The 56,709-nt window shown below is 65.4% G+C and carries 49 protein-coding genes, 1 tRNA gene and 3 pseudogenes (1 of these 53 running past the window's edge); 30 read left to right on the top strand and 23 right to left on the bottom strand.

Features of this window, described 5'->3' with window-relative positions; translation table 11 throughout:
• Positions 1–28: 28 nt before the first annotated feature.
• From ACFPTO_RS16540 to purT, 3 genes are all read right to left on the bottom strand, one after another.
• Positions 29–1,504 (bottom strand): DEAD/DEAH box helicase, encoded by a 1,476-nt coding sequence (locus tag ACFPTO_RS16540; protein WP_377712809.1) that lies wholly within the window; start codon positions 1,502–1,504, stop codon positions 29–31.
• 509 nt (positions 1,505–2,013) lie between these two features.
• Positions 2,014–2,397: an MliC family protein gene (locus ACFPTO_RS16545; protein WP_377712811.1), complete on the bottom strand. Its 384-nt coding sequence runs from the start codon at positions 2,395–2,397 to the stop codon at positions 2,014–2,016.
• 264 nt (positions 2,398–2,661) lie between these two features.
• Positions 2,662–3,885 (bottom strand): formate-dependent phosphoribosylglycinamide formyltransferase, encoded by a 1,224-nt coding sequence (gene purT, locus ACFPTO_RS16550; protein ID WP_377712813.1) that lies wholly within the window; start codon positions 3,883–3,885, stop codon positions 2,662–2,664.
• A gap of 219 nt (positions 3,886–4,104) precedes the next feature.
• Between purT and ACFPTO_RS16555 the strand changes: the two genes are divergently transcribed.
• Positions 4,105–4,725 (top strand): META domain-containing protein, encoded by a 621-nt coding sequence (locus tag ACFPTO_RS16555; protein WP_377712815.1) that lies wholly within the window; start codon positions 4,105–4,107, stop codon positions 4,723–4,725.
• A gap of 289 nt (positions 4,726–5,014) precedes the next feature.
• Positions 5,015–9,307, top strand: a complete 4,293-nt coding sequence (locus ACFPTO_RS16560) for a DNA translocase FtsK (RefSeq protein WP_377712817.1) — start codon at positions 5,015–5,017, stop codon at positions 9,305–9,307.
• 77 nt (positions 9,308–9,384) lie between these two features.
• On the opposite strand, the gene ACFPTO_RS16565 is transcribed toward ACFPTO_RS16560, so the two are convergent.
• Positions 9,385–10,638: a lactonase family protein gene (locus tag ACFPTO_RS16565; RefSeq protein ID WP_377712926.1), complete on the bottom strand. Its 1,254-nt coding sequence runs from the start codon at positions 10,636–10,638 to the stop codon at positions 9,385–9,387.
• Between the two features lie 171 nt (positions 10,639–10,809).
• Between ACFPTO_RS16565 and ACFPTO_RS16570 the strand changes: the two genes are divergently transcribed.
• The 3 genes from ACFPTO_RS16570 to ACFPTO_RS16580 all read left to right on the top strand — a co-directional run bounded on the left by ACFPTO_RS16570 (position 10,810) and on the right by ACFPTO_RS16580 (position 14,647).
• Complete coding sequence (locus ACFPTO_RS16570) at positions 10,810–10,959, top strand: DUF3096 domain-containing protein (RefSeq protein ID WP_377712819.1); 150 nt, start codon at positions 10,810–10,812, stop codon at positions 10,957–10,959.
• Between the two features lie 331 nt (positions 10,960–11,290).
• Entirely contained in the window at positions 11,291–13,144 is a 1,854-nt protein-coding gene (locus ACFPTO_RS16575; protein ID WP_377712821.1) for a glycoside hydrolase family 15 protein, read from the top strand.
• A gap of 225 nt (positions 13,145–13,369) precedes the next feature.
• Complete coding sequence (locus ACFPTO_RS16580; RefSeq protein WP_377712823.1) at positions 13,370–14,647, top strand: polyhydroxyalkanoate depolymerase; 1,278 nt, start codon at positions 13,370–13,372, stop codon at positions 14,645–14,647.
• Between the two features lie 120 nt (positions 14,648–14,767).
• Here the strand turns inward: ACFPTO_RS16580 and ACFPTO_RS16585 are convergent, their stop codons facing one another.
• Positions 14,768–15,400 (bottom strand): TetR family transcriptional regulator, encoded by a 633-nt coding sequence (locus ACFPTO_RS16585; protein WP_377712825.1) that lies wholly within the window; start codon positions 15,398–15,400, stop codon positions 14,768–14,770.
• A gap of 409 nt (positions 15,401–15,809) precedes the next feature.
• Between ACFPTO_RS16585 and rsxB the strand changes: the two genes are divergently transcribed.
• The 3 genes from rsxB (at position 15,810) to ACFPTO_RS16600 (ending at position 17,934) form a co-directional block, all read left to right on the top strand.
• Positions 15,810–16,745, top strand: coding sequence for an electron transport complex subunit RsxB (gene rsxB / locus ACFPTO_RS16590; RefSeq protein ID WP_377712827.1), 936 nt, complete (start codon positions 15,810–15,812; stop codon positions 16,743–16,745).
• A 25-nt stretch (positions 16,746–16,770) separates the two neighbouring features.
• Positions 16,771–17,415 carry an endonuclease III gene (gene nth / locus ACFPTO_RS16595; protein WP_377712829.1) on the top strand — a complete coding sequence of 215 codons (645 nt, stop codon included), beginning with the start codon at positions 16,771–16,773 and terminating at the stop codon, positions 17,413–17,415.
• 84 nt (positions 17,416–17,499) lie between these two features.
• Positions 17,500–17,934, top strand: a complete 435-nt coding sequence (locus tag ACFPTO_RS16600; RefSeq protein ID WP_377712831.1) for a DUF1841 family protein — start codon at positions 17,500–17,502, stop codon at positions 17,932–17,934.
• 152 nt (positions 17,935–18,086) lie between these two features.
• Here ACFPTO_RS16600 and ACFPTO_RS16605 read toward each other — a convergent pair whose 3' ends face one another.
• Together ACFPTO_RS16605 and ACFPTO_RS16610 are read right to left on the bottom strand one after the other, a co-directional pair.
• Positions 18,087–18,401, bottom strand: a complete 315-nt coding sequence (locus tag ACFPTO_RS16605; protein ID WP_377712927.1) for a c-type cytochrome — start codon at positions 18,399–18,401, stop codon at positions 18,087–18,089.
• A 208-nt stretch (positions 18,402–18,609) separates the two neighbouring features.
• The gene (locus tag ACFPTO_RS16610; RefSeq protein WP_296653367.1) at positions 18,610–18,975 is read right to left on the bottom strand and encodes a c-type cytochrome; all 366 of its coding nucleotides are present in this window, start codon (positions 18,973–18,975) and stop codon (positions 18,610–18,612) included.
• A 361-nt stretch (positions 18,976–19,336) separates the two neighbouring features.
• Here ACFPTO_RS16610 and ACFPTO_RS16615 point away from each other — a divergent pair, with 361 nt between their 5' ends.
• From ACFPTO_RS16615 to ACFPTO_RS16640, 6 genes are all read left to right on the top strand, one after another.
• The gene (locus ACFPTO_RS16615) at positions 19,337–20,188 is read left to right on the top strand and encodes an AAA family ATPase (protein ID WP_377712833.1); all 852 of its coding nucleotides are present in this window, start codon (positions 19,337–19,339) and stop codon (positions 20,186–20,188) included.
• A gap of 66 nt (positions 20,189–20,254) precedes the next feature.
• The gene (locus tag ACFPTO_RS16620; protein ID WP_377712835.1) at positions 20,255–20,845 is read left to right on the top strand and encodes a GNAT family N-acetyltransferase; all 591 of its coding nucleotides are present in this window, start codon (positions 20,255–20,257) and stop codon (positions 20,843–20,845) included.
• 34 nt (positions 20,846–20,879) lie between these two features.
• The gene (locus ACFPTO_RS16625; protein ID WP_377712837.1) at positions 20,880–22,052 is read left to right on the top strand and encodes a vWA domain-containing protein; all 1,173 of its coding nucleotides are present in this window, start codon (positions 20,880–20,882) and stop codon (positions 22,050–22,052) included.
• Positions 22,053–22,134: 82 nt separating this feature from the next.
• Positions 22,135–23,358, top strand: a complete 1,224-nt coding sequence (locus tag ACFPTO_RS16630) for a benzoate/H(+) symporter BenE family transporter (protein WP_377712839.1) — start codon at positions 22,135–22,137, stop codon at positions 23,356–23,358.
• A gap of 275 nt (positions 23,359–23,633) precedes the next feature.
• Entirely contained in the window at positions 23,634–24,593 is a 960-nt protein-coding gene (gene tal / locus ACFPTO_RS16635; protein WP_377712841.1) for a transaldolase, read from the top strand.
• A gap of 332 nt (positions 24,594–24,925) precedes the next feature.
• Positions 24,926–25,357, top strand: a complete 432-nt coding sequence (locus ACFPTO_RS16640) for a VOC family protein (RefSeq protein WP_377712843.1) — start codon at positions 24,926–24,928, stop codon at positions 25,355–25,357.
• Between the two features lie 21 nt (positions 25,358–25,378).
• On the opposite strand, the gene ACFPTO_RS16645 is transcribed toward ACFPTO_RS16640, so the two are convergent.
• From ACFPTO_RS16645 to ACFPTO_RS16665, 5 genes and pseudogenes are all read right to left on the bottom strand, one after another.
• Positions 25,379–26,575: an FUSC family protein gene (locus tag ACFPTO_RS16645; RefSeq protein ID WP_377712845.1), complete on the bottom strand. Its 1,197-nt coding sequence runs from the start codon at positions 26,573–26,575 to the stop codon at positions 25,379–25,381.
• Between the two features lie 149 nt (positions 26,576–26,724).
• Positions 26,725–28,275, bottom strand: coding sequence for a monocarboxylate uptake permease MctP (gene mctP, locus ACFPTO_RS16650; protein WP_377712847.1), 1,551 nt, complete (start codon positions 28,273–28,275; stop codon positions 26,725–26,727).
• Positions 28,272–28,508, bottom strand: a complete 237-nt coding sequence (locus ACFPTO_RS16655) for a DUF3311 domain-containing protein (protein ID WP_377712849.1) — start codon at positions 28,506–28,508, stop codon at positions 28,272–28,274. The genes mctP and ACFPTO_RS16655 overlap by 4 nt, the downstream gene beginning before the upstream one ends.
• A gap of 351 nt (positions 28,509–28,859) precedes the next feature.
• Positions 28,860–29,837 carry a class I SAM-dependent methyltransferase gene (locus ACFPTO_RS16660; protein WP_377712851.1) on the bottom strand — a complete coding sequence of 326 codons (978 nt, stop codon included), beginning with the start codon at positions 29,835–29,837 and terminating at the stop codon, positions 28,860–28,862.
• Positions 29,838–30,210: 373 nt separating this feature from the next.
• Positions 30,211–30,410: pseudogene (locus ACFPTO_RS16665) on the bottom strand (DUF3562 domain-containing protein).
• A 307-nt stretch (positions 30,411–30,717) separates the two neighbouring features.
• On the opposite strand from ACFPTO_RS16665, the gene ACFPTO_RS16670 reads away from it, so the two are divergent.
• Complete coding sequence (locus ACFPTO_RS16670; protein ID WP_377712853.1) at positions 30,718–30,933, top strand: DUF3079 domain-containing protein; 216 nt, start codon at positions 30,718–30,720, stop codon at positions 30,931–30,933.
• Positions 30,934–31,053: 120 nt separating this feature from the next.
• Here ACFPTO_RS16670 and ACFPTO_RS16675 read toward each other — a convergent pair whose 3' ends face one another.
• Complete coding sequence (locus ACFPTO_RS16675) at positions 31,054–31,626, bottom strand: hypothetical protein (protein WP_377712854.1); 573 nt, start codon at positions 31,624–31,626, stop codon at positions 31,054–31,056.
• Positions 31,627–31,673: 47 nt separating this feature from the next.
• Positions 31,674–32,234, bottom strand: coding sequence for a hypothetical protein (locus ACFPTO_RS16680; protein ID WP_377712856.1), 561 nt, complete (start codon positions 32,232–32,234; stop codon positions 31,674–31,676).
• A gap of 253 nt (positions 32,235–32,487) precedes the next feature.
• Between ACFPTO_RS16680 and ACFPTO_RS16685 the strand changes: the two are divergent.
• From ACFPTO_RS16685 to ACFPTO_RS16700, 4 genes and pseudogenes are all read left to right on the top strand, one after another.
• Positions 32,488–32,655, top strand: a pseudogene (locus ACFPTO_RS16685) (YlcI/YnfO family protein); the annotation flags it as partial.
• Positions 32,655–32,834, top strand: a pseudogene (locus ACFPTO_RS16690) (type II toxin-antitoxin system RelE/ParE family toxin); the annotation flags it as partial. The pseudogenes ACFPTO_RS16685 and ACFPTO_RS16690, both read left to right, overlap by 1 nt.
• A 332-nt stretch (positions 32,835–33,166) precedes the next feature.
• Positions 33,167–33,412 carry a type II toxin-antitoxin system CcdA family antitoxin gene (locus ACFPTO_RS16695; protein WP_377712857.1) on the top strand — a complete coding sequence of 82 codons (246 nt, stop codon included), beginning with the start codon at positions 33,167–33,169 and terminating at the stop codon, positions 33,410–33,412.
• Positions 33,412–33,726 (top strand): CcdB family protein, encoded by a 315-nt coding sequence (locus tag ACFPTO_RS16700; RefSeq protein WP_377712859.1) that lies wholly within the window; start codon positions 33,412–33,414, stop codon positions 33,724–33,726. The genes ACFPTO_RS16695 and ACFPTO_RS16700 overlap by 1 nt, the downstream gene beginning before the upstream one ends.
• 51 nt (positions 33,727–33,777) lie before the next feature.
• Here ACFPTO_RS16700 and ACFPTO_RS16705 read toward each other — a convergent pair whose 3' ends face one another.
• From ACFPTO_RS16705 to ACFPTO_RS16720, 4 genes are all read right to left on the bottom strand, one after another.
• Entirely contained in the window at positions 33,778–34,272 is a 495-nt protein-coding gene (locus tag ACFPTO_RS16705; protein ID WP_377712861.1) for a DNA-deoxyinosine glycosylase, read from the bottom strand.
• A gap of 18 nt (positions 34,273–34,290) precedes the next feature.
• A complete protein-coding gene (locus ACFPTO_RS16710) occupies positions 34,291–34,962 on the bottom strand; it encodes a chorismate--pyruvate lyase family protein (protein WP_377712863.1) in 672 nt (223 codons plus the stop codon).
• A gap of 140 nt (positions 34,963–35,102) precedes the next feature.
• On the bottom strand, positions 35,103–37,028 hold the full coding sequence (htpG, locus tag ACFPTO_RS16715; protein ID WP_377712865.1) for a molecular chaperone HtpG: 1,926 nt from the start codon (positions 37,026–37,028) through the stop codon (positions 35,103–35,105).
• 128 nt (positions 37,029–37,156) lie between these two features.
• The gene (locus ACFPTO_RS16720) at positions 37,157–38,665 is read right to left on the bottom strand and encodes an aminotransferase-like domain-containing protein (RefSeq protein WP_377712867.1); all 1,509 of its coding nucleotides are present in this window, start codon (positions 38,663–38,665) and stop codon (positions 37,157–37,159) included.
• Between the two features lie 166 nt (positions 38,666–38,831).
• On the opposite strand from ACFPTO_RS16720, the gene ACFPTO_RS16725 reads away from it, so the two are divergent.
• The 5 genes from ACFPTO_RS16725 to ACFPTO_RS16745 all read left to right on the top strand — a co-directional run bounded on the left by ACFPTO_RS16725 (position 38,832) and on the right by ACFPTO_RS16745 (position 45,354).
• The gene (locus tag ACFPTO_RS16725) at positions 38,832–39,740 is read left to right on the top strand and encodes a DMT family transporter (RefSeq protein ID WP_377712869.1); all 909 of its coding nucleotides are present in this window, start codon (positions 38,832–38,834) and stop codon (positions 39,738–39,740) included.
• 128 nt (positions 39,741–39,868) lie between these two features.
• On the top strand, positions 39,869–41,068 hold the full coding sequence (locus ACFPTO_RS16730; protein WP_377712871.1) for an aminotransferase-like domain-containing protein: 1,200 nt from the start codon (positions 39,869–39,871) through the stop codon (positions 41,066–41,068).
• 78 nt (positions 41,069–41,146) lie between these two features.
• Entirely contained in the window at positions 41,147–41,611 is a 465-nt protein-coding gene (locus ACFPTO_RS16735; RefSeq protein ID WP_377712872.1) for a RidA family protein, read from the top strand.
• Positions 41,612–41,782: 171 nt separating this feature from the next.
• Entirely contained in the window at positions 41,783–42,661 is an 879-nt protein-coding gene (locus tag ACFPTO_RS16740) for a PhzF family phenazine biosynthesis protein (protein WP_377712874.1), read from the top strand.
• 335 nt (positions 42,662–42,996) lie between these two features.
• Positions 42,997–45,354, top strand: a complete 2,358-nt coding sequence (locus tag ACFPTO_RS16745) for a bifunctional diguanylate cyclase/phosphodiesterase (RefSeq protein ID WP_377712876.1) — start codon at positions 42,997–42,999, stop codon at positions 45,352–45,354.
• Between the two features lie 151 nt (positions 45,355–45,505).
• Here the strand turns inward: ACFPTO_RS16745 and ACFPTO_RS16750 are convergent, their stop codons facing one another.
• The 5 genes from ACFPTO_RS16750 to ACFPTO_RS16770 all read right to left on the bottom strand — a co-directional run bounded on the left by ACFPTO_RS16750 (position 45,506) and on the right by ACFPTO_RS16770 (position 53,266).
• A complete protein-coding gene (locus ACFPTO_RS16750) occupies positions 45,506–45,964 on the bottom strand; it encodes a CopD family protein (protein WP_377712878.1) in 459 nt (152 codons plus the stop codon).
• 178 nt (positions 45,965–46,142) lie between these two features.
• Entirely contained in the window at positions 46,143–48,458 is a 2,316-nt protein-coding gene (gene parC, locus ACFPTO_RS16755) for a DNA topoisomerase IV subunit A (protein ID WP_377712880.1), read from the bottom strand.
• Between the two features lie 64 nt (positions 48,459–48,522).
• Positions 48,523–50,508, bottom strand: a complete 1,986-nt coding sequence (locus ACFPTO_RS16760) for a DNA topoisomerase IV subunit B (protein WP_377712882.1) — start codon at positions 50,506–50,508, stop codon at positions 48,523–48,525.
• Positions 50,509–50,818: 310 nt separating this feature from the next.
• Positions 50,819–52,747 carry an ATP-binding cassette domain-containing protein gene (locus tag ACFPTO_RS16765; protein ID WP_377712884.1) on the bottom strand — a complete coding sequence of 643 codons (1,929 nt, stop codon included), beginning with the start codon at positions 52,745–52,747 and terminating at the stop codon, positions 50,819–50,821.
• Between the two features lie 117 nt (positions 52,748–52,864).
• On the bottom strand, positions 52,865–53,266 hold the full coding sequence (locus ACFPTO_RS16770) for a DUF4399 domain-containing protein (protein ID WP_377712886.1): 402 nt from the start codon (positions 53,264–53,266) through the stop codon (positions 52,865–52,867).
• A 273-nt stretch (positions 53,267–53,539) separates the two neighbouring features.
• Between ACFPTO_RS16770 and ACFPTO_RS16775 the strand changes: the two genes are divergently transcribed.
• The 6 genes from ACFPTO_RS16775 to ACFPTO_RS16800 all read left to right on the top strand — a co-directional run.
• A complete protein-coding gene (locus ACFPTO_RS16775; RefSeq protein WP_377712888.1) occupies positions 53,540–53,722 on the top strand; it encodes a rubredoxin in 183 nt (60 codons plus the stop codon).
• A 183-nt stretch (positions 53,723–53,905) separates the two neighbouring features.
• Positions 53,906–53,980 (top strand) — tRNA-Arg (locus ACFPTO_RS16780).
• Positions 53,981–54,049: 69 nt separating this feature from the next.
• Positions 54,050–54,322, top strand: coding sequence for a hypothetical protein (locus ACFPTO_RS16785; protein WP_296659861.1), 273 nt, complete (start codon positions 54,050–54,052; stop codon positions 54,320–54,322).
• Between the two features lie 254 nt (positions 54,323–54,576).
• Positions 54,577–54,849, top strand: coding sequence for a hypothetical protein (locus ACFPTO_RS16790; RefSeq protein ID WP_377712890.1), 273 nt, complete (start codon positions 54,577–54,579; stop codon positions 54,847–54,849).
• A 112-nt stretch (positions 54,850–54,961) separates the two neighbouring features.
• Positions 54,962–56,398 (top strand): DNA (cytosine-5-)-methyltransferase, encoded by a 1,437-nt coding sequence (gene dcm / locus ACFPTO_RS16795; protein WP_377712892.1) that lies wholly within the window; start codon positions 54,962–54,964, stop codon positions 56,396–56,398.
• A 66-nt stretch (positions 56,399–56,464) separates the two neighbouring features.
• Positions 56,465–56,709, top strand: partial view of a very short patch repair endonuclease gene (locus ACFPTO_RS16800; RefSeq protein WP_377712894.1) — the 5' portion only. It continues 205 nt past the right edge of the window; the window shows 245 of its 450 coding nt (coding positions 1–245); the start codon lies at positions 56,465–56,467; its stop codon lies beyond the right edge, outside the window.

Genomic DNA, 56,709 nt, shown 5'->3' on the forward strand with positions numbered 1-56,709 from the left:
TGTTAATGTGTTGATCAGCCGGAAAAAATCAGTTCGACGAAGACGACGAAGGCTTGTTGCGCCACGACGCTCCGAGCCCGCCCAGCAGGGCGGCCAGCGGCTGCTTCGACTGCGGCTTTTGCGGCGAGCCGTTGTTCGACGCGGAGCGTTCCTCGGCGGCCTTGCGCGCCACCGGCGACGGCTCGTAGGGCTTCAGGAAGAAATCGTCGACGGGCTGCGCGCGGTGATGCGGCCGCTCGTACGACGTCGTGCGGCGATGGCCGTGCGCTGAGCGCTCGCCGCCACGTTCGCCGCGCTCGTGGCGCGGGCGGCTGCCGCCGTCGTGATGCGCGACCGGCGTATCGATCGTAAGACGCTCCACGGGCAGCGAGCGCTTGATGAGCTTCTCGATGTCGACCAGCTGCTTCTTCTCGTTCGGACTGCACAGCGAGAGCGCGTCGCCCGACGCGCCCGCGCGGCCCGTACGGCCGATGCGGTGCACGTAGTCTTCGGCGTTGAACGGCAGGTCGAAGTTGATGACGGCGGGCAGCTCCGCGATGTCGAGGCCGCGCGCGGCCACGTCGGTCGCCACCAGCGCTTCGATGTCACCGCGCTTGAAGGCGTCGAGCGCCTGCATGCGCTCGCTTTGCGAGCGGTCGCCGTGAATCGCCGCGGCGACGATGCCCTGCTTCTCGATCAGGCGCGCAAGACGGCTCGCGCCGATCTTGCTGTTGCAGAACACGATGACCTGTTTCAGGCCGCGCTCGCGGATCAGTTGAACGACCGCGCCGGCCTTGTCGCCCTCGGCGACTTCGAAAACGATTTGCGTGACGTTCGTGGCTGTCGAATTGCTGCGCGCGACTTCGATGGTCTGCGGCGTGCGCAGATACGTGGCGGCGAGCTTCTTGATTTCCGGCGAGAACGTCGCCGAAAAGAGCAGCGTCTGACGCTCCTTCGGCAGCAGGTTCAGGATGCGCTGCAGGTCCGGCAGGAAGCCCATGTCGAGCATGCGGTCGGCTTCGTCGAGGACGAGCATCTGCACCTGGCCGAGGTTCGTGGTCTTCTGCTGGACGTGGTCGAGCAGGCGGCCCGGCGTCGCGATCAGGATTTCGACGCCGCGGCGCAGCTCGTCGGACTGCGGATTCATGTCGACGCCGCCGAACACCACCGCGCTGCGCAACTGCGTGTGCTCGGCGTACGAGCGCACGTTCGCGGCAACCTGGTCGGCCAGTTCGCGCGTGGGGGTGAGGATCAGCGCGCGCACCGGATGGCGCGCGGGCGAGGCGCTCGTGTTCGCGCCGGGCAACAGACGCTGGATGATCGGCAGCGAGAAGCTCGCGGTCTTGCCGGTGCCGGTCTGCGCAGCGCCCATCACGTCGCGGCCCGTGAGGACGACGGGGATCGCCTGCGCCTGGATCGGCGTAGGCGTCGTGTAGCCCTGCTGCTCGATTGCCTTCAGGATTTGGGGTGCAAGGCCAAACTGGTCGAAGGTCGCAGTGGTGGGCTTGACGTCGGTGTCGGACATGGTGGCTTCGCTATAAAGGCGCCTGAGCGCATGGCGCGGCGGCACTCACGGCCGGGCGCCTCGACGGGGTGCAATCGCGGGGCGCAGTCGCGGGGCACAGTCGCAACTGGCAACTCGCAGCCCGGCGGGCCGCGAGGCGTACGCCTGGCACAGGTCACCGGCGTACAGCCGGGGTAACGCTTCCGCGCCGGCAATCCGGCCCGGAGGCTGGGTTGCGCGCACTACCGCTGTACTACCCTGCGTGCGCGACGACCCCGGCTCTCATCCGGCAGCCGCGGCGGCCTTTTGCGGCCGGCGCACGTCGCCGAAAGCGCGGTATTGTAGCACCCTGGCATAAATCCTGATGGCAGCGCGCCCGGGCTTCTGCCCGCGAGCGCCTGTGCGCGTCCGCGGATCCCCGGGTGCGCGCAGCGCCGCCCGAATCCTCCGCGCAGCCGTGCCGCATATTACCGGCCCAACATGACGGAAAATCGTCGCTCGCGAGGCGGGCCTGACGAGTCGGCCTGGCTTCAGCGCATGATCGTCGCGCAACCGGCGAGCATCGGCGCCGCGTTGTCGCCAGCCGAGGCGTCGTAGAGATCGGCGCGCGGGCCTTTCGTCCACCAGGTATAACGGCCAGCCTGATATTTCACGCCCGACGCCGCAATGGTTTCGACGAACAGCAGGCGCTGTCCCTGCACCGGCACCACCGCAAAGCTCTGGCCGTTTTTCGCGTTGATATAGGCAACCTTGAAGGTCCGGCCGTTGGCGCAGGTATAGCTGAACGCCTGGCGGGCCTGCGTCTGGATCTCAGGAACGTTCAGCGGCGCGGCTTGCGCTTGCGCCATCACGCCGCAGGCCAGCGCGAGGCTTGCTGCGCGAAACGCCCAACCCGCAATCCGTTTGTTCTGCATGGGTTTCTCCGTGAGTGACGACGTGCGCCGCTTACGGTGCGGCACGTCAGGGATCGATAAGGGCGGCGCGGGCTTCGGGCGGCGCGGCGGCTGCATGGCCCACGCCTGCACGAGCGTCAGACCTGGCGACGCGATGCGGCACGGCATGCGTGCGACTCGCCGCGCCCTGCTGGCGAACATTCGCTGCGCGTCACCCTGAGCGCTGCGCCCGGAGCCGCGCTGCGACGCTCAGTCGGTCGGTCGGTCGGCCGCTCAGCCCCTGGCTCACTCCGCCGCGCCACCCGACACCGGCCGCACCGCCGCTGCCACCGCGCGGGCGCGAGCGCGCGCTTCCTCGATATCGGCACCGGTCGCGAGCGCAACGCCCATGCGGCGCTTCACGAAACTCTCCGGCTTGCCGAACAGACGCAGATCCGAACCCGGCACCGCGAGCGCCGCGGCAACGCCTTCGAACGCGATCCCGCGCTCTTCGCGCCCGCCGTAGATAACCGCCGACGCGCCCGGACCGCGCGCCGTCGTATCGACGGGCAAGCCGAGGATCGCGCGCGCGTGCAGTTCGAACTCCGAGAAGCGCTGCGACGCGAGCGTGACGAGCCCGGTATCGTGCGGACGCGGACTCACTTCCGAGAACCACACGTCATCGCCGCGCACGAACAGCTCGACGCCGAAAATCCCGCGCCCGCCGAGCGCCTCGGTCACCTTGTGCGCGATCTCGCGCGAGCGTTCGAGCGCCTTCGGGCTCATCGGCTGCGGCTGCCACGATTCGACGTAGTCGCCGTCCACCTGCAAGTGGCCGATCGGATCGCAGAAATACGTCTCGACTTTCCCGCTCACCGGATCGATGGCGCGCACGGTCAGCTGGGTGATCTCGTAGTCGAATTCGACGAAACCCTCGACGATCACCCGCCCGTAGTTCACGCGGCCGCCCGCGAGCGCGTACAGCCAGGCGGCTTCGACGTCGGCGTCGCTGCGCAACACCGACTGCCCCTTGCCCGACGACGACATCACCGGCTTCACGACGCACGGGTAGCCGACCTTCGCGATGCCCGCCTTCAGTTGTTCGAGCGAATCGGCGAACGCGTACGGCGACGTGGGCAGGCCGAGTTCCTCGGCGGCGAGGTTGCGGATGCCCTCGCGGTTCATCGTGAGCTGCGCGGCGCGCGCGGCCGGGATCACCTCGGCGACGCCGGCGGCTTCGACGGCTGCGAGCGCGTCGGTGGCGATGGCCTCGATTTCGGGCACGACGAGATGCGGGCGTTCCGCTTCGATCACCGCGCGCAGCGCCTGCGGATCGGTCATGTCGACGACATGCGCGCGATGCGCGACCTGATGGCCCGGCGCATTCTCGTAGCGGTCGACGGCGATCACTTCGACGCCGAGGCGCTGCAGCGCGATGATCACTTCCTTGCCGAGCTCGCCTGCGCCAAGCAGCATGACGCGTGTGGCCGAGGCTGACAGCGGCGTGCCGATGCGGGTGCCGATCTGCATGATGTCTCCAGAATAACGATGGTGCTGTTCCATACGAGCGAGCGCCGATGTTAACACGCGGCCCAGGCGGCGCCGAGGCAGGGAGCGCACCGGCGCGGCGTGCGCTTCGACGTGCTTCGACCTGCCTGGACCTGCCTGGATCTGCCTCGACGTTTGGCTCGCGCGCATGACCGCTACTGCGTTACGCTTACGCCTTCGCCGATTACCAGGACCGAAGCGATGTCATTTCGCCTGAGCACGCGCCCGCACGGGCACCCTACCCTGCGCCTGATCGCATCGCGCGCGGCGCCGTTCGCACTCGCGCTGATGCTGGCTGCGTGCAAGATGCCCGTGCACACGGATGCCTCCGCACCGCCGTCCGATCCGTTCATCCCCGCCGCCACGCAGTTGCTCGACAACACGAAATGGCAGCTCACCGAATGGAAGGAGGCTAACGGCACGCTGCGCACGCTGCCCGGCGTGACTGCCTCGACGGCCGCTGCTCCCGCTGCATCCGCCACGACAGCCGCCGCAGCAGCAGCGAACCCGATCACGCTCGAACTGTCGACGGCGACCGGCCAGCGCCACGCCAGCGGCTTCTCGGGCTGCAACCGCTACGCGGGCACCTATGCGCTCAAAAACGGTCTGTTGTCGTTCGGTACGCTCGCGGGCACGCGCATGGCGTGCATCGGCACAGGCGGCGACATCGAGGGCGCCTACCTCGACGCCCTCAGCCGCATCACGCGCAGCGGCGTGCAAATGCACGCGCCACAAGCGCTGCTGCTGATCCTCGACAACGGTGACCGCCTGATCTTCACGCATCCGACCGACACCGCACCGGCGGCCCAGCCGAAGCAGTGATCGACCCGCGACCAACCCGCGCTTGACCCGCGCTTGAACCGCGCTTGAACCGCGATTGATCCGCGATTGATCCGCGCTTGACCCGTGCAAAGCCCGTGATCGCCTCGTAGCCCACGCGCGCACCGCACACCTGCGCGCCGTTTTGTCGGTTGCACACGGGCTGCGGCGGCCCGCACGCAGCGCCACCAGCAGAAGGCGAGCGTGGCGCCGCTGCAAACCGCGTATCGGCCCGGTCGGCCGAGCGGTTAAACTCCACGGGTTGCACTACTTCCATTCGTTGACCTCTGGCATGCACACGGTAGTTCCTGGCTGGTTCGGCGCCTCATCCATCTGGCTCATCCCTCTGATCTGGCATCTCGTCAGATCCGTGCTGCCCGGCGGCACGGGCCTGCGCGGGCCGGGCACGATCCGGCTCTGGCTGGGATTTCTCGGCGTACTCGTCGCGAGCTGCACGCTCGAAGCCACACTCATTCACATCAACGGGTTCAACGCGCTCGGGCAGGCGCTGGCGATGGGACTCGGGAAGCGCGTCGGCCATGTCGCCACGCCGCTCTCGATGATCGCGCTCTTCCTCGTGAGCCTGCCCTGGTTGTTCGATTCGCACTGGCGCAACATGCTCGCGCTCGCCGACGTTTCGCTCGGGCTCGGCCTGAACATTCGCGCGCGCCGCGACGATAGCGACGCGCCGCGCGGCGGACGGCAAAGCCGTCGCCCGGCAGACAGCGGCGCGGCATCGGCGCATGGCACCAGCGGCCTCTTTCCCCTTGATTCGCCGGCCACGCTCGATGGCTCGCGGCCCCGGCGCCCGACCCGGTGGCACCCACCCGCGACGGGCAAACGCACAATGGGCTCGACGAGCGCCACGGGCGCGGCAGCGGCGCGCGGCGAGGTGGCACGGGAGGTGCGGGAGGTGCGGGAGGTGCGCGAGACCGCGACGTGGCGTGTCGAACCGCGTCTGTCGGACACAGCGGATATCGCGCCTGACTCGGGTCTGAGCGAGCCCGCAGCGCCAGCAGGATGGCTGCACGAGATGCCCGCCGCCGCGCTCGCCGCGACGGGAGCGGCTGCGGCCATCGATGCGCGCGCACCGATGGCGCCCGCCGTATCGCCGCTCAAGCAGACGCCCGGCGGCAACACGCCGTGGCGCGCCGAACCGGTTCGGCCTCCGGTTTCGGGGGCGTACGCGAATGCCTCCAGCGTTTCGGCCGCGTCCGGTATCGCGCATGGCGTGCGCGGCGCAGCGGCAACGCCGCCGCTCGATGGAATCAAACCGCCCTTTGCCAGCCCGCTGCCGACCCGGCGCAGCGTCGCGCAGCCCGTCGCGGGCAACACGGCTGCGCGCGTTGCGGCATCCGTGGCGCCGCCGCGTCCGCCCAGGCCGCCACGGCCGTTCGTCTGGCCGACGAAAACCGCGCTCGCCGCGATGCAGGCGCAATCTGCCAACAAGCCGATGGCAACGACGCCCGCCGCGCGCCCGGTCGCTCCAAAGCCTGCAGCGCCGGTCGACGCTCAACCGAGCGTGCCGCTTTCGGACGACGTGCTCGAAACGCTGCGCTCGATCGACGAGAACACTGCGCGCTGGACGACGCTCGCGGGTGCGAGCCTCGCGCGCAGCACGGACGCTGACGGTCGTGCGCAGGCTACGGCCGCCCATCGCGAGCACGTGCCGGAGCCTCGGCTCCCGGGCGCCACGCAAGACAGCGCAGCGCAACCCGCTGATACGACGAGCGACGCAGCGAACGTGCACACGACGGTGGGACTGCTTCCGGCCACCCCCACCGAAGTGTGGAAACCGGAGCAGCACGTTGCCGCAGCGGCCGACGGCGAGGCGAATACGTCGCCAGCATTCGGCGTGTGGCAGGCCCACTCCGCAACCGAGGCCTTCACGGCGCATCCCGGTTCGCTCACGGCGATAGATGCGCCTCAGCCAGCACAACCAGCACAGCCAGCCGTGTCGCACGACGCAGCGCCGGTCGCCGCCTCGACTCCGAACGATCTGCACGACGCGCAAGAAGCGCAAGAAGCGCATGAAGCGCATGAAGCGCATGAAGCGCATGAAGCGCATGAAGCGCATGAAGCGCATGAAGCAGTGATCGTGCACGATCCGGCGAGCCTGTCATACGCGGAGCTCCCCACCACGGCAGCGTTCGTCGCTGCGCCCAACGCGGATGCGCAACCCCAAACACCGCCTGCCCACGCCGTGACGCCGGATGCATCGCCGTACGGCGCAAGCTGGCATCAGAGCGCGCCCGAAGCGGTTGCGCAGGACGATGCGGCCGATCCATTCGCGTTCGCTCAGTCGCCGCAACCCTCGTGGCCCACGACCGAGCATGGCCTTGCACCGTGGACCCTGATGGACGACGAGCCGGCCGACGAAGCCGCAGCGCCTCCATCGGCCCCAACACCCGCAGACGATTACGCAGCGTTTGCCCCCAGGCTCGCGGACCTGCCGACGCCCGCAGCTCCCGATACGGCCCACGCACCAGCCACGCCCGTGGCGAGCGAAACAATCGACGCAGACGAACCCGCCCTGCCCGCTTCCGAAACAGCCGCGACCGGCTCGAACATCGTGCGCTTCCCGCGCATCGCGCATGACACGCAGCGCATGACGGCTGAAGCCGCCGCGCCCGTCGCGGCGGGCGAGAGCGAGCGCGACCTCGGGCAGCGGATCGAAAGCACAGGCACGGCGAACGTTCCCGCGTGGCATGCCGCAGCGTCATTCGGCTGGCAAGCGACGCAGCCCGCGCTGGCAAGCGTGCTCGCAAACGCGCCGGTAGAAGTCGTGGCAGACGCGCCGCCGAGCATGGATGTGGCCGCAATCGCACCCGTGCCGATGCCGCCCGTGCCGATGCCGCCCGTGCTGATGCCGTTGAGCATGGATCTGGCGCCCGCGCCGTGGGAAATCCCGCTCCCGAACACGACGGACGCACTCAAGGCACCGGACGCACCGGACGCACCAGCAGCACCGAATGCAGCCGATGCAACGTACGCGGCCCCGGCCCCGGCCCCGGCCGCCGCCGAAGCGGCGCCTGAACCCGCTTCGCGCCAGCCGGTGCGCGGCCACGCGCCCACGACGTTCGCGTTCCAGCCGCTCGCCGCATCGACGGTCGACCTGCCCGGCCTCGATCTGCTCGAAAGCGCGTCCACGGACATCGACCCGGTCCCGGAAGCCGCGCTCGCCGAGACGGGCCAGCTGATCGAGCAGCGCCTCCAGGAGTTCAAGGTGCCGGTCACGGTGGTCGGCGCGTCGGCGGGCCCGGTCATCACGCGCTTCGAAGTCGAGCCCGCGCTCGGCGTACGCGGCAGCCAGATCGTCGGCCTCATGAAGGACCTGTCGCGCGGCCTCGGTCTCACGTCGATCCGCGTGGTCGAAACGATCCCCGGCAAGACCTGCATGGGGCTCGAGTTGCCCAACGCGCGCCGCCAGATGATCCGGCTTTCCGAGATCTTCGAATCGGCGCCGTGGCTGCGCTCGACCTCGAAGCTCACGCTCGCGATGGGCAAGGACATCGTCGGCCAGCCGGTCGTCACCGATCTCGCGAAAGCGCCGCACATGCTCGTCGCGGGCACGACCGGTTCGGGCAAATCCGTCGCGATCAACGCGATGATCCTCTCGCTCCTCTACAAGGCCACGCCCGAGGACGTACGGCTCATCATGATCGATCCGAAGATGCTCGAACTCTCGGTCTACGAGGGCATTCCGCATCTGCTCGCGCCCGTCGTCACCGACATGAAGCTCGCCGCCAACGCGCTCAACTGGTGCGTCGGCGAAATGGAAAAGCGCTACCGGCTGATGTCGGCCGTGGGCGTGCGCAATCTGGCGGGCTTCAACCAGAAGATCCGCGACGCCGCCGCGCACGAGAAGAAAATCGGCAATCCGTTCTCGCTCACGCCCGAGGCGCCCGAACCGCTCGCGCCGCTGCCGATGATCGTCGTCGTGATCGACGAGCTCGCCGATCTCATGATGGTGGCGGGCAAGAAGATCGAAGAGCTGATCGCGCGACTCGCCCAGAAGGCGCGCGCGGCGGGCATCCACCTGATTCTCGCGACGCAGCGGCCTTCGGTCGACGTGATCACGGGTCTCATCAAGGCCAACATTCCGACGCGCGTGGCGTTCCAGGTGTCGTCGAAAATCGACTCGCGCACGATCCTCGACCAGATGGGCGCCGAGTCGCTGCTCGGCCAGGGCGACATGCTCTTCCTGCCGCCCGGCACGGGCTATCCGCAGCGCGTGCACGGCGCGTTCGTCGCCGACGAGGAAGTGCACGCCGTGGTCGAGTATCTGAAGCAGTTCGGCGAGCCCGAATACGTGGAAGGCATCCTCGACGGCCCGGCGAGCGACGGCGCAGCGCAGGATCTCTTCGGCGACACCCCCGATGCCGAAGCCGATCCGCTCTACGACGAAGCCGTCGCGTTCGTCGTGCGCACGCGGCGCGCGTCGATCTCGTCGGTGCAGCGGCAGTTGCGCATCGGCTATAACCGCGCCGCGCGGCTCGTCGAACAGATGGAGGCGGCGGGCCTCGTGTCGCCGATGGGCATCAACGGCAGCCGCGAAGTGCTCGCACCCGGCCAGCCCGAGTAAGGCACGCGCGGCATGCGCCTGCGCCCTGGCTGGCGCGCGCCGCTTGTGGCACGTCTGTCTGTTAGCGCGTTTGAACGTTAGAACGCGACGAACTTGAAATCGACCGACGAAGGGATATCGAGCCGCTTCGGGTCCGGCCCGAGCAGCCCGGTCTGCGGATCGCGGCGGAACACATAAGCGGTGTCGCTGCCCTGGTTGCCGACGATCACCCAGCGACCGGTCGGATCGATGGCGAACTCGCGCGGCGCCTTGCCGAGACTCGACTGGCGTCCGACGCGCGCGAGCTTCCCGTTCGTTGCGTCGACAGCGAAGATCGAGATGTCGTTGGCGTCGCCGCGATTCGACACGTAAAGAAAGCGCCCATCCGGCGACAGATGCAGCGCCGCCGCGCCCACGGCGCCCTTGAAGCCGGGTTCGACGAGCGGCTCGACCTGCTCGGGCGTGAGGTGCCCATCGCGATAGCGCAGCACGGTGACCGTCGCATTGAGTTCGCTCGTGAGATACGCATGGCGTCCGTCGTTGCCGAAGACCAGATGGCGCGGGCCGGAACCCGCCGGCATGTGCGTGTAGCGCGATTCAGCCGGTGCGACCACCGCGCCGCCGTCCGGCGTGTAGCGGTAGGCATAGAGCTTGTCGGTGCCCAGATCCTGCGCGAAGACGAAGTGGCCGTCGGGCGAGAACACCGTCGAGTGAACGTGCGCATTGTCCTGGCGCCCCTTTACCGGGCCGCCGCCCTCGTGATGCACGGTGAGCGCAGCCGCACCGAGTTTGCCGTCGGGTTCGACGGGCAGCACGGAGAAGCTGCCGCCCGGATCAGCGGCGATCGAGTAGTTCGCAACGAGCAGATAGCGCCCGTCGGGCGACAGGCTCAGATAGCATGGATCGTTGCCTTCGGCCGACACCTTGTTCAGAAACGTGAGCTGCCCGCTCGCGGGATCGAAGCCGAATGCGCTCACGTCGCCGCGCAGCGAAGCCGGGCCGTCGTCGCCGGGCAGTTCGTTGACCGCGTAGACGAAGCGTGCGTCGCGGCTCACGACCAGATACGACGGATTCACGGTTTTCGCGACGCTCAACGGCGTCGCTTCGCCTGTGTTTGTGTCGAAGCGATAGACGTAAAGCCCTTCGCCCTTGCCGCCGGTGTAGGTCCCGACGATCAGGTTGAAGACGCCGCCCGCGGACGCGGCGGCGGACGATTGTGCGAAGGCGGCGGTGGCGGCAGCGCAGGCCATGATGATAAAACCCTGAGCGATTTGATGAACAAGTCTGCGCGCAAATACGCGCAGGCGGGACCGGAATGAAACAGGCACGGCGGATGCGTGCGCGGGACGCATGAACAAGTCGATCTCCTGTTCGATTGCAGCAGACATCAGTCAATTGCGGCAAAGCGGATCGGCGGTGCGCGCGAGTGCGCAATGATCCGATGAATCCGGATCGAGTATACGAGAGAGGTCGAACGCCCGCGCGCCAGCTGCGCCCGGCGCGCCCGGCCATAAGGAGCAAACATGAACATCCATCTCGCCATCGGCCCGCTCGCTTCGGTGATCGCGGGGGTCCTGATTCTCGTGGCGCCGCGCCTGCTCAACTACATCGTCGCGCTCTATCTGATCATCATCGGGCTGATCGGGCTCTTTGGCGTCCACGGCCACCTCTGAACACCCTTTACGCCGCGCAATAGGCCATTGCGCACGCACAGCAGCGAAACGCGTTGCACGACGGACCCCGCACCCACTAATCTTGTGCGTACATCGGCCGATAAACCCTGCAACGCCTGCCAGAACACCAGGGCCTGTTCACGTTAATAACGGGCCCTTCTGGCAGCCAGCCCCTGGAATGAAAAACCTGGTTTGGGGAACGTGCCTTGCCGGGCGCATTGCGGCGTCGCGCGTCACTTGTCTGGCTCGGCCACACGGCGCTCCTTGCTCCTTGCACTGCACCCGGCAAGGTACGTTCGCAAGCCCGTTATTAACGTGAACAGGCCCTTACATGCCCGCCCTCATCGAAGACTACGCCCTGATCGGCGACGGCCACACGGCCGCGCTGGTGTCCCGCACCGGCTCCATCGACTGGCTTTGCTGGCCGCGCTTCGACTCCGGCGCGTGCTTTGCCGCGCTGCTCGGCAACGAGGAGAACGGCCGCTGGCTGATCGCGCCCGAAGCGGCCGACGGCGTCGAGATCAAGACCACGCGCCGCTACCGTGACGAGACCCTGATCCTCGAAACCGACTTCGAGACCCCCGAAGGCGCGGTCACGCTGATCGACTTCATGCCGCCCGGCAACGGCTGGTCGGAACTCGTACGCATCGTCGTGGGCCGCCGCGGCACGGTGCGCATGCACACCGAACTCGTGCTGCGCTTCGACTACGGCTTTTCCGTGCCGTGGGTGAGCCGGCTCACGTACGAAAGCGGCATCAAGGCGATCGTCGGCCCGGATACCGTCGTCCTGCGCACGCCCGTGAAGCTGCAAGGCGAGAACATGCGCACCGTCGCGCAATTCGAAGTCAAGGCGGGCGAACGCGTGCCGTTCTCGATGTCGTATGCGGCCTCGCATCTGCGCCTGCCGCCGCCGCGCGATCCGTTCACGGCGCTCGCGCGCACCGAAAACTACTGGTCCGAGTGGTCGGCGCGCGGCACGGTCGAAGGCCGCTGGGCCGGGCCGATCCGCCGCTCGCTCATCACGCTCAAGGCGCTGGCCTACGAGCCGACCGGCGGCATCGTCGCCGCGCCCACCACTTCGCTGCCCGAACATCTGGGCGGCACGCGCAACTGGGACTACCGCTACTGCTGGCTGCGCGACGCAACGATCACGCTGCTCGCCATGATGCGCGGCGGCTACTTCGACGAGGCACGCGCCTGGCGCGATTGGCTTGGCCGCGTCATGGCGGGCTCGCCGTCACAGTTGCAGATCATGTACGGACTCGCGGGCGAGCGCCGACTGCCCGAATTCGAAGTCGACTGGCTGCCCGGCTACGAGGGCGCCAAACCCGTGCGCATCGGCAACAACGCGGTCGGGCAGCTTCAACTCGACGTCTACGGGGAAGTGGCAAACGCCCTGCATCTGGCGCGCGTGGGCGGACTGCAGGCCGACGATACCGCGTGGGCGATCCAGACCACGATGCTCGAACACCTCGCACAGATCTGGACCGAGCCCGACGAGGGCATCTGGGAGACGCGCGGCGGCCGCCAGCACTTCACGTTCTCGAAGGTCATGGCCTGGGTGGCGTTCGACCGCGCGGTCAGATCGGCGGAGAAGTTCGCGCTGCCGGGACCGGTCGATCACTGGCGCCAGGTGCGCGACGCGATCCACACGACGATCTGCGCGCGCAGCTTCAACCCGACGCTCAACTCGTTCACGCAGACCTACGACGGCACCGAACTCGACGCGAGCTTGCTGCTCATGCCGCTCGTCGGCTTCCTGCCCGCGTCGGACTCGCGCATCGCGGGGACGGTTGCGGCGATCGAGCGCGACCTGATGTGGGAAGGCTTCGTGATGCGCTATCGCACGACCGAATTCGACGACGGTCTGCCGCCCGGCGAGGGCACCTTCCTCGCGTGCAGCTTCTGGATGGTCGACAACCTCGCGCTGCAGGGCCGCATGGACGACGCGCGCCGGATGTACGAGCGGCTGCTGTCGCTCGCCAACGACGTCGGTCTGCTGTCCGAGGAATACGATCCGCTTTCGGGGCGGCTGGTCGGGAATTTCCCGCAGGCGTTCTCGCACGTCGCGCTCGTCCATACGGGCCTGAATCTGATGCGGCACGAGCAGGAAATGGCAAAGGAAATCGGCCATCCGCCGTGCGCGGGCGTACCGGTGGAAACGGAAACTGTTACGGCGCCGTGACTGTTGCGGCGCCGTGACGCTGACGATGCGTTTTCCGCAGCTGCGTTAAACTCGGGTTGTTGCGCTGCACAACGATCTGGCACTCGAAAGAAATTTGTGTGGAGCCTGTATTGAAACGTTGCGGCGCACCGTATATTTACCAACTACAACCCGTCCGGCTCACTTTCGCTACAAGCGAGCTAGCGTGAGCCGGATTCGAACCACATCTAGACCGCTGGAGCGCCCATGCTCTACCACATCCGTGAATATCAGCGTGCACTGCTGAGCCCGCTGACCGCCTGGGCGCAGGCCGCCTCCAAGTCGTTTTCGAATCCCTCGAGCCCGTTTTCGCTGGTGCCGGGCGCAACGCGCCTCGCCGCCGGTTACGAGCTGCTGTACCGGCTCGGCAAGGATTACGAAAAGCCGGAATTCAACATCCGTCAAATCGTCAAGGACGGATTCAACATCCCGATCGTCGAGCAGACCATCATCGAAAAGCCGTTCTGCCGCCTGCTGCGCTTCAAGCGCTACGCCGACGACAGCTCGGCGGTGACGACGCTCAAGGACGAGCCGACCGTGCTGGTCTGCGCGCCGCTCTCGGGCCACCACTCGACGCTCCTGCGCGACACCATCAAGACGCTCCTGCAGGACCACAAGGTCTACGTCACCGACTGGATCGACGCGCGCATGGTGCCGCTCGAGGCGGGCCCGTTCCACCTCGACGATTACGTCGCGTACATCGAGGAATTCATCCGCCATATCGGCGCGCGCAACCTTCACGTCCTCTCCGTGTGCCAGCCGACCGTGCCGGTGCTCGCGGCCATTTCGCTGATGGCGAGCCGCGGCGAAGACACGCCGCTCTCGATGACGATGATGGGCGGCCCGATCGACGCGCGCCGCAGCCCCACGTCGGTGAACTCGCTCGCCACCGAGCATTCGCGCGAATGGTTTGCAAACAACGTGATCCACACGGTGCCCGCGAACTACCCGGGTGAAGGACGCGCGGTGTATCCGGGCTTCCTGCAGCACGCGGGCTTCGTGGCGATGAATCCGGGCCGCCATGCCGCGTCGCACTGGGACTTCTACAAGAGCCTCCTGCGCGGCGACGAAGAAGATGCCGAAGCGCACCGCCAGTTCTACGACGAATACAACGCCGTGCTCGACATGGCCGCCGAATACTACCTGGAGACGATCGAGACCGTGTTCCAGGAATTCCGCCTCGCGGAAGGCACGTGGGACGTGGCCGGCGAGCGCGTGCGGCCGCAGGACATCCGCAACACGGCGCTGCTCACGATCGAGGGCGAACTCGACGACATCTCGGGCGCAGGACAGACGCGCGCCGCGCACGACCTGTGCACGGGTATCCCCGAAGAGCACAAGCATCACCTCACGGCTGAGAAATGCGGCCACTACGGCATCTTCTCAGGCCGCCGCTGGCGCACGATCATCTACCCGCAACTGCGCGAATTCATCCGCCAGCAGCAAAAGGCGAAACAGCACGCCAACGAAAACGCGGTCGCCTGACCCGCTCTGCACGCCCAACACGCCTGAGCGCCGCAGTAAACGCATAAAGCGCGCACGCGCGCCGCTCTGTGCGGCGCGCGTGCGCGTCTGGCTGTGCCGGGTGGGAGCGAAGCCCTGACGCTACTTGCGCATCAGGAACGCGAGCAGCATCTCGGTGTTGAGCCGGACCATCTCCGCGCGCTCGGTCGGCGTGCTGAAGTCGCGCCCGAGCGTCGCCGCAAGCGTGAAACGGTTCGACACGATGTAGTAGCCCATCCCCGAAAGCGTCACGTAAACCCGCAGCGGATCGAGATTCGAGCGGAACAGTCCCGCCGACTCGCCGCGCGCGAGAATCGCACCGAGCGTCGCGACAATCGGCGAAATCATCTCGCGGATGCGCGTCGAGGTCTGGATGTAGCGGGCCTCATGCAGGTTCTCGTTGTTGATGAGGCGCAGGAAGTCGGGGTGCTCGCGGTAGTAGTCCCAGACGAAATGCGCGAGCCGCGTGACCGCCTCGACCGGTGCAACGTCGGCGAGGTCGAGCGTGCGCTCGGCTTCGTTCAGCGCGAAGAACGCATGCTCCAGCACGGCTGTAAACAGCTGCTCCTTGCTGCCGAAGTAGTAGTACAGCATGCGCTCGTTGGTTTCCGCACGGCGTGCAATCTGGTCGACGCGCGCGCCGAACAGACCGCCATTTGCAAACTCTTCCGCCGCTGCGAGCAGGATACGACGACGTGTGCCTTCAGGATCTCTTTTGATTTTGGGTTGATTCATGGTGGCAGGATCGCTCGGTAAGCCGCGTTTCCGGATCACGCTGCATGGGCTCTCCTCACCTGCGGCAGCGTTGAACGGGGCGCGCCAGATTAATGGACAGACACCCTTCATCCTACGGTCTTGCGTTACCTTTTTTTAATTGTCAGTCCTGGTTGCCGTGTTCTGCACCTTCTTCCGGCGCTATCTGGCGGCCCTTTCCCCGGACACGGTACTTCGACGCGGTGCTTCGACGCCGTACTTCGACGCCGTACTTCGACGCCGTACTTCGAATTAAGCGCTTTGATTATGGCACATGACCCAGCAATGGCAATGCGTGAAATCGGCGATAATGCTAACTTTGGCGCCGCAACCGCACGCCGCAACGTTGCGGCGCGCAAGAGGTGACCCGGCCCGCCCAGACGCCGCAACAGTGAAAGATTCCAGAACGCTTGCAGACCGCATCGAGGATCTGCTGCCCCAGACGCAATGCACGAAGTGCGGCTACAACGGCTGCCGGCCCTACGCCGAAGCCATCGCCGCAGGCACGGCCGGCTATAACCAATGCCCGCCCGGCGGCACCGAAGGCGTAGCGCGCCTCGCGAAGCTGCTCGGCAAGCCCGTCATCCCGATCAATCCCGTCAACGGCGCCGAACGGCCGCGCCCGGTCGCGTTCATCGACGAAAGCCTGTGCATCGGCTGCACGCTGTGCATGCAGGCCTGCCCCGTCGATGCGATCGTCGGCGCGCCCAAGCAGATGCACACGATCGTCAAGGACCTCTGCACGGGCTGCGATCTGTGCGTGGCGCCCTGCCCCGTCGATTGCATCGCGATGATCCCGATCACCGGCACGGCGACCGGCTGGGATGCCTGGACGCAAGCACAGGCCGACGACGCCCGCGTGCGCTACGGGCGCCGTGAGGCACGGCTCGCCAGCGAGCGCGATGCAGCCGAAGCGCGCGCCGCAGCCCGGCGCTCGGCCGCTTCGGCGGCATCTTCACCGGCATCTTCACCAGCCGCTTCGGCGGCATCTTCAGCGCCAGTGTCGGCAGCGAGCGCCACCTCCAGCGCCGGATCTGCGGCAACCGCACCAGGCACGGCCACGCCCGCGAGCGACGCCGAAGCGAAGAAAAAGGCGATCATCGAGGCCGCGCTCGAACGTGCGCGGCGCAAGAAGGCGGAGATGGCCGAGCGCGGCGTTGGCCCGCGCAACACCGAAAACGTCAGCGCCGACGTGCAGGCACAGATCGATGCAGCCGAAGCGCGCCGTAACCGCCTCGGCGTCGGTGAGTCCGCGCAGGACGGCGAGCCCGCCTCCGCGCCCCACCGCGACAACCAGCGCGGCAAGAACGACGACACGCCCGCCTGAGCGGACGCGACCACACCCACGATCGATGAACGCCACCAAGCGCCGCGCCCTCTACGAAACGCTGCAGAGCCTCAATCCGCACCCGAAACCCGAGCTCGAATTCACCTCGCCATTCGAACTCCTGATTGCCGTGATGCTCTCGGCGCAGGCAACCGACGTTTCGGTCAACAAGGCCACGCGCAAGATGTTTCCGGTCGCGAACACGCCGGACAAGCTTCTCGCGCTCGGCGAGGAAAGCGTCGCGGACTACATCAGGACCATCGGTCTTTATCGCTCGAAAGCGCGCAACGTGATTGCGACCTGCGAGATCCTGCTCGCCCAGTACGGCGGCGAAGTCCCGCACACGCGCGAAGCGCTCGAAGGCCTGCCCGGCGTCGGGCGCAAGACGGCGAACGTGGTGCTCAACATCGCATTCGGCCAGCCGACCATCGCCGTCGATACCCACATCTTTCGGGTTGCGAACCGAACCGGGCTTGCGCCCGGCAAGGACGTGCGCGCCGTCGAAGCCGCGCTCGAAAAATTCACGCCGCCCGAATTCCGCCAGGACGCGCACCATTGGCTGATCCTGCACGGGCGCTACGTGTGCAAGGCGCGCCGCCCGGAATGCTGGCACTGCGCGATCGAGCCGCTCTGCGAGTACAGGCCGAAGACGCCACCGCCCGATCTCTGAGCGACGCCCACGGCCGAACAACGACCGCGCACCGCGCGGCGTAAAATGAGCCTTCGATTCAAACGTCACGCCCCATCACAGAAGATGTTCAATCCCAGCCGCGACGAAGTCCGCCACTTTTTCACCGAGACCTGGCGCAAGCAGCGCGCGGGCGAAATCCTCACGCCGCTCGAAGCGATTGCCGCCGACTGGATCCTCGAGCATCCGGAATACCACGCGGAACTCGCCGATGCCGACGCAGCAGCCGTGCAGGACTACTCGCCCGAGCGCGGCCAGAGCAACCCGTTCCTGCATCTGTCGATGCACCTCGCCATCAGCGAGCAGCTTTCGATCGACCAGCCGCCCGGCATCCGCGCGGCGCACGAACGGCTCGCGGCGCGGCTCGGCACGACGCACGACGCGCAGCACGCGATCATGGAATGCCTCGGCGAGACGATCTGGGAAGCGCAGCGCACCAACACGCCGCCCGATAGCGACGCTTACCTCGCCCGCATCCAGCGCCGCGCCTCGCGCGACTGAGCGCACCTCGCCGGCTTGCGCCACGCATAAAAAAAACCCCGCGAAGGTCTCGCTGAAAAGCGTGAAACCTTCGCGGGGTTTACCCGCTAATGCCGGGATTGACGCCTGGTTGAAACACTATGCGGCGCCTGCCGCACGCATCAACGCACCACTTACTTCTTGTTGACCAGATCGCCGCTGAGCGATTCGATATACGCGGCGAGATCCTTCATGTCGGTCTGCGAGAGGCTCTGCACCTGCGCCTGCATGATCGGATTGTTGCGGCCCAGATGCGGGTTGCCGTTGCCCATCTGATACTGGCGCAACGCCCAGTAGATATAGTCCGCGTGCTGGCCCGCGAGTTTCGGATATTCGGGGCTTATCGGCTTGTTCAGGTTGGCGCCGTGGCAGGCGGCGCAGTTATGGACGTCGGCGAGCCGCTTGCCGTTGGCCGCGTCGGCTGCGTGCGCCGGATTGAACGCTAGCATCGCGGCCAGCGACGCCGCGCATGCGGCACCTTTCACGAGCGCGGTAAACGCGTGGTCAATATCGGCGGAAAAGAACTGCGAGGACTGCGCGGCCTGGGTGGGCTTGTTCATGAATTCTCCTGTGTCGGCCAGCGTTGGCGCGTCGACCAGAGCGAGCACTTGCGCGTCCACTCCGGTCCGCTGCAAGTCGATTGCCAACAGGTGCCGCTTACCTCTCGGGATTGTTCTTCGACGTAGCGGTCTGCGCCGCGTAGTAGGCCGCGATATCGGCGATGTCCTGCTCGGTCAGCGAGGAGGCAATCGCATGCATCGTCGGAAATCGCCGGTCGCCCTTCTTGTAGCCGCGCAGCGCGTTTTCGATGTACGCGGCGTTCTGGCCGCCCAGCATGGGAACGTGATAGACCTCGGGATAGGCCGCGCGATAGTCGGGAATACCATGACAGCCGATGCACATCGCCACCTTATCCCGACCCGCCTTTGCGTTGCCGACGATATCCGCGCGAGCCGTGGCCGCAAAACCCGCCAGCGCCGCCAACGCCCCGATTGCGACGTGCCTGCCGATAATTTTTTTCATAGCATTCAACCTCGCTTGAGGGGAACCGAACGCCCGGGCCGCAGGTAACGGCCAGCGCCGTGTTTTGCTGTGCTTTGGCGTGTTGTGCCGCGTTGCTCCGCTACGTTGCTCCGTATTGCGCAGTATGAACTACCCGCTTCTACTCGCTTTTACTTGTTATGTCGCCGTGCAAGCCGAAAAAAATCGAACCGATTGTACCGCGACGCCCTGCCGCACGTCCACACGGTGCGCCACGCCTGGCGGGCCTTGGCGGGCAGCGCGAAAATCCGGGGGCGCGCACCCCGCGGCACGCCAAAGAGCCTTCCGACGCCACCTCGCATCTGACTTATACTGGGATTTTTTTTCAGCGAGCGGCTTCATCATGTGCGCCAGGCGTTTCGAAGGCTCATCGCAGTACGTCGCCACCGACGATCTCAAACTCGCGGTCAACGCCGCGATCACGCTGAAACGCCCGCTGCTCATCAAGGGTGAACCCGGCACCGGCAAGACCATGCTGGCCGAGGAAGTCGCCGCGGCGCTCGGCATGCCGCTCATGCAGTGGCACATCAAGTCGACCACGAAAGCGCAGCAGGGCCTCTACGAATACGATGCGGTCTCGCGGCTGCGCGATTCCCAGCTCGGCGACGAGCGCGTGAAGGACATCGGCAATTACATCGTGAAGGGCGTGCTGTGGCAGGCGTTCGAATCGGATGAACAGAGCGTGCTGCTGATCGACGAGATCGACAAGGCCGATATCGAATTCCCGAACGACCTGCTGCGCGAACTCGACCGCATGGAGTTCTACGTCTACGAGACGCGCGAACTCATCAAGGCGAAGCAGCGTCCGCTCGTCATCATCACGTCGAACAACGAGAAGGAACTGCCCGACGCATTTTTGCGCCGCTGCTTCTTCCACTACATCAGCTTTCCCGACGCAGCCACGATGCAGCGCATCGTCGAGGTGCACTATCCGGGCATCCGCAAGCAACTGCTCAACGCGGCGCTCGAAAGCTTTTTCGAGCTTCGCAACGTTGCGGGCCTGAAGAAGAAGCCTTCGACGTCCGAGCTGCTCGACTGGCTCAAGTTGTTGCTCGCGCAAGAGATTCCGCCCGAAGCGCTGCGCGCGGCCGACGGCCAGAAGTCCATGCCGCCGCTCGCGGGCGCGCTGCTCAAGAACGAACAGGACATGACCCTGTTCGAGCGGCTCATCTACATGAACCGGCATAACCGTTGAAGTCCGCCGTTGAACCGCGCCGCTGAACTCCGCGTAGCCCTCCAAGTAAAGCCAGGAAAACCCGCCATGAGCCGCTGGATCGAACCCGTCACACTGAACGGCGAGCATGTCACGCTGGAGCCGCTTACGGCGCAGCACACGCAGGCGCTCGCCGCTGCCGCCGCCGATGGCGAACTCTGGAAGCTCTGGTACACGAGCGTGCCCGCGCCCGGCGAAGAAGGCGCGTATGTCGCTGCCGCGCTCGCCATGCGCGAGCGCGACGGCACGCTGCCGTTCGTGGTGCGCGATGGCGCAACCGGCGACGTGATCGGCTCGACGCGCTTTTTCAACGTCGACGAGAAGAACCACCGCCTCGAAATCGGCCATACGTGGTACGCCAAACGCGTGCAGCGCACCGGCCTGAACACCGAAGCGAAGCTGCTGCTCCTCACGCATGCGTTCGAGAAACTCGGCGCAATCGCCGTCGAGTTCCGCACCCACTTCATGAACCACGCGTCGCGCGCGGCCATCGCGCGCCTCGGCGCCAAGCAGGACGGCATCCTGCGCAATCATCAGGTCGGGCGTCAAGGCGAGTTGCGCGATACCGTCGTGTTCTCGATCATCGCGAGCGAGTGGCCCGCCGTGCGCGAGAACCTGTTGCTCAAGCTCGCACGCTGACACTGCGCGCACGTCGCGAGCCCGGAGACACCGCATGCTGATCGACTTCTTCTACACGCTGCGCGACGCGAAGCTGCCGGTTTCCGTGAAGGAGTACCTGACACTCGTCGAAGCGCTCAAGGAACGCGTGATCCCGCCGTCGCTCGACGAGTTCTACTTCCTCGCGCGCATAACGCTCGTGAAGGACGAGCAATACTTCGACCGGTTCGATCAGGCTTTCGGCGCGTATTTCCACGGCATCGAGAAGAAGTCGGAACTCGCGTTCGACATCCCCGAGGACTGGCTCAAGAAGCGGCTCCAACGCGACTTCACGCCCGAACAGCGCGCGCAGATCGAGGCGATGGGCGGCCTCGACAAGCTCATGGAGCGCTTGAAGCAACTGTTCGAGGAACAGAAAGAGCGCCACGAAGGCGGCAACAAGTGGATCGGCACGGGCGGCACATCGCCGTTCGGCCATGGCGGCTTCAATCCCGAGGGCATCCGTATCGGCGGCGAAGGCGGCCAGCGCAAAGCTGTGAAAGTGTGGGACGCGCGCGCGTTTCGCGACTACGACGACCAGGTCGAGATCGGCACGCGCAACATCAAGATCGCGTTGCGGCGGCTGCGCCGCTTCGCGCGCGAAGGCGCGCACCAGGAGCTCGACCTGGACGGCACGATCCGCAGCACCGCAGCGAATGCGGGCTGGCTCGACCTCAGGATGGTCCCCGAGCGGCACAACAACGTGAAGGTGCTGATGCTGCTCGACGTGGGCGGCTCGATGGACGATCACATCCGCCGCACCGAGGAACTCTTTTCGGCGGCGAAGGCCGAGTTCAAGCATCTGGAGTTCTACTATTTTCACAACTGCGTCTACGACCATCTGTGGAAGAACAACCGCCGCCGCCACGCCGAGCGCATGCCCACCTGGGACCTGCTGCACAAGTTCACGCCCGACTACAAGCTGATCTTCGTCGGCGACGCCACGATGAGCCCTTACGAGGTGCTGCAGCCGGGCGGCTCGGTCGAGTACAACAACCCCGAAGCGGGCGCCGTGTGGCTGCGCCGTCTCGCCGACCACTTCCCGCGTTTCGCGTGGCTCAACCCCGAGCCCGAGCACCTGTGGGAGTACCGCCAGTCGGTGTCGATCATCCGCGAGATACTCGGCCACCGCATGTATGCGCTGACCGTCGCCGGACTCGAGACCGCCATGCGCGCGCTCAGCAAGTAACACGAATGCAGTAACGCCCACGCAGTAACACGCAGGCAGTAACGCCACAATTACAGACAAGCACGACGAGGAGACAAACCGCATGACCGCGCCTTCATCCCCCGATCTCAGGGCATTCCGGCCCGGACCGCTGCGGCCCTTCGCGGACACGTCCGTGTCCACGGTGGTCGCAGGCTTCGTCGCAATGATGACGGGCTACACGAGTTCGCTCGTGCTGATGTTCCAGGCCGGCCAGGCCGCCCATCTGAGCGACGCGCAGATTTCTTCGTGGATCTGGGCGCTTTCCATCGGCATGGCCATCTGCACCATCGCCCTTTCCCTGTGGTTTCGGGCGCCGATCGTCGTCGCATGGTCCACGCCGGGCGCGGCGCTCCTCATCAGCTCGCTGCCGCATGTGCCCTATGCCGAGGCGATCGGCGCGTATCTCGTCTGCGCGCTGCTGCTCACGGCGGTCGGGCTCACCGGCTGGTTCGACACGCTCATGAAGCGCATCCCGGCAGGCATCGCCGCCGCGCTGCTCGCGGGCATCCTGTTCGAGATCGGCATCGAGATCTTCCGCGCCGCGCAATACCAGACGCCGCTCGTGCTCACGATGTTCTTCGCCTACCTCGTCATCAAGCGCTACCTGCCGCGCTATGCGATCGTCGCCACGCTCGTCGTCGGCATCGCGGCCGCCGCCGCGCTCGGGCTGCTCGACTTCAGCCACTTCCGCATAGCCGTCGCGAAACCCGTGTTCACGATGCCCGCGTTCTCGGTTGCGGCAATCGTGAGCATCGGCATTCCGCTCTTCGTCGTCGCGATGGCATCGCAGAACGTGCCCGGCATCGCCGTGCTGCGCGCCGACGGCTACGATCACAAGAGCGCGCCCTCTTCGCCGCTCATCGCGACAACCGGTATCGCGTCGCTCGTGCTCGCGCCGTTCGGCTCGCACGGCGTCAATCTCGCCGCGATCACCGCCGCGATCTGCACCAGCTCGCACGCGCACGAGGACCGCAGCAAGCGTTACATGGCCGCCGTGTGGTGCGGCGTGTTCTATCTGATCGCGGGCGCGTTCGGCGCGACCATCGCCGCGCTCTTCGCTGCCTTCCCGAAGGCGCTCGTCGTCTCGATCGCCGCACTCGCGCTGTTCGGCTCGATCATGAGCGGCCTGACCTATGCGATGCAGGACGCAAGGCAGCGCGAAGCCGCCCTCGTCACGTTCATGGTGACGGCCTCGGGGCTCACGCTGCTGTCGATCGGCGCGGCGTTCTGGGGGCTCGTCGCGGGCGTGATCACACAGGTCGTGCTGAGCGCGCGGCGCGCCTGAACCTGCTGAATCCGCTGAACCCTGACTCAGGCGCCGTCGCAGCGGGCGGGCGGCGGCGGTCCCGACCGTGTCATCGCAGCACCCCGCAATCCGCCATAAAATGGCAGGCGTGAACCGCGTCCCCGGCACGGCAGCGTTGCCGGGCCCCGCCTGGGCCCGACCTGGGCCCGACCTGGATACCACGCACGCCCCACCGCACTCTCCCGGCGCGCCTTCGGGCGCACGGCCGTTCAACTTTCAACTGTCACGGCGCCTTCGCGCCCTCAAGGCCTGACATGACTACCGCACTGGAGCAGCTCAAGCAGTACACCACCGTCGTCGCCGACACCGGCGACTTCCAGCAGTTCGTGCAGTACAAGCCGCAGGACGCGACGACCAACCCGTCGCTGATCCTCAAGGCCGTGCAAAAGGCCGAATACCGGCCGCTGCTCGAGAAAACCGTGCGCGATCACGCGTCCGAACCGGTCGAATCGATCATCGACCATCTGCTGATCGCCTTCGGCACCGAGATCCTCAAGATCATCCCGGGCCGCGTCTCGACCGAAGTCGACGCGCGCCTCTCGTTCGACACGAAGAAGTCGATCGACAAGGCCCATCACATCATCGATCTGTACAAGGCCGCCGGAATCCCGCGCGAGCGCGTGCTGATCAAGCTCGCATCGACGTGGGAAGGCATTCGTGCCGCCGAAGTGCTGCAGAAAGACGGCATCCGCTGCAACATGACGCTGCTGTTCTCGCTCGCGCAGGCCGCCGCGTGCGCCGAAGCGGGCGCGCAACTGATCTCGCCGTTCGTCGGCCGCATCTACGACTGGTACAAGAAGGCCGCGGGCCCGAACTGGGACGAGGCGAAGGACGGCGGCGCGAACGATCCGGGCGTGCAGTCGGTGCGCCGCATCTACGCGTATTACAAGAAGTTCGGCTACAGGACCGAGGTGATGGGCGCGAGCTTCCGCACGACGAGCCAGATCGTCGAACTCGCGGGCTGCGACCTGCTCACGATCAGTCCCGATCTGCTGCAAAAGCTCCACGACAGCACGGCAACGGTCGAGCGCAAGCTTTCGCCGGAAGCGTTCAAGGGCACGGAAATCGCGCGCGTGCCGGTGGACGAATCGTCGTTCCGCTTCCTCGTGAACGACGACGCGATGGCGACCGAAAAACTCGCGGAAGGCATCCGCGCGTTCGCCGCCGACGCCGTCAAGCTCGAAAAGCTGATCGAGGAAGTGCGCGCACGCTGACGCGCCGATGGGCACGGGCCGCGCTCCTTTCGCGCGGCCGCTTCGCGATGGGCCTGCTCCGCAACAAGCCCATCGCGCCCGTCGTGCCCCTCGTGCCTGTAGCGCCCTTCGTGCCTGTCACACCCTTGGCGGCGCCACCGCTCGCGTGGCTGCACGCCCGTCGCAACGCCCGTTCCCAGGCGCTTGCACCTGCTTTCGCCGGTCAACTCGCTGGACAAATTCACGCTGGCACGAACCTGCACGCCTAGAATCAGGACAGCGGCGCCCCCTGCCGTGCGATCCGGCCCTGTCTTCGGGCCGGCCAGACGTCCTGTCCCACCAGGAAACCGACGATGCTGATCCAGCCCTATCTGTTCTACAACGGCACCTGCGACGAAGCGATCGCGTTCTACCGCGAGGCGCTTGGCGCGAAGGAACTGATGAAGATGCGCTTCAAGGAAGCGCCGCCCGATCCTGCACGCCCGATGCCGCCCGAATTCGCCGAAAAAATCATGCACGCGACGCTCCAGATCGGCGACGCGGAAATCATGTTGTCCGACGGCGGCTGCATGACGAAGGAGGACAAATTCCGGGGCTTCGGCGTTTCGCTGACTGCGCCGGATATCGCGACGGCCGAACGGTATTTCAACGCGCTCGCGAACGGCGGGCAAGTGACGATGCCGTTCCAGAAGACCTTCTGGTCGCCGGGATTCGGCATGCTCGCCGACCGCTTCGGCGTGCCCTGGATGATCAGCGCGCCGCCGCTCGAGTCACCCGCCGCCTGACCTCGGCCAACGCCGCGCGCCTCACGCCATGCGGTGCGCCGAGGCGCGCTCGATGTTCCAGCGCGGCTCGGTTTCGAGCAGCAATGCACGCAGCAGATCGACCTGCTCCTCCACACGCAGACCGAGCCAGTACGGCCCCTGCATTTCCGGCGCGAGCGGCACGGCCGATGGCGCGGGCAACGCGTCGCCGGGTGCGCGGCGCTCGTCGCCGGGCACGTACGACGCCTCGCCATCGAGCGGACGCAGCGCACGCGCCGCGACCTCGGGATGGCGAGCGCCGCCAAAGCGCAGCGCACGCGCCGTCGCGAGCAGCGCCTCGCGCACCCGCGCGCCGCGTCCGGCGAACGCGACCTGAACGATCCGCCGCTCGTAGCGCTCCATGCCCGTCGTCATCATCTCCAGCGCGCTCAGGAGCGACCGGTGCAGCCGCTGGATGGCTTCCAGACGCGCGAGCGGCACGTCGATCTCCTTGGCCACCGAAGGCATCAGCACGCGCAACTGCACGAGCCGGTCGTTCATGCGCATGAAGGCAGCCACCAGAACCTCGCTATCGGCAGGTTCACCGCGCACGACCTGCGTGTAGATGTTCGCGCAATCGCGCAGATTGTCGGCGAGCCGGTAGCGCCACGAATACGTCGCGTGCAGCGGCAACGCGAACGAAAACGCCAGCGCGATCACGATGCCGACCATCACGTTGAGCGTGCGCCAGAGTCCGGTGTCGATGAGGTTGTCCCCGTGGCCCGCGACAATGCACATCGTGATCGCCGTCAGGAGTGCGACGTAACCGGATTTGCCGATCGCGTGCCACCCGCAGACGCCCGCCACCACCGACATCAGCACGTACGTGAACACCGTCGAATGCGTGAGCGCCTGCAAGCCGATGAGCGCGAGGCCGATGCCCGCGCCGAGCAGCGTGCCGAGCGAGCGCTCGGTCGCCTTCTTGCGGATATTGCCGTGATGCTGGAGCCCGCCGATCACCACGAGCACCGTCACCGACGCCCAGATGCCGTGCGGAATGTGAATGCCGCTCGTCGCGAGGATCGAGGCCATCATCGCGAGGCCCACGCGGATGCCGTGAATCAGGCGCGCGTTGCGGTAGCGGTAGAACGGCGAGGCGAGCGCGCGCCACGCGCGCGCGAGCCGCGAGCGTGCGCGGCGTGGCGGAGGTACGGGCGGTACGGAACGAACGGCGGCGGGATTGGATTCGGACTGGGCCATGACGCGAGCGGAACGTGAACCGGCAGGGAACCGGACGCTGGTGAGCGCAGCGTCGCAGCGCCCATCGTGCACCAGAAAAACGAATGCCCGCAACTATTCGTTGCGGGCATCGGGGCCGATCGAGGCTGCAAGCGGCAACCAGGCGCCGCTCAGCTTTCGAGCACGTCGAGATAGTCCTCCGGGCGCGTGCGGTCCTCACCCAGTTGCATGCCGAAGACATGCACGAGCACGGACACAACAACCGCCACCGCGAGGTTCACGACCAGCGACCACAAGGCCGCGTAGCCCGGGACGGCCATGCCGAACAGATGAATCACGAAGATCGAGCTTTCGAGCTTCAGCGAAATGGCCATCGACGTGCCCGTTGCGATGCCCGCGGCCCAGCCGAGCAGCAGGCCGCGGTAGTCGAGCTTGCGCGTGTAGAGGCCGAGCACGATGGCCGGCACCGTCTGGATGATCCAGATCCCGCCGAGCAGCTGCAACTGGATCGCATACTTGAGCGGCAGCCCGATGATGAACGCCACCGCGCCGACCTTGACGATCAGCGAGACGAACTTCGCGACGTTGGTCTCCTGCGCGGGGGTCATCCGGGGATTGATGAACTCCTTGTGGACGTTACGCGTGTAGAGGTTCGACGCGGCGATCGACATGATCGCGGCCGGCACGAGCGCGCCGATGCCGATTGCAGCGAACGCCACGCCGACGAACCACGACGGGAAGAAGTGCAGGAACAGCGCCGGGACCGCGAAGCTCGAACCGAAGGCCTTGAAGTACGGCACGAACTCCGGCATGTTCTGCACGCCCGAGGCGAGCGCCATGAAACCGAGCAGCGCGAGCAGGCCGAGCACGAACGAATACGCGGGCAGCATCGCCATGTTGCGGCGAATCGAGTTGCCCGACGACGACGAGAGAATTGCCGTGATCGAGTGCGGATACAGGAACAGCGCGAGCGCCGAACCCACCGCAAGCGTCGCGTAGGCGCTATAGCCGTTCAGGCTCGCCGCGTCCGGCGACTTGAGCAGCAGCTTGGCCGGCGGCACCGCGCCGAAGATGTGGCCGAAACCGCCCATCTGCGCGGGAATCACGATGATCGCCGCGCCGATCGTAATGTAGATGAGCACATCCTTCACGACCGCGATCATCGCCGGTGCGCGCAGACCCGACGTGTACGTGTACGCGGCGAGGATGGCGAACGCGATGATGAGCGGCAGGTCGCCGACGAAGCCCGTCGTATTGAAGCCGAGCGCGCCGATCACGACTTCGATCCCGACAAGCTGAAGCGCGATGTACGGCATGGTCGCGACGATGCCGGTCACGGCGATGGCGAGCGCGAGCATCCGGCTGCCATAGCGCGCATTCACGAAGTCGGCCGAAGTGACGTAACGATGGCGCTTCGCGATGGCCCACAGCTTCGGGAACACGACGAACGCGAACGGATAGATCAGGATCGTGTACGGCAGCGCGAAGAAACCCGTTGCGCCCGCACCGAACACGAGTGCCGGCACCGCGATGAACGTGTACGCCGTGTAGAGATCGCCGCCGAGCAGGAACCAGGTGACGAAGGTGCCGAAGCGGCGTCCGCCGAGGCCCCACTCGTCGAGGTGCGCGAGGTCGCCCTTGCGCCAGTTCGCGGCGAAGAAGCCGAGAATCGTGACGCCGACGAAGAACAGGATGAAGACTACGGTCGCGGTGATGTTCATTGCGCCCTCCCTGCGTCGCCGCGATGGCGGTGCTTCGTCATTTGATAGACGAACGCAGTGATAACCGCACTGATAAACACCCAGATGAGCTGATACCAGTAGAAGAACGGGAAACCCCACAGGGTCGGCTCGACCTTGTTGTACGACGGCACCCAGACCATTGCGATCCAGGGTATCACCAGCAGCCAGAGCCAGTGCTTGCTGCCCGTGGCGCTGTCAACGTCCTTTGCCATGGCGTCTCCTCATTGCTTTTAGCGGTAGCAATACCCGCGCCCCCCGTGGAGCGGTCGACGCCCGGCTCTTCGCGCAGGTGGCAAGGTCATCGAAAGCAAGAAAAAGAGTATCACGTTGCGATATGGGGTCAAGCCGGGGCCGACCCCAATCCGGACGCGGCTGTCAAGCTGCGATGCACCAAGGCTTGCCGCTGCGGTTGTCCGCACGCAACCGGTAATAAAAAACCGGCCTGAGGCCGGTTCCGGTTTCATGAAGCTGGGTCGGCAGCGCCGGGACGGGCGCGATTGCCGCCCGGCAGAGCGAACCTGAGCAAATCTGAGCAAACTGAAGCGAAGCGCAGGCGCGCTGGCTCAGATCGAGAACGTCTCGCCCGTCTGACCGCTCGATTCGCGCACCGCCTTCACCCACTCGTGCGCGGGCAGGCCAAGCGTCGTCTCCAGCACACGCGCGCGCTTTTCCAGCGCCGCATACGTGACCTCGAGCGCGGGGCCCGAGAACGCGAGCGCCACGCGATTGCCCTCGTGCACTTCGGGCAGCGCGATCACGCGGCCTTCGAACGCTTCATTCAGGCGCTTCATGTTGCGCACGAAACTCGGGTGATCGCCGAAGAGATTGATCGTCGCGATGCCGGCATTGGTCAGGCACAAACGCACGGCACGATAGAACGCCACGCTGTCGAGCACCGGGCCGCGCGCAGTTGCATCGTAGACGTCGATCTGCATCGCGCCGATCGTGCCGTGATTCGCGCGGTCGTTCACGAAGTCCCACGCATCGAGTTCGCGTACGGTGAGGCGCGCGTCGTCGGACGGGAGTTCGAACATCGTGCGCGCAGCGACCACGACCGCCGGATTCAGCTCGATCGCCTCGACCTTCGCCGGACGCAGATAGTGATGCGCAAATTTCGTGAGCGCCGCGGCACCGAGGCCGAGTTGCACGATGCGCGCGGGCGTTGCAAGGAACAACAGCCAGGCCATCATCTGCTGGGCGTATTCGAGTTCGATGTGATGCGGCTTGCGCAGGCGCATCGCGCCTTGCACCCACTCGGTACCGAAATGCAGATAGCGCACGCCGCCCTCCTCCGAGAACGTCACGGGCGCGAAACGCGGCTTGCGCGGCGCTTCGATGAGCGGCGCGCGGTCGAGATCGTCGTCGGCGCGGCGCGCTCGCGCGGCACCCTTCATCGTCTTCGTGGCCTTCGTCACCCGCGTAGTTTTGGCGCGCGGCGCGATTTCGGCTTCGGCCTCCTGCGCGGCGGCGTCGTTGCGATCAGTGCTGGGCTGGCTAAAAGCGCGCGCCTCGGCCGAGGCGCGCTTGATAAGAGTCGTCATGTAAAAGATAGCTTACGAAAGAGGCGGTTTCCCGGGCGAACGAGAGCATAGCATTCACGGCCAAATGCGCTGCCGAAGTGCTTCAACGGCCAGCAGCCATTTTGGGTACGCTTCGTTGCAAGCGATCGAATGGCAAACGCGTAAAGACGGGTTCCCCGCTTCGCTGCGGCGCACAAGCCGCTCACACGAATTGGCGCGACCGTGACGGTTATCGAAGGCATTGCCTTCTTCAACGTCTTCACGGGGCCTTTTGCTTTTTGCTTTTAGATCGGCCGGGGAGAAACACAAGACGCGTTCATCGACGATTGAGAACGTGCTATCCAGTCGCCGCCTCGATCACCCACGCCGCTTCTTCCGTATGAGATGCAGAGACTCAGTGCGGATCCTGTTTCCGCCGCCGCAGATTGTCCCGCACGCGACGGGCCACGAGGACCGGAGGTAGTCTGTGATTCGGGCGCCTTCGCTATATTCCGCCCAGGTCTCTTCGTACATCCTCGAGACGGTTTCTAGAGGGATATCGGTGTCACTGGCAATCGACTGGACCATAAATTCGTCAACGTGGTGCGCGGCCATCTTTTTCTCCCGGCAATCGGAGTATCAGGCGCAGGAAATCGCTTTACCGACCATGTTGTTTCCCACTACCTGCGTACATAACACTTTCACCTAAACCGGACCGGACAGCAAAGGGTTGTCTGGCACCTTGACGACTATCTCACCAGGCGTTGAGCCGCGTCACATGCGCGCGCAACCGACTTGCAAAACGACGGCAGACACCGCCCACGCGCGTCGCGGGCGCGACGTTTTGACATGCATCAATGCGCGGGCGTATGAACGACAATTGTTCCCGTCGCCAATCGTCGCGATTGTTCAGGGACAAACCATGGCAAAGAAGTTTCCGATCCATCCACTACACCCCGAGCGTGTTTGCTGGGGCTGCGATCACTACTGCCAGGCCGACGACATGCGATGCGGCAACGGACAGAGCCGCACGCAGCATCCGGTCGAGTTATTAGGCGACGACTGGTACGAACAAGGCGACTGGGGCCTCGATATCGACCCATCGGAAAAGAGTGTGACGCCGGGGAAGATCGGCTGAGGACGCGCGGATTTTCCGCGGGAACGATCTACGCAGGTGTCGTAGTGGTGCTGCTGATTCCACGATTGGTAGTGTGAGGCGCAGCCGGGCCGTTGCTTCGGCTGCGCCGTAAGCGCGCGACTACTTTTGCAGTTCAGGCGCGCTTGCCAGAGCCGACTGCAGTTTGGAGACTGCATCGGCCGTTGCCAGTTGACCGGCAAGACTGACGTTGTGCTTGAATTGACTAAACTCGGCGTGGCCATTACCCGTCACGTCCTCGGTAACCACAGTCTGACCGCTCGGGTCCGCGACTGAGCATGCAAGCGTGACCGAGAAATCCGTAGGCGGCCACGTGACAAGGCTCGGAGACGACGACGTCGTCTTGATCGTCGGCTTGATCACGTAATCAAGATGCCTGGCCTGAATCGTTGCGGCATCCGGCATGCTCTTGAGCTTGGTCACATTTTTGAACACATGACCGAGGCTGATATATATCGGCAATTCCAGGTCGTGGTACGGGTGATAGCTCACCTTATCGCCCCCGCCGCCGGGGGTAATCACTTCGCTCGCCAATTGATCATCTGTGATCACAAGACCCACAGTCTTGTCGAGTGCCTTTGTCGACAGCGCCGGAATTTTGTTCGCATCGCCGGTCAGCGAAATTTCATGCGCACAGCCTGACAATGCCGCGACCACGCTGGCTGCTGCGATCATTCGAATCAATGCCATTATGTTTGGCCCCTCTTGGTGTGGTTGGTATGTTATTGAATTGCATCAAGGAAGGCGGGATCGGCGTATAGCTCGCCGAGTAGCTTCTGGACGGCTAGCGGATATTCCTCGCGCGCTTTCGGTACAGCAATCATTGCAGCGAACGCCGAATCCCATTGCGTGTGTGCAGATTTGACTTGATCGTAACGCACGGTGCCTGCGCGCAAGACGATGAAGCGCGCCGACAGGTTCGCAGTGCCGGTTACGACGCCGGCGCTAACGTCGTTTTCCAGTAGTGTCGCCTTGATCTCGACATCGCTTTGCGGATCGAGCTTGCCAACCATCACTAACTCCCTGGTCATGGCGTCGGCAAGATACGCGCCGAATGAACCCCCAACCGGGGACTTCATTACGTTGGCTCGCAACGGCACCGGGTACGGATTCCGGATATCCGCATGGGATTCGAATGCGCCGATCTTCGCGTGCGCAGTCGTGGCGCTCTTGAGCGATTGAATGTTATCGACATCGGGGGAATACGGCGGAGCGACGACCGCACAAGCGGTCAAAAGTACAACCGGCACGAGCAGGCCGACTGCACGGACAACGGTGCGCATAGTAATTCACCTTGTTATTGTTAAAACCGACTTACACCACGGACTGTGAAGCAAACGCCAATTGGGTATTCGATCGGCGGGCATGGTTGTGAAGTCTCGTCAGGTTGCGGCCCGCCATTTTTCGGGTTATCGGCACGAAATTTCGACTCTTGAGTTCGTACATGCACTAATGCAGGCAGAGTACGAAATCTGCCTGCATTCATTCAATCTGCATAACTATACAAATGTCGTTTGCGATGCACCGGAACACATCATGAAATCTGCCACCTTTCCATCCATCCGGGTCGAACCGGAACTACGCGACGCCGCCGAAAGCGTCCTCGGCGAGGGAGAAACGCTCTCAGGCTTTGTCGAGCAATCGATCCGCGAGGGCATCGAGCGTCGTCGCAACCAAAGCGAGTTCATTGCCCGTGGCATCGCATAGCGACGCTTGAATCGTCGCCGTTTACTTGCCGCAAAGCGCATTCATCCATGCCGTTTCTGCGGGAACTGATCATTCAGTTTGGCGCATCGGGATATGTGGCGCTGTTCGAGATCGACGACGATCGGACCGTGACGATCCTTGCAGTGCGCCATCAGCGCGAGAGCGACTACTACTGAGCCCGCGTTGTCGATACAGACGACCCATCGCGGTGCGAAATAGCACTTTCCACGCTGACGAGGGATTCAACCGCAGCCGAGCAAGCTACAGCGCCAACCACTGACGCAACGCCTCCCACGCGTGCAGCTTCGCGTCGTAAGACACCGACGCGTACGCCGGGCTGTTCGACGGCAACCGGATGAGCCGATATCGATCCGCAGTCTGATCGAGCACCCGCATCCCGATCTTCTCTGCAGTTCCGCCGTTGAACGCGATGGCGACCAGACATCAATACCCAACATTTTCATGTGGGCTACAATGCGCATAACTCACCCACATAAGGAGCGGCGCCATGCGTCATACAGCTACCGATGCGGCTCCCCGTCGGGCCACAAACATTAGCCTGCCCGAAGACATCTACAAGGAAGCCAAGGAACTCGGTATCAATTTCTCGCAGACCTGCGAGCGGGCACTTCGCCAAGCAGTTCAAGCAGAAAAGGATCGCCAATGGGCCATCAAGTACGCCGGTTTTATCGAGGCCTATAACGAGATGGTTGAGCGCGATGGCCTGCCGCTCGCTCAATACCGGGCGTTCTGATGGCCCGTTTTGACGTATTTCCCAATCCGGGCCTACGCTCAGCCGTGCCTTATGTTGTCGATGTCCAAGGCAACCACTTATCCGGTCTGGCGACACGCGTGGTTATCCCGTTGCGACGAGTGGACAGCTTCGCCCCAGTCCCTCTTCCGCCTGACCTGATACCTGTTTTCACGATCGAAGGCATTGAGTGCATGCTGGATACGCCAACACTTGGCGCGATTCCCCGAAATGAATTAACCCAATCCGTTACGTCGCTGCTTCATCGACAGGACGAGATTATTTCGGCGCTCGACCGATTGTTTGGCAGTTGGTAAGCCGCCAGACACGCCTCTACTCTCGCTGACGCGAGACCACGTTCGGACGCGTCAATTCGATTGCCGCAGTTGCCGCCAAACAGCCAACTTTTCTGCGTATGTGACTGAAGCATAGGCGGGACTGCTTGATGGCAGGCGAAGCAATCTATATTGTCGGCCCCGCTCGCCAAGCTCATTCATGCCGATTTTGGCGGCGGTCCCGCCATTAAAGGCAATGGTGACCAAATTTGGCAATGTATCGATAAGCGCGATCAAGTCATTACTCGCGTGGTCGCGTATGCAGCTGTCGAGACTCCCGATACGACGAGCCTCTGCGACTACGTCCCATAAACCTATACGGTATTCGAGCAACGTATCAAGACGAGTTGCATAGTCCATCCCAACCAGTTCGTGCTCGATCACATCACCGACAAGACGCCAGAATTTATTCTGCGGATTCGCATAGTACTGCCCGTGAGCGAGCGAAACCTCACCGGGCAAGCTGCCTAAAATCAGCACGCGCGTCATCTCGTCAACGACGGGTGCGAAACACCGCTTGAAAGTCATGGGCACTCCGGCAACGGATCAACGCGACGCGGAAACCTCGCGTTGCGCCGCGTGCACACGCGAAGCGGTGTGATCGAGGGGACCGCGTTCGCGTCCCGTGTGCACCACACGGTCGACATGTGCGGTACGCGCAGCATGAGCAAGACGCGCCCACAGCGCGGGCAGCATGCACTCCGTGACGAGCAAAGGCGCGCCATACCGCTCGAACACCGAGCGGCGCGCCGCATAAGCGTGCGGCACCCATCCAGGTGCCGCATTCGCGGCGAGCGCATGCAGCGCGTGCCGCGCATTCACTCGTCGGCTCACGAGCGCCGAGCGCGCCACGCCGCTGTCGCGATAGAGGAGTTCCGCCAGCGGGCGCGTGCGCAGGCTGCGCATCGCGCGCCAGGCGCCATGGCTCGCGGCAAGCGGCGTCGCGCTGTGCGCGGCGACGAACGGCACGCCGTCGACCACGAGCACGATCTCGCGCACCCACGCGCTCGCGCGCGGGGCGAGACCCAGTGCCGCGCATTCATCGGGCCACGGCAGCTCGACGGCCTCGTGGGTCACGCGCACCTCGACGTGTCCGAGCGTGCGCAAATGCGCGGTGAGCGAGCCGCCGCGCGTGAGCCAGTCTTTCTGATCGGCGCTGAAGCGGGGCATGGGCGCGACGCGCCAGTGCGCGTCGGCGGCATCGAATCGGATGGACATGGCGCGCATTATAGGCCGCGAATATCTGGCTTCGTGCAAACGCACGCAAAAGAAAAACCCCTCGCGGCACGCGGGCCGCAAGGGGTTTCGAAGCACTTACGCCGCGCGCAGCATGCAGGCGCGCCGCCCGTGCTGCGCTATCAACCCGCGCGCGCGAGCAGCAGCGCGTTGGTGCGCTTCACGAAGCTCGCGGGATCGTCGAGTGCGCCGCCTTCCGCAAGCAACGCCTGGTCGAACAGCAGATGGCACCAGTCCGCGAAGTCGGCGTGATCGGCGGACAACCCCTTCACGAGCGGGTGTTCCGGGTTCACCTCCAGAATCGGATGCGAATCGGGCGCCTGCTGGCCCGCGGCCTTCAGCATGCGCTGCAGGTAGCCGCTCATTTCGCCCTCGTCGGCCACGAGGCACGACGGCGAATCGGTCAGGCGGAACGTGAGGCGCACGTCCTTCGCCTTGTCCTTGAGCGTCTCCTTCATGCGCTCGACGAGCGGCTTCAACGCTTCGCTCACCTTCTCCTGCTGCTGCTTTTCCTCGTCGTTGAGCGCGCCGAGGTCGAGGTCGCCGCGCGCGACGCTCACGAGCGCCTTGCCGTCGAATTCGTTGAGGTACGAAAGCATCCACTCGTCCACGCGGTCCGTGAGCAGCAGCACTTCAACGCCCTTCTTGCGGAACACTTCCAGATGCGGGCTGTTCTTCGCGGCTTGCCAGGTATCGGCGGTGACGTAGTAGATCTTCGTCTGCTCGGGCTTCATGCGCGCCACGTAATCGGCGAGCGAGACGTTCTGCTGGGCCGTGTCGCCGTGCGTCGTCGCGAAACGCAGCAGCTTCGCAATGCGCTCGCGATTCGCGAAGTCCTCGCCGATGCCTTCCTTCAGCACCTGGCCGAATTCCGTCCAGAACGTGGCGAATTTCGCCTTGTCCTCGTCCGTCGTGTCGGCGTCCGTCTGCGCCGGGTCGGCGGCTTGCGCCATCTCTTCGAGCATGGACAGCACGCGCTTGGTCACGCCGTCGCGGATCGCCTTGACGTCGCGGCTTTCCTGCAGGATTTCGCGCGAGACGTTCAGCGGCAGGTCGCTCGAATCGACCACGCCCTTCACGAAGCGCAGATAGTTGGGCAGCAACTGTTCGGCGTCGTCCATGATGAAGACGCGCTTCACGTAGAGCTTCAGCCCGCCGCGATGATCGCGGTTCCACATGTCGAACGGCGCGTGCGCGGGCACGTAAAGCAGTTGCGTGTATTCGCTGCGGCCTTCGACGCGGTTATGCGTCCACGCAAGCGGATTCTGATGATCGTGCGCGAGATGCTGATAGAACTGCTGATACTGCTCGTCGCTGATCTCGCTCTTCGAACGCGTCCACAACGCGCTCGCCTGGTTGATGGTTTCGAACGCATCCTTCGTGACCATCTCGTTCTTTTCGGCGTCCCATTCTTCCGCTTTCATTTCGATGGGCAGGCCGACGTGATCCGAATACTTCTGGATGATCGACTTGAGCTTCCACGAGGAGAGCAGCTCGTCCTCGTCCGCGCGCAGATGCAGCGTGATCGTCGTGCCGCGCGACGCGCGCTCGATTGCCTCAACCGAAAATTCGCCCTCGCCCGCGCTTTCCCAGCGCACGGCCTGCGACGCGGGCAGGCCCGCGCGGCGGCTCTCGACGGCGATCTTGTCCGCAACGATGAAACCCGAGTAGAAGCCCACGCCGAACTGGCCGATCAGCGCCGCGTCCTTTTGCTGGTCGCCGGACAGCTTGCCGAAGAATTCCTTCGTGCCCGAGCGCGCGATCGTGCCGAGATTCGCGACCACTTCGTCATGGCTCATGCCAATGCCGTTGTCGTCGATCGTGATGGTGCGCGCGGCCTTGTCGTAGCCCACGCGGATACGCAGGATCGCATCGTCTTCGTACAGCGCGTTGTTCGCAATGGCCTCGAAGCGCAGCTTGTCGGCCGCGTCCGATGCATTCGAGATCAGCTCGCGCAGGAAGATCTCCTTGTTGCTGTACAGCGAATGGATCATCAGGTGCAGAAGCTGTTTCACTTCCGCCTGGAAGCTCATCGTTTCTTGAGCCATGTTCGAGGGTCCTTTTTCGTTGCAATGCGGGTGTAAGAGGTTCGGCGCCACGTACGGTCACGGTGCGCGGTGCGCGGCGCGCCGTGCGCAGACTTGGGGACGCACGGCGCGTATTTCAAGGGCCAACCTCACGTACCGGCAGCCGTGCCGCGCCGGGCGACGCGGTCGAGGTAGTTCGTCAGGAACGACGAAAGCGCCGGATCGCCGCAGTTCGCGACGTTAAAACGCATCCAGGTGGTCGGCGACTGGTGCGGCGAAAAGAGGCTCCCCGGCGTCAGCAGAAAGCCCGCTTCGTGCCCGGCGGCGGTGAGCGCATCGGCGCAGACGCCCGTGTCGGCCCACAGGAACATGCCCGCTCCCGGCGCAGTGAAAAGGCGCATGCCCGTACGTTCGAGCATGCGCGCGGCCTTGTCGCGCACGCCGTCGAGCCGTGCGCGCAGGCGCTCCACATGGCGCCGGTAGTGCCCTTCGGTGAGCACGCGATAGAGCACGCGCTCGTTGAGCTCGGGGCTCGTCATGCCCACCAGCATCTTCTGGTCGCTCACCGCCTGCACGACATCGCGCGCGGCGGCGATGAATCCCACGCGCAGGTTCGGCGCGAGCGTCTTCGAAAAGCTGCCCAGATAGATCACGCGGCGCAACTGGTCGAGGCTCGCCAGACGCGTGGCCGGATAGCCTGCCGGACAGAGGTCGCCGTAAATGTCGTCTTCGACGACGATGAAGTCGTACTGCTCCGCGAGCCGCAGGATGCGAAACGCCTGCGCGGCCGTGAGCGAAGTGCCGGTGGGGTTTTGCAGCACCGAGTTGATGACGAGCATCTTGGGCCGCCATGTCGTCACGAGCGACTCCAGCGCATCGAGATCGGGGCCCTCGGGCGTGTACGGCATGCCGACGAGCCGCGCGCCTTGCGACGCGAAGCGCCCGAACATCTGGAACCACGCAGGATCGCCGACGACCACGGTGTCGCCCGGCTGCACGTAGAGGCGCGCGAGCAGATCGATGGCCTGCGTGACGCCCGACACCATCACGATCTGGTCGGGCGTCGCGCCGATCTCGAACTCGGCAAGGCGCGTCTGCAACTGCTGGCGCACGGGCAGGAAACCCTGCGGCGAGCCGAAGCCGAGCATCTGCGCGCCGCTCTGGCGTCCGAGCGAGCGCAGCGCGCCCGCGATCAGTTCGCCGTCGAGCCAGCGGGCGGGCAGATAGCCGAGGCCCGGCCCCTTTTCCGGATGCGTCGAAGTCTGGAGCATGTTGCGCAGCAGCCAGACCACGTCGAGGGTGGGCGGCAAGATCGGCTCAAGCGGCTCGCCGGGTTCGGCAGGACCGTTCGCGGCGTTCGCAGCCTGCCCGCGGCGCTCGATGGCCGTCACGTTGACGAGCCGCTCGCGCACATAAAAGCCCGAGCCGCGCCGCGAGTCGAGATAGCCCTGCGCGACAAGCCGTTCGTAAGCTTCGACCACCGTGAAGCGCGACACGCCTTTGTCGAGCGCGAGCTTGCGGATCGACGGCATGCGCATGCCGGGGCGGAACACGCGCTCCTCGATGCGGCGGCGGCCCCACTGCACGAGCTGGTCGACGAGCGTGAGCGTAGCCGCGTCGTGCGGTGCCGGAATCTGGTCGAGTGGAACGGAGGACATGGCGGCTCCCAACTGTACCGAACACTATCGGGCCGATTGTACCGTTACTGTCAGAGTCCCTACCGGTACATTCGATGTCATCCGTACCGGCAAGGGTCGGGGCCGCGGATCCGGAAACTGTCCGGATCCGCCGATCCGGGCGCCGCCGCTCACCGACACACGAACAATGAAAGCACGCGAAACCCAGGGCATGCTGCTCGGCCTCCTCGGCGTCATCACCTTCAGCCTCACGCTGCCGATGACGCGCATCGTCGTCGCCGAATTCCATCCGATCCTCAACGGCCTCGGCCGCGCGCTCGCCGCCGCCGTGCCCGCCGCGGTGCTGCTTGCCGTGCGCCGCGAAAAGCGCCCCACGTGGCCGCAGGTGAAAAGCCTCGCTGTCGTGTCGCTCGGCGTGATCGTCGGTTATCCCGTGTTTTCCGCGTGGGCGATGAAGACCGTGCCCGCCTCGCACGGCGCGATCGTCAACGGCCTGCAGCCGCTCGCCGTCGCGATCTACGCCGCGTGGCTCTCCCACGAGCGGCCCTCGAAGGCCTTCTGGCTCAGCGCGCTCACCGGCAGTACGCTCGTCGTCGCTTTCGCGCTGCAGGCAGGCGGCGGCGCGCTCCATGCGGGCGATGCGTGGATGCTCGTGGCAGTCGGCATCGGCGGGCTCGGCTACGCGGAAGGCGCGCGGCTCGCGCGCGAGCTGGGCGGCTGGCAGGTGATCTGCTGGGCGCTCGTGCTGTCCGCGCCGTTCCTCGTCCTGCCGGTCGGCTGGCTCGCCTTCCAGCACCATCTCACGCACCCCGGTCCGGTCGCGCTCAAGACGTGGCTCGCGTTCGGCTACGTCACGCTGTTCTCGCAGTTCATCGGCTTCTTCGCCTGGTACGCCGGGCTCGCGATGGGCGGCACCGCGCGCGTGGGTCAGGTGCAACTGCTGCAGATTTTCTTCACGATGGCGTTCTCGGCGCTGCTGTTCGGCGAGCAGATCGCGCCCGCCGCATGGCTCTATGCGGCAGCCGTCATCGCGACCGTGATGCTCGGCCGCCGCACGGCGATCCGCACCGCGCCGCTGCCCGCACGCGCCGCCTGAGGTATTTCGAGGCGGCGCGTCATCAACACAACAGCGCGTGTCTAATCGCATCACACACCGAGCACCACACACCACGCACCACGCACGGCTCACGCCGTTCTATCGACAACCCTTTACAGGAGACTTTCATGGATCAAAGCGAACTTCAGGGCGCCCGCGCCTGGCAACTGTCCGAGCGCGCCATCAAGCTCACAAGCTCGGCAATTCGCGAGATCCTGAAGGTCACAGAGCGCCCCGAGATCATTTCATTCGCGGGCGGCCTGCCCGCACCGTCCACCTTCCCCGCCGAGGCCATGCGCGTCGCGGCCGACCGCATCCTGCGCGACAATCCCGCCGCCGCGCTCCAGTACAGCGCGACCGAAGGCTATCTGCCGCTGCGCGAATGGGTGGCCGGGCGCTACTCGGTGGGCGGCGCGACGATCCGTGCATCGCAGGTGCTCATCACGACCGGCTCGCAGCAGGCGCTCGATCTGCTCGGCAAGGTGCTCGTGTCGCCGGGCAGCCCCGTGCTGGTCGAAACGCCCACCTACCTCGGCGCACTCCAGTCGTTTTCGCTTTACGAGCCGCGCTATGTGCAGGTGCCGACCGACGACCTCGGCCTCGTGCCCGAAAGTCTCACGCCCGCACTGACCGCAGACGCGCGCCTCCTCTACGCGATTCCGAATTTCCAGAACCCGACTGGCCGACGCCTGCCGCTCGAGCGCCGCGAAGCGCTCGCCGCATTCGCGCAGCACGCACCGTTCCCGGTCATCGAGGACGATCCGTACGGCGCGCTCGACTACGCGGGCAAGCCGCTGCCGACGCTGCTCTCGATGGCGCCCGAACACATCGTTCATCTGGGTTCGTTCTCGAAGGTGCTCGCACCGGGCCTGCGCGTGGGCTACATCATTGCGCCCGAGGCGCTGCACTTCAAGCTGGTGCAGGCCAAGCGGGCGAGCGACCTGCACACGCCGAGCTTCACGCAGCGCATCGTCCACGAGGTCGTGAAGGACGGCTTTCTCGACACGCACATCCCGAAGATCCGCGCGCTCTACCGCGACCAGTGCGAGGCGATGCACGCGGCGCTCGCGCGCTACATGCCCGAAGGCGTAAGCTGGAACAAGCCCGAAGGCGGCATGTTCGTCTGGGTGAACCTGCCCGCGCACATCGACAGCATGAAGCTGCTCGAAGAAGCCATTGCACAGAATGTGGCCTTCGTGCCGGGCGCGCCGTTCTTTGCGAACGAAGCAAGGCACAATACGCTCCGCCTGTCGTTCGTCACGGTGCCGCCCGAGAAGATCGACGAAGGCGTTGCGAAGCTCGGCGCACTGATTCGCGCACGGACCTGACGACGAACGCTTTATTCCCCTGTTTCCACGGCTTCACGAAGCACCAACAAACACAATTTCGCACAAGGATTTTTCATCATGGCTGACATCAACGTCTACGACCGTCTCGAACAACTCGGCATCACCCTGCCGCAGGCAGGCGCGCCCGCCGCGGCCTACGTCATGAGCGCACAAAGCGGCAACACGGTGTACGTGTCCGGTCACATCGCCAAGAAGGACGGCAAGGTCTGGGCCGGCAAGCTCGGCGAGAACCTCACCACCGAAGAGGGCAAGGCCGCGGCACGCTCGATCGCCATCGATCTCATCGCCACGCTGCACGCCCATACCGGCGACCTGAACCGCATCAAGCGCATCGTCAAGCTGATGAGCCTCGTGAACTCGTCGCTCACGTTCACCGAGCAGCACCTCGTCACGAACGGCGCGTCGGAACTGATCGCCGATGTGTTCGGCGAGAAGGGCAAGCATGCACGCTCGGCGTTCGGCGTCGCGCAGGTCCCGCTTGGCGCGTGTGTCGAGATCGATCTGATCGCCGAAGTCGCGTAAGCCTCAGGCCAGTTCGGTTGCAGCATCCGGGCCTCGTGCGTTGCGCGAAGCCCGCTGGTTTTGACGCATGCCGTGCCCGCCAGCGCGCACCCGGCATGCTGAACGCCACACCCTCGCAGTTTCGCGTCGCACAGCGCTTCCGCCCTCACTTCCTCGCCGGTGCCTCCCGCCATGACTTTTCGCAGCGTCCGCTTCAAACAGGTCGACGTGTTCACCTTGGCGCCGTTCAAGGGTAATCCGCTCGCCGTGGTGTTCGACGCCGACGCGCTCGACACCGCGCAGATGCAGGCCATCGCACGCTGGACCAATCTCTCCGAAACCTCCTTCCTGCTCGCGCCCGGCGACGCGCGCGCCGACTATCGCGTCCGCATCTTCACGACGCGCGGCGAGTTGCCCTTCGCGGGGCACCCGACGCTCGGCACCGCGCATGCGCTCCTCGAAAGCGGCTATGTACCGAAGACGCCGGGCCGCCTCGTGCAGGAGTGCGGCGCGGGTCTCGTCGAACTGGCCGCGCGCGAAGAAGGCGCCTGGGCATTTGCCGCGCCGCCCATGCGCGTAACACCGCTGCCCGCCGCGCAGTACGACGCGCTGCGCGCCGCATTGCGCTCGGATGCCATCGATTTCGACGCGGCGCCCTGCGCCGTGAACAACGGCGCGCCGTGGCTCGTCGTGCGTTTTGCATCGGCCGATGCCGTGCTCGCACTCGCGCCGGACCTGCAGGCGTTCACGGCCATCGCCGAAAGCATGGGCGCGCACGGCCTCGCCGCCTATGGTCCGCACGCGGCCGGCGGCCCGGCCACGTTCGAAGTCCGCTGCCTGATGACGGGCCTCGGCAATGGCGAAGATCCGGTCACGGGCAGCGCCAACGCCGCCATCGCCATGTTGCTCGAACAGCAGAACCTGCGTCCCGGCACGCGCTACACGGTGCGCCAGGGCACCGTGATGGGACGCGACGGCCGCATCACGATCGACTACGACGACGAGGCTCACAAGGTCTGGATCGGCGGTGCTTCGCTTACCGTTATCGACGGTACCTGCCGCCTGCCCTGAGCAACGGGCCGCATGCGCAAAACGGTACGCACGACGCATTCGGGCGCACCCGCGAACGATGCGTGATCGAACATCTATGCAGCACGCTTCGACATCGTGGGCGCACGGCAACAGGCCTCGCGTATACCCCATCCGCTAACCCTTTCGCAAACAATCCTCAGCCTTTAATATCGCGACATCGGGTGCCGAAACGCGCCCCGCGTCACCGTTCAGCGCGCCTCGTCCGCGCGCGTCTCGACCTTTCCCCAGAGCATGCCGCAGATGAATCCGAGCGCTTCGTTGCTGTCCCGGCTGCCGCACCCGCGTCGAGCCGAATCACGCGTGCACCGATCGAGATGAGCCCGGCCGGGGGTCCGTTTTCGCGCGAGCCGGGCCTGCATGCAACGCCCGCGCCGGCCTTCGCGCGCCCTCGCGCGCTGCTGGCGATCCCGCTGCTCGGCGTACTCGTCCTCATCCTGCTCTGGGCCGTGATCTTCACGCGCCTCGCGGTCGAGAAGGACGCGGCGATGCGCGAGGCCACGGCGTCGGCGGCGCTCCTTTCCGCCGCACTCGAACAGCACACCGTCAAGGCGATCCACCAGGTCGACCAGATCACGCGTTTCGTGAAATACGAGTTCGAGAAATCGCCGCGGACCTTCAATCTCGCGAAGACTGTCGAAAAGGGCGTCGTGCAGAGCGACTCGCTCGTGCAGGTCTCGCTCATCGACGAACACGGCACGCTCGTCGCGAGCACCGTCGATCCCGATCCGAAGCCGGTCGATCTTTCCGACCGCGAGCACTTTCGCGTGCACGAGCACGAGAACGACGACCAGCTCTTCATCAGCAAGCCCGTGCTCGGCCGCATATCCGGCCAATGGACGGTGCAGATGACGCGCCGGCTCAATCATCCCGATGGCTCGTTCGCGGGCGTCGTGGTGGTCTCCGAAGATCCGGGCTACTTCACGAGCGACTTCTACAACAACGCGGCCATCGGACGCGACGGCGTGATCGCCGTGATCTCGGACACGGGCGCGGTGCTCGCGCGCCGCACCGGCAACGCGCGACGCCCGAGCGGCACGTTCTCGGCGAGCGGCGCGTACCCGATCTCCGAGCACGTTTCGGGCACCTACGTCGATCCGCTCGACCGCGTCACGCGCATCGTGTCGTACCGGCATATCGACGGCTATCCGCTCGGCGTGCTCGTCGGACTTTCGCAAGCCGAAGAGTTCGGCGACTTCCATCACACGCGCAACGTCTATCTGCTGATGGCGGCGTTCATCTCGCTCGCCATGCTGTCCTTCCTTGCGGTCGCAACCGGCTTGATCGGCAAGTTGCTCGGGCGCGAGCGCGAGATGTCGCAACTCGTGCAATACGATCCGCTGACCGGGTTGCCCAACCGCTATGCGACGCTGCAGCAACTGCGCTTCGAAGTTTCGCAGCCGGGCAACGTGGGCCGCCTCGCGATCCTCTTCATCGACCTCGACAACTTCAAGACCGTCAACGACACGCTCGGCCACAACGCGGGCGACATCGTCTTGCAGATGAGCGCGGCGCGGCTTGCCGAGGCGGTCGGACCGGGCGGCACGCTCGCGCGCATCGGCGGCGACGAGTTCGTCGTGATCGTCAAAGGCGACATCATCGAGAAACGCGCGGTCGCCATCGCCGAAGCAACGAGCGTGGCGTTCACCGAACCGTTCGACGTGCGCGGCAGCACGTTCGTGCTGCATGCGAGCACGGGCATCGCGCTTTACGCGGTTGCGCACGAAAGCGAAATCGATCTGCTGAAGAAGGCCGACCTCGCGATGTACGCCGCGAAGGAAGCGTGCCGCAACTGCTTTCGCTTCTACTCGCCGCAGCTCGCGCATCGCGCCGACCATCTGATGAAGTGGGAACAGCAATTGCGCGTGGCGCTGGCCGAAGGGCAGCTCTTCCTCGCGTACCAGCCGAAGATCGATTTGCGGCGGCGCTGCATCACCGGCTTCGAGGCGCTCGTGCGCTGGAACCATCCGCAGTACGGGCTCATCGCCGCGGGCGAATTCATTCCGGTCGCGGAATCGACGGGCCTGATCGTGCCCGTCGGCGACTACGTGATCCGCACGGCCTGCGCGCAACTCGCGCAATGGCAGCAACAGGGCTATGAAACGCTCACGCTCGCCATCAACATTTCCGCGGTCCAGTTCTGGCGCGGCGATCTCTACGAAACCGTTTCGCGCGCAATCGAGGAAACGGGCATCGCCGCGCACCGGCTCGAACTGGAGATCACCGAAACGGCGATGATGGAGTACCCCGATCTCGTCTCCGAGAAAATCTTCGCGCTGAAGCGCCTCGGCGTGCGCGTGGCCCTCGACGACTTCGGCACGGGCTACTCGTCGCTCTCGTATCTGAACCGCTTCGCGGTGGATACGCTCAAAGTCGATCGTACGTTCGTGCAGGCGATTCCAGCCGACCGCAGTGTCTGCGTAATGGTTTCGGCAATCGTGAATCTGGCGCGCTCGCTCGGCCTCACGGTGGTGGTCGAAGGCACCGAGACCGAAGAACAGATTGCGTGGCTTGCGGCGCTCGGGCCGATCGAGGCACAGGGTTACCTGTTCTCGCGTCCCGTGCCGGTAGAGGGCGTGGCCGCGCTGATCGAGCGCTTCGGCGTGTGCGGGAGTGCGCAGCCCGCGGAAGCGGCCCGGCACAAAGAACGCCTGAGCGACGAACCGCATCGATAAACGCGCCACAGCGGGCGCTTCATTCGACGCTTCATTCAGTGATTCGCCGCAGCGATTCGCGGCAGTGATTCACCGCAGCCTGGCGGCTTCAAGACGGCAAAACGCGGGCCGGCAAACAGCACCGGACCCGCGCGGTAAAACAACAAATCGATCAGAACCCGCGCCCCGACACGGCAATGCCGATCGTCAGCACACCCAGCACGAGATTGAACATGACGAGGCGGCGCACGGTAACCACCGCGCGTGCGCCGTCCGGCCAGCGCTGCGCCTGCACGGCACGGCGAATGGCCGGAAAGGCCACGAAAATGATGTGGCCGAAGAGCAGCATCATGATCGAGCCGAGCGCCGCCATCGCGTTCAGTTGCCAGGGCGCCCCGGCGCCGCCGAACACCATCAGCATGTAGCCGCCGGTCAGCAGAATCACGATCACCGCGACGCCGATCCAGTTGAAGAAGCGCTTGTGCACGGCCTCCCAGAGCGGCAGCCGTAGCTGCGGCGAGAGATCTTCGAGCGCGGGGCGCAGACAGAAGAGTGCGAACACCATGCCGCCCACCCAGACGGCAACACTCAACAGATGCAAAAAGAGCGCGATTCCGAGCGCGTGATTCATGCTTCAGATTCCTTTTGTAATCTTGACGGGACGGCAGTACGCCTGCGAACAACGCGAAAGCGTTAGCGCGCGATTATTTCATGTCGCGTAAAGGCACGTTCAGAGTGTGGGCACCTGTGTCGCGCTCGCGCATCGCACCGGCGTCGCCCGCCGCCCTGCCCCTTACTTTCACTGCGCTTTACGGCTGCAACACCGGACGCAACGAAAAGATCTGCTTGAGCTTCGAATCGGGCGCGCGGCCCTTGCGCGCGCGCTTGCCGATCTGCGGCGCGAGCACCGGCCCCGCCATCAGATCCTCGCCCGGCTTGCCGCCGCGCCCCGTGCCGACCAGCACCACACCCGCCGCGCCGATCGCGAGCGCCTGCACGAGCTTCTCCTTGTCGTCGAGCTGCATGAGCGTCACGCCGCGGCCGCCCGCGGAAAGCGTCTTCATCTCGTCGAGGCCGAACACGAGCAGCCGCCCGCCCGACGACAGACACGCCACCTGGAGCGCGCCCGGCAGCACCGGCATCGGCGCAAGCGGCACCGCGCCTGCGTCGATCGTCATGTACGACTTGCCCGCCTTCACGCGGCTCACCATGTCGCCAATCTTCGCGATGAAGCCAAAGCCGTTGCTCGACGCGAGCAGCAAATGCTGGTCCGCGCCCGCCGCGAAGTAATGCAGCAGATGCGAACCCGCTTCGAGTTCGATCAGCGACGTGACCGGCACGCCGTCGCCGCGCCCGCCCGGCAGTTGCGCGACCGAAATCGAATAGACCCGGCCATTGCTGCCCCACGCGATGAGCGGATCGGGCGTGCGGCACTGGAACGCCGCATAGAGCGCGTCGCCGGCCTTGAACGTGAAGCCCTGGCTGTCGAGCCCGTGGCCCTTGAGCGCGCGCACCCAGCCCTTCTGCGACACGACCACGGTAACCGGCTCGTCCACCACGCGCACTTCGAACGACGCGCGCTTTTCCTGCTGGATCAGCGTGCGGCGGTCGTCGCCGTATTGCTTCGCGTCGCCTTCGATTTCCTTCACGATGACGCGCTTCATCGACGCTTCGTTCGCGAGCAGCTCTTCGAGCTTCGCCTTTTCGTCGCGCAGCGCTTCGAGTTCCTTCTCGATCTTGATCTTTTCGAGCCGCGCCAACTGGCGCAGACGGATTTCGAGGATGTCCTCGGCCTGGCGGTCGGACAGACCGAACGCCGAGATGAGCGCCGCTTTCGGCTCGTCCGACTCGCGAATGATGCGGATGACTTCGTCGATGTTGAGGAAGACGATCATCCGCCCTTCGAGGATGTGGATGCGCTCGTCGACCTTCGTCAGGCGATGCTGCGTGCGGCGTGTGACCGTCGCGAAGCGATAGCCGATCCACTCGTACAGGATCTCGCCGATGCCCTTCTGGCGCGGACGGCCATCGGCGCCGATCATCACGAGATTGAGCGTGGCGTTCGATTCGAGGCTCGTGTTCGCGAGCAGCGAATTCACGAATTCGCTCTGGTCGATGCGGCTCGTCTTCGGCTCGAACACGAGGCGCACCGGCGCGGCCTTGCCCGATTCGTCGCGCACCGCGTCGAGCAGCGCGAGCATCGACTGCTTGCTCTGCAGCTGCTCGGGCGTGAGGGTTTTCTTGCCGAGCTTGAGCTTCGGGTTCGTCAGCTCCTCGATTTCTTCGAGCACCCGCTGGCACGACGTGTTCGGCGGCAGTTCGGTCACCACCAGTTGCCACTGGCCGCGTGCGAGATCCTCGATCTTCCAGCGCGCGCGCACCTTCAAGCTGCCGCGCCCGGTTTCGTACGCCGCCGCGATTTCCGCTTCGCTCGAAATGATCTGGCCGCCGCCCGGGAAATCCGGCCCCGGCAGCTTGTCCATGATCTCGGCGTGCGTGATCTGCGGATTGCGGATCATCGCGACCGCCGCCGCCGCGACTTCGCGCAGGTTGTGCGACGGAATTTCCGTGGCGAGACCCACCGCGATGCCCGACGCGCCGTTCAAAAGCAGCATCGGCAAGCGCGCGGGCAGCGTCTTCGGCTCTTCGAACGAGCCGTCGTAGTTCGGCATGAAGCCGACCGTGCCCATGTCGATTTCGTCGAGCAACAGCTTCGCGATGGGCGTGAGGCGCGCTTCCGTGTAACGCATCGCCGCCGCGCCGTCGCCGTCGCGCGAGCCGAAATTGCCCTGGCCGTCGATGAGCGGATAGCGCATCGAAAAGTCCTGCGCGAGCCGCACGAGCGCGTCGTACGCCGACTGGTCGCCGTGCGGGTGATATTTGCCGAGCACGTCGCCGACCACGCGCGCCGATTTCACGGGCTTGGCGTTGTCGCCGAGGCCCATCTCGTTCATCGCGTAGAGAATGCGCCGCTGCACCGGCTTCTGGCCGTCGCAGACATCGGGCAGCGCGCGGCCCTTCACAACGCTCACCGCGTAGTCGAGGTACGCGCGCTCCGCGTAGTGGCCGAGCGTCAGCGTGTCGCCTTCGGCGCCGCCCGTCACTTCAGCAAAAAGATCGTCCATATTCAGTCAGTCCGTATTCCTGTCCAGACGTGTGTGCAAGCGGGTGCGAACCCCGGCACGCGCGTCAGATGTCCGCTTCGACCTCGTTGCCCTTCTCTTCGAGCCACGAGCGGCGCGACGCCGCTTCGCCCTTGCCCATCAGCATCGTCATGCGCGCGACGGTGGCCTCGTAGTCGAGTTCGCCGAGCGAAACCGGCGACAGACGCCGCGTGTCCGGGTTCATGGTCGTGTCCCAGAGCTGCTCGGCGCTCATTTCGCCGAGGCCCTTGAAGCGGCTGATGGTCCATTGCGTGTCGCGCACGCCGTCCTTGCGCAGCTTGTCGAGGATCGCGTCGAGTTCGCCTTCGTCGAGCGCATAGAGCTTCTGCGCGGGCTTCTTGCCGCGCGCGGGCGCATCGACGCGAAAGAGCGGCGGACGCGCCACGCACACGTGGCCGCGCTCGATCAATTGCGGGAAGTGCTTGAAGAACAGCGTGAGCAGCAGCACCTGGATGTGCGAACCGTCGACGTCCGCATCCGAGAGGATGCAGATCTTGCCGTAACGCAGGTTCGAGAGATCGACGCTGTCGTCGGGGCTGTGCGGATCGACGCCGATCGCCACCGAAATGTCGTGCACTTCGTTGTTGGCGAACAGGCGGTCGCGCTCGGTCTCCCACGTGTTGAGGACCTTGCCGCGCAGCGGCAGGATCGCCTGATATTCCTTGTCGCGGCCCATCTTCGCGGAGCCGCCCGCCGAATCGCCCTCGACGAGGAACAGCTCGTTGCGCGCGATGTCCGTCGATTCGCAGTCGGTGAGCTTGCCGGGCAGCACGGCCACGCCGGAGCTCTTGCGCTTCTCGACCTTCTGGCCCGCGCGCGTGCGCGCCTGGGCCTGCTTGATGACGAGTTCGGCGAGCTTCTTGCCGTGCTCGACGTGCTGGTTGAGCCACAGTTCGAGCGTGGGACGCGAGCACGACGAAACGAGCTTCACGGCGTCGCGGCTATTCAGGCGCTCCTTGATTTGCCCCTGGAACTGCGGATCGAGCACCTTCGCCGAGAGCACGAACGACACGCGTGCGAACACGTCTTCGGGCAGCACCTTCACGCCCTTCGGCTGAAGGTTGTGCAGCTCGACAAAACTCTTCACGGCCTGGAAAAGACCGTCGCGCAAGCCCGATTCGTGCGTGCCGCCCGCGGGCGTCGGGATCAGGTTCACATACGATTCGCGCGTGAGCGAGCCTTCCTCGCTCCACGCGACGACCCAGGCGGCGCCTTCGCCATCGGCGAAAGTGTCGTCGCCGGTGCGCGCGTGATCGGCATACAGCTCGCCTTCGAACAGCGGGATCAGCAGCTCGCTGCCGCCCATGCCTTCGAGCAGATAGCCGCGCAGGCCGTCTTCGTACTTCCAGCTTTGACGCTCGCCCGTCTTCTCGTTGATGAGTTCGACTTCGACGCCGGGCAGCAGCACCGCCTTCGAGCGCAACAGACGCTGCAACTCGCCGAACGGCAGATTGGGCGAATCGAAATACTTCGGATCGGCCCACGCGGTCACGCGCGTGCCGCTCTTCTTGTCGTCGCGCGCGGCGTTGCGCGTGGTGAGGGGCCTCGCCACGTTGCCGTCGGCAAAGCCGATTTCGGCGACCTTGCCGTCGCGCCAGACGGTGACGTCGAGGCGCTTCGAAAGCGCATTGGTCACCGACACGCCGACGCCATGCAGACCGCCCGAGAACGTATACGCGCCGCCGGCGGCCTTATCGAACTTACCGCCCGCATGCAGCCGCGTGAACACGATTTCCACGACGGGCACTTTCTCTTCGGGATGCAGGCCGAACGGGATGCCGCGGCCATCGTCCTCGACGGAGACCGACTGATCGGCATGCAGCGTCACCGTGATGCGCTTGCCATAGCCGCCGAGCGCTTCGTCGGAGGCGTTGTCGATGGCTTCCTGGATGATGTGCAGCGGATTTTCGGTGCGCGTGTACATGCCCGGCCGCTGCCGGACGGGCTCGAGGCCCTTGAGCACTTTGATCGACGCTTCGCTGTACGCAGCGCTTGACTTCTTCGTAGACATGGTGGTCCGTCGGATTTCCGCCCAGATGTCCACAGCCTCTGTGGACATCTACGTGGATAACGCGTTGAGTTTTCAAAAAAAGCGAAACGAAACAACGGGGTGAAGTGGCATGCCCACCGCGCAGGCAGATGCGCGGCGAGCCGATTCGCCAGGTATTGTACTGATTTGGTGCTGCGCGGCAATTTGGTTCGGAGCCGGGTAAGGTCGCTCGATACCGGCGCGCCGGCCCGGCAACGCTCGCACCGGATGAAAAAAGCGGCCTTTTCGAATGGCCGCCTCGCTCGATGCGCTTATTTGCGCTTATTTACCCTTACTTGCGCTTGCTCTCCAGCTCTTCCCACCGTTCGAGCGCGACGAGCAGTTCCTCGTCGATCTGCGCGTAGCGCTCGGTGAGCCGCGCGCCCTCCTGGGCATCCTTCACGAAAATCGAACCCTCCTCGATCCGGGCGCCGATGGCTTTTTGCTCCGTCTCCAGCGCCTCGATCTGCGCGGGCAGCGCCTCCAGTTCGCGCTGCTCCTTGAACGAGAGCTTCACGGTGCGCTGCGCGTTGCGCCCCGCCGCGCTGTCCTTCGGCGCGGCCGCGACCGGCGCGGCGTCGCGCGGCGCGCGCGCCTCGGCGATCTCCTGCGAGCGGGCGCTCTGCGTCTGCCAGTCGCTGAAGCCGCCCACATACTCGCGCCACAGCCCGTTGCCCTCGGAGGCAATCACCGACGTCACCACGTTGTCGAGAAACGCGCGATCGTGGCTCACGAGCAGCACGGTGCCGTCGTAATCGGCGAGCAGTTCTTCCAGCAGTTCGAGCGTCGGAATGTCGAGGTCGTTGGTCGGCTCGTCGAGCACCAGCACGTTGGCGGGCCGCGCGAAGAGGCGCGCGAGCAGCAGACGGTTGCGCTCGCCGCCCGAGAGCGACTTCACCGGCGAGCGTGCGCGCTCCGGCGCGAACAGGAAGTCGCCGAGATAGCTCATCACATGCTTTTTCGCGCCGTTGATCTCGACCCAGTCGCTGCCGGGGCTGATCGTGTCGGCGAGGCTCTTTTCGAGGTCGAGCTGCGCGCGCATCTGGTCGAAGTACGCGACCTGCTGGTTCGTGCCGACGCGCACCGTGCCCTCATCGGGCGCAAGCTCGCCGAGGATGAGCTTGAGCAGCGTGGTCTTGCCCGCGCCATTCGGGCCGATGAAGCCGATCTTGTCGCCGCGCATCACGATCGTCGAAAAGCGGTCGACGATGGCTCGGTCTGCGTAGCGTTTCACGACATCGGTGAGTTCCGCGACGATCTTGCCCGACTTCTCGCCCTGCGCCACGTCGAGCCTCACGTTGCCCAGCACGTTGCGGCGTTCGGCGCGCTCGTTGCGCATCTGCTCGAGACGCGCGATGCGCCCGACACTGCGCGTGCGCCGCGCCTCCACGCCCTTGCGGATCCACACCTCTTCCTGCGCGAGCAGCTTGTCGAACTTGTCGTTTTCGACGCGCTCCACTTCGAGCTGCTGCGCCTTGCGTTCCTGATACTGCGTGAAATTGCCCGGATACGAGAGCAGGCGCCCGCGATCGAGTTCGACGATGCGCGTCGCCACGCGGTCGAGGAACGCGCGATCGTGGGTGATGAAGAGCAGGCTCGCGCGCTGCGAGACGAGCAGGTCTTCCAGCCAGCGGATGCCGTCGAAGTCGAGGTGGTTGGTCGGCTCGTCGAGCAGCAGCACGTCGGGCTGCACGACGAGCGCGCGCGCGAGCGCCACGCGCTTTTGCATGCCGCCCGAGAGCGCGCCCACGCGCGCGTCGCCGTCGAGGCCGATCTGCGCGAGCGTTGTCGACACGCGCGTGCGCCAGTTCCAGGCATCGGCCGCATCGAGCGACGACTGCAGCGCGTTCATGCGCGCGAGCAGCGCATCGTGCTCCACGCCTTCGGGCGTGTCGGCGAGACGGTGCGCGACGACGTCGTATTCGTCGAGCAGCGCGCGCACGCCTTCGAGCCCCGAGGCGACCGCATCGAACACCGTGGCATCCGCATCGAACTCGGGTTCCTGCGGCACATAGACGGTCGAAAGATGCTGCTGACGCGTGATGAGGCCGTCGTCGGGCCTGGCGAGTTCGGCGACGATCTTGAGCAGCGACGACTTGCCCGCGCCGTTGCGGCCGATCAGCCCGACGCGCTCGCCGGGTTCGAGCGAGAAGTCGGCGTGATCGAGGAGCGCGACGTGACCGAACGCGAGTTGCGCGCCGGTAATGGTGTAAAGCGACATGACTGGGGAACGATGCCTGCGTTGGACCTGAAGCGCGCATTGTACCGGGGCGGCGGGGCGCGGCCCCCACGGCCCCCCGCTCCCCCGGCGCTCTGCTGCATGCCGGAGCGTGCAGCGTTACTTCACGTGGACCGTGATGGTCTGGCTCCACTGGGGCCCGTACGAGTGGTGCGCGCCGTCGGCGAACTGCGCGGTGAGCGTGTGATCGCCGGGCGGCAGCGTGATGTCGGCTTCCGTCTGTCCCTTGCCGTAGTGGAGCGACTTGTCGTTGACCGGCACCACCTGGCCTTGCGGCAGCGGCCCGCTATCGATCAGCAGGTGATGGTGGCCGGTGCTGGGCGTGGTCGTGCCCGCTGGTGCGACCGTCATGCCGTCCACGTCGAATTTGACGTGCACCGGATTGCTCACCGTCGCGCCATCCTTCGGCGTCACGAAATAGACGCCTTCGGCGCGCGCGACGCCGCTCACCGCAAGAAAGGCCGCGAGCGCCACGCCCGCCAGCAGAATGTTCCTGACCATCGACGTTCTCCTCGAAAGTAGGTGGACCGACCGGCGCCGCACGATGCGTCCATGCCCGCGCGACGCCTGCGGATCAGGATACACCGCACCGGCAAACGCTCGCGCCGCGGACGGCCGCCGCCGCGCAACATGACTTTCGTCCATGCGCGATGGGATTTTCCGGTCATTTTCCGGTAACATCGCGGGCCGCCTGCCGCCCCCAAAGGACACCGCAAACGGTCCGCAAACGGGGACGCATGAAAGGCATCACATCGAACGGATGGAAGGTCTGCTGTGAGCGAAGTCATCGAATACAAAAGCTGGGTCTGCCTGATCTGCGGCTGGGTCTATAACGAGAAAGACGGGCTGCCCAACGAGGGCATCCCGGCAGGCACGCGTTTCGCAGATATCTCCGCTGACTGGCGCTGCCCCCTGTGCGACGTGGGTAAATCGGACTTCGCAGTCGTCGAGTTCTGATCGGCCTGACGCCCACTGACGCGCCCGCCGCCGCGTCATTCTCGCGCCGGGGCGCGTTTGCTATACTCCACGTCCTGCATCGCGATTCGCCGTCGGCGCGAACGCGCGCGTGCTCCGCGCCATGACGGGTGACTTGGGAAACATGGCGAACCGGCGGAGCCTGCAGTCATGCGTCCCGCACGCCTCCCTGTAGTTCAATGGATAGAACAAGTGCCTCCTAAGCGCTAGATGCAGGTTCGATTCCTGCCAGGGGGACCAGCCGCCCGCCACGCGCCGCCTCCCCCCATCCGGACGGCTGGACGCCACTATCCCAAGCAGAGATCCTCCATGGACATCAACAAGCAACTCGCCGCCCTCACCGCCTCCGAACTGCAGACGGCCGGTGCGAGCCAGGCCAGCGCGATTGCGCTCAGCGTCGTGCTGCGTCATCTGAATTCGCCGGAACTCGCCCGGCTCCTCACGTCGGCGTTCGAAAACCATCAGGCCGTCATGCTCCAGACGCCGTGGCCCGAGCAGATGCTGCAGTCGTTCGAAGCCACCCGCCGCTTCCTCGAAGCCGCCGCGCAACCGCAAGCGGATACGCCGCCGAGCGCCGAATAAAGCGCTTAAGTCGCATAAACCTGCATCAGCCGCATAAATCCGCACCAGCCGCATAAACCTGCACAAGCGGCAAAAGCCGATTCGCGCGTCTGCCGCACCGCGGGCCCACCCGCCGCATCGGCCATTGCGCACGTCGCCGCGTTGCTCCGCACTTTGCCCCGGGTAAACAGGGAGGCACGCAGCCCTCAAGCTGCGGCGGCCGCTGCCGTTATAGCGATATGGACTCCAATCGTCCCCCCGTCGCTGGCCATCTCATGTCGAACCTGATCGACCAGGACATCGCGCACATTCGCCGTGTCGTGCCGCTCGCGCTGAACGGCGACCTCGCCGGTCCGATCCTGCCCGCGCGTTACTGGCGCCGACGCCTGTTCCACTTGCTCGACACCGGCCTCGTCAGCAAAGGCCAGCTCAGCGAAATCGACAGTCTCCTTGCCCTGCTCGACGAATACGACCGGAGCGCAGCGCAACCGGCGACAGCCTCGCAGCAGGAAGCCACAGGGCGCTCCGGGCGCTCCGGGCGCGCCTGATCGATCCGCCGATCCGTCCTCCGGCCGCGACGCCGCAGGCTGAGCAATCCCACGGCGCTACTTGCGCGACGCTTACGGAATCCCTGGTGCCGCGGGTCGCCTGTCGGTCATAATGTCCGCCAAAATACCCAGAGAGGATTCCGTGTCCACGGCTCATTCGCGAGACCTGCTGCGGCAGGCACGTCAACGCTTCACCCAGCAACAGATCGCCGCGCATGTCGGCAAGGACGTCAAGACCGTGCGCCGCTGGGAAAAGGGTGAAACGCCCTGCCCCGCCATGCTCGACGCCGCATTGCGCGAACTGTTGTCCGGCAGCGAGCGCACCGTCGCAACGCCTGCGCGGTTCCGGTTCGTCGACCTGTTCGCGGGCATCGGCGGCATTCGCCTCGGTTTCGAGGCGCACGGCGGCGAGTGCGTGTTCACGAGCGAGTGGAATCCGTTCTCGAAGAAGACCTACCTGGAAAACCACGGCGACCGCCACGCGATCACCGGCGACATTACGATTGTCCCCGCCGCCGACATCCCCGATCACGACATCCTGCTCGCCGGGTTTCCGTGCCAGCCGTTCTCAATTGCGGGCGTGTCCAAGAAGAACGCGCTGGGCCGTCCGCACGGTTTCGAGTGCACGACCCAGGGCACGCTGTTCTTCGATGTCGCGCGCATCATCGCCGAGAAGCGTCCCGCCGCCTTCCTGCTCGAAAACGTGAAGAACCTGCTCTCGCACGACCGCGGCCGCACGTTCGACGTGATCCTCCAGGTGCTGCGCGACGAACTGGGCTACGACGTTCACTATCGCGTGATCGACGGGCGCCATTTCACGCCGCAGCATCGCGAGCGCATCATCATCGCCGGGTTTCGCGAGCCCGCGCCGTTCACGTGGGACGCGCTCGCCCTGCCGGAAGAAGGCCCGCGCCTCGCGTCGATCCTCCATCGCACCGACGGCACGGAGCCGGTGCTCCCCGCTGACGGCGATCGTTTCTTCGATCACCGCGCACGCCGCGTGCAGCCGAAGTACACGCTCACACCCGGTCTCTGGCAGTACCTTCAGCAATACGCCGAGAAGCATCGCGCAGCGGGCAACGGTTTCGGTTACGGCCTCGCGTTCCCCCACAGCGTCACGCGCACGCTCTCGGCGCGCTATCACAAGGACGGCAGCGAGATCCTCGTCCACCAGGGCGAAGGTGTACGCCCGCGCCGCCTCACGCCGCGCGAGTGCGCGCGGCTGATGGGCTTTCCCGACACGTTCCGCATTCCCGTCAGCGATACCCAGGCGTACCGGCAGTTCGGCAACAGCGTCGTGATGCCCGTGATGCGCGAAGTTGCGCGCACGATGATGCCGCACCTCGATGCGGCACTCGGGCAGGCGGGTGCGTCGGCCGACGCAAAAGCCGGCGCACGCGGCGAGGCGAAACGGGCTGCGGCGCGTAAGGCAGTGCCCAAGACGGCGCGCAAGGCGGTGGACGAAGCAGTTGACGAAGCAGTTGACGAAGCGGTGGACAAAGCGGCGCCCACGACGCGGCGCAAGCGGCCAGCCACCGAAGTCGCCTAAACCACCTGAGCCACCTGAGCCACCTGAGTTACGACTAACCAACGGACGGCGCACAGACCTCATGCCATGACAGACGTCGTCGATTCCGCCACCCGCAGCCGGATGATGTCCGGCATCCGCGGCCGCGACACGAAACCGGAGCGCACGATCCGCAGCCTGCTGCACCGCCGCGGCTTTCGATTCCGGCTCGACGTGCGCGAGCTGCCGGGCCGTCCGGATATCGTGCTGCCGCGCTATCGCGCCGTGGTGTTCGTGCACGGCTGCTTCTGGCACGGCCACCGCTGCGCACTCTTCAAATGGCCGCAGACACG

This window comes from Paraburkholderia denitrificans, assembly GCF_042655705.1.
Classification (GTDB): domain Bacteria; phylum Pseudomonadota; class Gammaproteobacteria; order Burkholderiales; family Burkholderiaceae; genus Paraburkholderia; species Paraburkholderia denitrificans.

What these genes read in the sequence shown, in the direction of transcription:
- ACFPTO_RS16770 (WP_377712886.1), bottom strand. Translation starts at nt 53,266, where the DNA reads ATGGTCAGGAACATTCTGCTGGCGGGCGTGGCGCTCGCGGCCTTTCTT.
- ACFPTO_RS16760 (WP_377712882.1), bottom strand. Translation starts at nt 50,508, where the DNA reads ATGTCTACGAAGAAGTCAAGCGCTGCGTACAGCGAAGCGTCGATCAAA.
- ACFPTO_RS16610 (WP_296653367.1), bottom strand. Translation starts at nt 18,975, where the DNA reads ATGAAAAAAATTATCGGCAGGCACGTCGCAATCGGGGCGTTGGCGGCG.
- ACFPTO_RS16680 (WP_377712856.1), bottom strand. Translation starts at nt 32,234, where the DNA reads ATGCGCACCGTTGTCCGTGCAGTCGGCCTGCTCGTGCCGGTTGTACTT.
- ACFPTO_RS16670 (WP_377712853.1), top strand. Translation starts at nt 30,718, where the DNA reads ATGGCAAAGAAGTTTCCGATCCATCCACTACACCCCGAGCGTGTTTGC.
- ACFPTO_RS16580 (WP_377712823.1), top strand. Translation starts at nt 13,370, where the DNA reads ATGCTCTACCACATCCGTGAATATCAGCGTGCACTGCTGAGCCCGCTG.
- ACFPTO_RS16765 (WP_377712884.1), bottom strand. Translation starts at nt 52,747, where the DNA reads ATGTCGCTTTACACCATTACCGGCGCGCAACTCGCGTTCGGTCACGTC.
- ACFPTO_RS16695 (WP_377712857.1), top strand. Translation starts at nt 33,167, where the DNA reads ATGCGTCATACAGCTACCGATGCGGCTCCCCGTCGGGCCACAAACATT.
- ACFPTO_RS16735 (WP_377712872.1), top strand. Translation starts at nt 41,147, where the DNA reads ATGGCTGACATCAACGTCTACGACCGTCTCGAACAACTCGGCATCACC.
- ACFPTO_RS16660 (WP_377712851.1), bottom strand. Translation starts at nt 29,837, where the DNA reads ATGACGACTCTTATCAAGCGCGCCTCGGCCGAGGCGCGCGCTTTTAGC.
- nth (WP_377712829.1), top strand. Translation starts at nt 16,771, where the DNA reads ATGAACGCCACCAAGCGCCGCGCCCTCTACGAAACGCTGCAGAGCCTC.
- mctP (WP_377712847.1), bottom strand. Translation starts at nt 28,275, where the DNA reads ATGAACATCACCGCGACCGTAGTCTTCATCCTGTTCTTCGTCGGCGTC.
- htpG (WP_377712865.1), bottom strand. Translation starts at nt 37,028, where the DNA reads ATGGCTCAAGAAACGATGAGCTTCCAGGCGGAAGTGAAACAGCTTCTG.
- ACFPTO_RS16725 (WP_377712869.1), top strand. Translation starts at nt 38,832, where the DNA reads ATGAAAGCACGCGAAACCCAGGGCATGCTGCTCGGCCTCCTCGGCGTC.
- ACFPTO_RS16730 (WP_377712871.1), top strand. Translation starts at nt 39,869, where the DNA reads ATGGATCAAAGCGAACTTCAGGGCGCCCGCGCCTGGCAACTGTCCGAG.
- ACFPTO_RS16570 (WP_377712819.1), top strand. Translation starts at nt 10,810, where the DNA reads ATGAACATCCATCTCGCCATCGGCCCGCTCGCTTCGGTGATCGCGGGG.
- ACFPTO_RS16615 (WP_377712833.1), top strand. Translation starts at nt 19,337, where the DNA reads ATGTGCGCCAGGCGTTTCGAAGGCTCATCGCAGTACGTCGCCACCGAC.
- ACFPTO_RS16790 (WP_377712890.1), top strand. Translation starts at nt 54,577, where the DNA reads ATGTCGAACCTGATCGACCAGGACATCGCGCACATTCGCCGTGTCGTG.
- dcm (WP_377712892.1), top strand. Translation starts at nt 54,962, where the DNA reads ATGTCCGCCAAAATACCCAGAGAGGATTCCGTGTCCACGGCTCATTCG.
- ACFPTO_RS16745 (WP_377712876.1), top strand. Translation starts at nt 42,997, where the DNA reads ATGAGCCCGGCCGGGGGTCCGTTTTCGCGCGAGCCGGGCCTGCATGCA.
- ACFPTO_RS16640 (WP_377712843.1), top strand. Translation starts at nt 24,926, where the DNA reads ATGCTGATCCAGCCCTATCTGTTCTACAACGGCACCTGCGACGAAGCG.
- ACFPTO_RS16655 (WP_377712849.1), bottom strand. Translation starts at nt 28,508, where the DNA reads ATGGCAAAGGACGTTGACAGCGCCACGGGCAGCAAGCACTGGCTCTGG.
- purT (WP_377712813.1), bottom strand. Translation starts at nt 3,885, where the DNA reads ATGCAGATCGGCACCCGCATCGGCACGCCGCTGTCAGCCTCGGCCACA.
- ACFPTO_RS16710 (WP_377712863.1), bottom strand. Translation starts at nt 34,962, where the DNA reads ATGTCCATCCGATTCGATGCCGCCGACGCGCACTGGCGCGTCGCGCCC.
- ACFPTO_RS16675 (WP_377712854.1), bottom strand. Translation starts at nt 31,626, where the DNA reads ATGATCGCAGCAGCCAGCGTGGTCGCGGCATTGTCAGGCTGTGCGCAT.
- ACFPTO_RS16560 (WP_377712817.1), top strand. Translation starts at nt 5,015, where the DNA reads ATGCACACGGTAGTTCCTGGCTGGTTCGGCGCCTCATCCATCTGGCTC.
- tal (WP_377712841.1), top strand. Translation starts at nt 23,634, where the DNA reads ATGACTACCGCACTGGAGCAGCTCAAGCAGTACACCACCGTCGTCGCC.
- parC (WP_377712880.1), bottom strand. Translation starts at nt 48,458, where the DNA reads ATGGACGATCTTTTTGCTGAAGTGACGGGCGGCGCCGAAGGCGACACG.
- ACFPTO_RS16785 (WP_296659861.1), top strand. Translation starts at nt 54,050, where the DNA reads ATGGACATCAACAAGCAACTCGCCGCCCTCACCGCCTCCGAACTGCAG.
- ACFPTO_RS16625 (WP_377712837.1), top strand. Translation starts at nt 20,880, where the DNA reads ATGCTGATCGACTTCTTCTACACGCTGCGCGACGCGAAGCTGCCGGTT.
- ACFPTO_RS16750 (WP_377712878.1), bottom strand. Translation starts at nt 45,964, where the DNA reads ATGAATCACGCGCTCGGAATCGCGCTCTTTTTGCATCTGTTGAGTGTT.
- ACFPTO_RS16645 (WP_377712845.1), bottom strand. Translation starts at nt 26,575, where the DNA reads ATGGCCCAGTCCGAATCCAATCCCGCCGCCGTTCGTTCCGTACCGCCC.
- ACFPTO_RS16720 (WP_377712867.1), bottom strand. Translation starts at nt 38,665, where the DNA reads ATGTCCTCCGTTCCACTCGACCAGATTCCGGCACCGCACGACGCGGCT.
- ACFPTO_RS16630 (WP_377712839.1), top strand. Translation starts at nt 22,135, where the DNA reads ATGACCGCGCCTTCATCCCCCGATCTCAGGGCATTCCGGCCCGGACCG.
- ACFPTO_RS16555 (WP_377712815.1), top strand. Translation starts at nt 4,105, where the DNA reads ATGTCATTTCGCCTGAGCACGCGCCCGCACGGGCACCCTACCCTGCGC.
- ACFPTO_RS16700 (WP_377712859.1), top strand. Translation starts at nt 33,412, where the DNA reads ATGGCCCGTTTTGACGTATTTCCCAATCCGGGCCTACGCTCAGCCGTG.
- ACFPTO_RS16620 (WP_377712835.1), top strand. Translation starts at nt 20,255, where the DNA reads ATGAGCCGCTGGATCGAACCCGTCACACTGAACGGCGAGCATGTCACG.
- ACFPTO_RS16575 (WP_377712821.1), top strand. Translation starts at nt 11,291, where the DNA reads ATGCCCGCCCTCATCGAAGACTACGCCCTGATCGGCGACGGCCACACG.
- ACFPTO_RS16605 (WP_377712927.1), bottom strand. Translation starts at nt 18,401, where the DNA reads ATGCTAGCGTTCAATCCGGCGCACGCAGCCGACGCGGCCAACGGCAAG.
- ACFPTO_RS16565 (WP_377712926.1), bottom strand. Translation starts at nt 10,638, where the DNA reads ATGCGTCCCGCGCACGCATCCGCCGTGCCTGTTTCATTCCGGTCCCGC.
- ACFPTO_RS16740 (WP_377712874.1), top strand. Translation starts at nt 41,783, where the DNA reads ATGACTTTTCGCAGCGTCCGCTTCAAACAGGTCGACGTGTTCACCTTG.
- ACFPTO_RS16540 (WP_377712809.1), bottom strand. Translation starts at nt 1,504, where the DNA reads ATGTCCGACACCGACGTCAAGCCCACCACTGCGACCTTCGACCAGTTT.
- ACFPTO_RS16600 (WP_377712831.1), top strand. Translation starts at nt 17,500, where the DNA reads ATGTTCAATCCCAGCCGCGACGAAGTCCGCCACTTTTTCACCGAGACC.
- ACFPTO_RS16545 (WP_377712811.1), bottom strand. Translation starts at nt 2,397, where the DNA reads ATGCAGAACAAACGGATTGCGGGTTGGGCGTTTCGCGCAGCAAGCCTC.
- ACFPTO_RS16705 (WP_377712861.1), bottom strand. Translation starts at nt 34,272, where the DNA reads ATGACTTTCAAGCGGTGTTTCGCACCCGTCGTTGACGAGATGACGCGC.
- ACFPTO_RS16585 (WP_377712825.1), bottom strand. Translation starts at nt 15,400, where the DNA reads ATGAATCAACCCAAAATCAAAAGAGATCCTGAAGGCACACGTCGTCGT.